At 73.2% G+C, this 47,861-nt stretch carries 38 protein-coding genes and 2 pseudogenes; 16 read left to right on the forward strand and 24 right to left on the reverse strand.

Annotated features, from left to right (window positions below; genetic code table 11):
- The 5 genes from ABTZ58_RS34405 to ABTZ58_RS34425 form a co-directional block, all read right to left on the reverse strand.
- On the reverse strand, positions 1–89 hold an 89-nt coding region (locus ABTZ58_RS34405), incomplete at its 3' end, for a chorismate synthase (RefSeq protein WP_158693198.1).
- On the reverse strand, positions 58–2,001 hold the full coding sequence (locus ABTZ58_RS34410) for an anthranilate synthase family protein (protein ID WP_351365585.1): 1,944 nt from the start codon (positions 1,999–2,001) through the stop codon (positions 58–60). The genes ABTZ58_RS34410 and ABTZ58_RS34405, both read right to left, overlap by 32 nt.
- Positions 1,998–2,621: an isochorismatase family protein gene (locus ABTZ58_RS34415; protein WP_351365588.1), complete on the reverse strand. Its 624-nt coding sequence runs from the start codon at positions 2,619–2,621 to the stop codon at positions 1,998–2,000. The genes ABTZ58_RS34410 and ABTZ58_RS34415 overlap by 4 nt, the downstream gene beginning before the upstream one ends.
- A 45-nt stretch (positions 2,622–2,666) precedes the next feature.
- Positions 2,667–3,437, reverse strand: coding sequence for a 2,3-dihydro-2,3-dihydroxybenzoate dehydrogenase (locus ABTZ58_RS34420; RefSeq protein WP_351365591.1), 771 nt, complete (start codon positions 3,435–3,437; stop codon positions 2,667–2,669).
- A 73-nt stretch (positions 3,438–3,510) separates the two neighbouring features.
- Entirely contained in the window at positions 3,511–4,683 is a 1,173-nt protein-coding gene (locus ABTZ58_RS34425) for a 3-deoxy-7-phosphoheptulonate synthase (protein ID WP_351365594.1), read from the reverse strand.
- Between the two features lie 915 nt (positions 4,684–5,598).
- Here ABTZ58_RS34425 and tal point away from each other — a divergent pair.
- The gene (gene tal / locus ABTZ58_RS34430; RefSeq protein WP_351365597.1) at positions 5,599–6,735 is read left to right on the forward strand and encodes a transaldolase; all 1,137 of its coding nucleotides are present in this window, start codon (positions 5,599–5,601) and stop codon (positions 6,733–6,735) included.
- Between the two features lie 121 nt (positions 6,736–6,856).
- Here tal and absR1 read toward each other — a convergent pair whose 3' ends face one another.
- Positions 6,857–7,939: a beta-glucuronidase AbsR1 gene (gene absR1, locus ABTZ58_RS34435; RefSeq protein ID WP_351365600.1), complete on the reverse strand. Its 1,083-nt coding sequence runs from the start codon at positions 7,937–7,939 to the stop codon at positions 6,857–6,859.
- A gap of 96 nt (positions 7,940–8,035) precedes the next feature.
- Here absR1 and ABTZ58_RS34440 point away from each other — a divergent pair, with 96 nt between their 5' ends.
- Entirely contained in the window at positions 8,036–9,766 is a 1,731-nt protein-coding gene (locus ABTZ58_RS34440) for a LuxR family transcriptional regulator AbsR2 (protein WP_351365603.1), read from the forward strand.
- A gap of 233 nt (positions 9,767–9,999) precedes the next feature.
- On the opposite strand, the gene ABTZ58_RS34445 is transcribed toward ABTZ58_RS34440, so the two are convergent.
- Positions 10,000–12,606 (reverse strand): CHAT domain-containing protein, encoded by a 2,607-nt coding sequence (locus ABTZ58_RS34445; protein WP_351365605.1) that lies wholly within the window; start codon positions 12,604–12,606, stop codon positions 10,000–10,002.
- A gap of 140 nt (positions 12,607–12,746) precedes the next feature.
- Between ABTZ58_RS34445 and ABTZ58_RS34450 the strand changes: the two genes are divergently transcribed.
- The 3 genes from ABTZ58_RS34450 (at position 12,747) to ABTZ58_RS34460 (ending at position 15,353) form a co-directional block, all read left to right on the forward strand.
- On the forward strand, positions 12,747–14,177 hold the full coding sequence (locus ABTZ58_RS34450) for a S8/S53 family peptidase (protein WP_351365608.1): 1,431 nt from the start codon (positions 12,747–12,749) through the stop codon (positions 14,175–14,177).
- 61 nt (positions 14,178–14,238) lie between these two features.
- Complete coding sequence (locus tag ABTZ58_RS34455; RefSeq protein ID WP_351365611.1) at positions 14,239–14,814, forward strand: RNA polymerase sigma factor; 576 nt, start codon at positions 14,239–14,241, stop codon at positions 14,812–14,814.
- Between the two features lie 14 nt (positions 14,815–14,828).
- The gene (locus ABTZ58_RS34460; RefSeq protein ID WP_351365679.1) at positions 14,829–15,353 is read left to right on the forward strand and encodes a hypothetical protein; all 525 of its coding nucleotides are present in this window, start codon (positions 14,829–14,831) and stop codon (positions 15,351–15,353) included.
- Positions 15,354–15,374: 21 nt separating this feature from the next.
- On the opposite strand, the gene ABTZ58_RS34465 is transcribed toward ABTZ58_RS34460, so the two are convergent.
- Positions 15,375–16,598: a cytochrome P450 gene (locus ABTZ58_RS34465; RefSeq protein ID WP_351365614.1), complete on the reverse strand. Its 1,224-nt coding sequence runs from the start codon at positions 16,596–16,598 to the stop codon at positions 15,375–15,377.
- Positions 16,599–16,666: 68 nt separating this feature from the next.
- A complete protein-coding gene (locus ABTZ58_RS34470; RefSeq protein WP_351365617.1) occupies positions 16,667–17,455 on the reverse strand; it encodes an N-formylglutamate amidohydrolase in 789 nt (262 codons plus the stop codon).
- 47 nt (positions 17,456–17,502) lie between these two features.
- On the opposite strand from ABTZ58_RS34470, the gene ABTZ58_RS34475 reads away from it, so the two are divergent.
- Entirely contained in the window at positions 17,503–17,844 is a 342-nt protein-coding gene (locus tag ABTZ58_RS34475; protein ID WP_351365620.1) for a DUF5713 family protein, read from the forward strand.
- 72 nt (positions 17,845–17,916) lie between these two features.
- Here the strand turns inward: ABTZ58_RS34475 and ABTZ58_RS34480 are convergent, their stop codons facing one another.
- From ABTZ58_RS34480 to ABTZ58_RS34495, 4 genes and pseudogenes are all read right to left on the reverse strand, one after another.
- Complete coding sequence (locus ABTZ58_RS34480; RefSeq protein WP_351365623.1) at positions 17,917–20,136, reverse strand: NADP-dependent isocitrate dehydrogenase; 2,220 nt, start codon at positions 20,134–20,136, stop codon at positions 17,917–17,919.
- Positions 20,137–20,318: 182 nt separating this feature from the next.
- Entirely contained in the window at positions 20,319–21,416 is a 1,098-nt protein-coding gene (locus ABTZ58_RS34485; RefSeq protein WP_351365626.1) for a mechanosensitive ion channel family protein, read from the reverse strand.
- A gap of 244 nt (positions 21,417–21,660) precedes the next feature.
- A pseudogene (locus ABTZ58_RS34490) lies at positions 21,661–22,258 on the reverse strand (enoyl-CoA hydratase-related protein); the annotation flags it as partial.
- 76 nt (positions 22,259–22,334) lie between these two features.
- Entirely contained in the window at positions 22,335–23,318 is a 984-nt protein-coding gene (locus tag ABTZ58_RS34495) for a lysylphosphatidylglycerol synthase transmembrane domain-containing protein (protein ID WP_502996176.1), read from the reverse strand.
- Between the two features lie 210 nt (positions 23,319–23,528).
- On the opposite strand from ABTZ58_RS34495, the pseudogene ABTZ58_RS34500 reads away from it, so the two are divergent.
- From ABTZ58_RS34500 to ABTZ58_RS34515, 4 genes and pseudogenes are all read left to right on the forward strand, one after another.
- Positions 23,529–24,020 (forward strand): annotated as a pseudogene (locus ABTZ58_RS34500) (6TM ABC transporter family protein); the annotation flags it as partial.
- A gap of 128 nt (positions 24,021–24,148) precedes the next feature.
- Positions 24,149–24,640 (forward strand): hypothetical protein, encoded by a 492-nt coding sequence (locus ABTZ58_RS34505; protein WP_351365629.1) that lies wholly within the window; start codon positions 24,149–24,151, stop codon positions 24,638–24,640.
- A 109-nt stretch (positions 24,641–24,749) separates the two neighbouring features.
- A complete protein-coding gene (locus tag ABTZ58_RS34510) occupies positions 24,750–26,378 on the forward strand; it encodes a sensor histidine kinase (RefSeq protein ID WP_351365685.1) in 1,629 nt (542 codons plus the stop codon).
- On the forward strand, positions 26,375–27,124 hold the full coding sequence (locus ABTZ58_RS34515) for a response regulator (protein WP_351365632.1): 750 nt from the start codon (positions 26,375–26,377) through the stop codon (positions 27,122–27,124). Before ABTZ58_RS34510 ends, ABTZ58_RS34515 begins: the two co-directional genes overlap by 4 nt.
- A gap of 150 nt (positions 27,125–27,274) precedes the next feature.
- Here the strand turns inward: ABTZ58_RS34515 and ABTZ58_RS34520 are convergent, their stop codons facing one another.
- The 11 genes from ABTZ58_RS34520 to ABTZ58_RS34570 all read right to left on the reverse strand — a co-directional run bounded on the left by ABTZ58_RS34520 (position 27,275) and on the right by ABTZ58_RS34570 (position 36,772).
- Entirely contained in the window at positions 27,275–28,066 is a 792-nt protein-coding gene (locus ABTZ58_RS34520; RefSeq protein ID WP_351365635.1) for an ABC transporter permease, read from the reverse strand.
- On the reverse strand, positions 28,063–29,040 hold the full coding sequence (locus tag ABTZ58_RS34525) for an ATP-binding cassette domain-containing protein (protein WP_309097954.1): 978 nt from the start codon (positions 29,038–29,040) through the stop codon (positions 28,063–28,065). The genes ABTZ58_RS34520 and ABTZ58_RS34525 overlap by 4 nt, the downstream gene beginning before the upstream one ends.
- A gap of 72 nt (positions 29,041–29,112) precedes the next feature.
- Positions 29,113–29,955 (reverse strand): DUF4097 family beta strand repeat-containing protein, encoded by an 843-nt coding sequence (locus ABTZ58_RS34530; RefSeq protein ID WP_351365638.1) that lies wholly within the window; start codon positions 29,953–29,955, stop codon positions 29,113–29,115.
- Between the two features lie 82 nt (positions 29,956–30,037).
- Positions 30,038–30,553 (reverse strand): toxin-antitoxin system HicB family antitoxin, encoded by a 516-nt coding sequence (locus tag ABTZ58_RS34535; protein WP_351365641.1) that lies wholly within the window; start codon positions 30,551–30,553, stop codon positions 30,038–30,040.
- Between the two features lie 444 nt (positions 30,554–30,997).
- Positions 30,998–32,158 (reverse strand): acyl-CoA dehydrogenase family protein, encoded by a 1,161-nt coding sequence (locus tag ABTZ58_RS34540; protein ID WP_351365644.1) that lies wholly within the window; start codon positions 32,156–32,158, stop codon positions 30,998–31,000.
- Between the two features lie 24 nt (positions 32,159–32,182).
- Positions 32,183–33,313, reverse strand: coding sequence for a zinc-binding alcohol dehydrogenase family protein (locus ABTZ58_RS34545; protein ID WP_351365647.1), 1,131 nt, complete (start codon positions 33,311–33,313; stop codon positions 32,183–32,185).
- A gap of 81 nt (positions 33,314–33,394) precedes the next feature.
- On the reverse strand, positions 33,395–34,333 hold the full coding sequence (locus ABTZ58_RS34550; RefSeq protein ID WP_351365650.1) for a ketoacyl-ACP synthase III: 939 nt from the start codon (positions 34,331–34,333) through the stop codon (positions 33,395–33,397).
- Complete coding sequence (locus tag ABTZ58_RS34555) at positions 34,330–34,578, reverse strand: phosphopantetheine-binding protein (RefSeq protein WP_351365653.1); 249 nt, start codon at positions 34,576–34,578, stop codon at positions 34,330–34,332. The genes ABTZ58_RS34550 and ABTZ58_RS34555 overlap by 4 nt, the downstream gene beginning before the upstream one ends.
- 51 nt (positions 34,579–34,629) lie before the next feature.
- Positions 34,630–34,893, reverse strand: a complete 264-nt coding sequence (locus ABTZ58_RS34560; protein ID WP_351365656.1) for a biotin/lipoyl-containing protein — start codon at positions 34,891–34,893, stop codon at positions 34,630–34,632.
- Positions 34,890–35,867, reverse strand: a complete 978-nt coding sequence (locus ABTZ58_RS34565; RefSeq protein WP_351365659.1) for an alpha-ketoacid dehydrogenase subunit beta — start codon at positions 35,865–35,867, stop codon at positions 34,890–34,892. The genes ABTZ58_RS34560 and ABTZ58_RS34565 overlap by 4 nt, the downstream gene beginning before the upstream one ends.
- Positions 35,867–36,772: a thiamine pyrophosphate-dependent dehydrogenase E1 component subunit alpha gene (locus ABTZ58_RS34570; RefSeq protein ID WP_351365661.1), complete on the reverse strand. Its 906-nt coding sequence runs from the start codon at positions 36,770–36,772 to the stop codon at positions 35,867–35,869. Before ABTZ58_RS34570 ends, ABTZ58_RS34565 begins: the two co-directional genes overlap by 1 nt.
- Before the next feature lie 550 nt (positions 36,773–37,322).
- Here ABTZ58_RS34570 and ABTZ58_RS34575 point away from each other — a divergent pair.
- From ABTZ58_RS34575 to ABTZ58_RS34600, 6 genes are all read left to right on the forward strand, one after another.
- Entirely contained in the window at positions 37,323–37,538 is a 216-nt protein-coding gene (locus ABTZ58_RS34575; RefSeq protein WP_094055121.1) for an MbtH family protein, read from the forward strand.
- A 52-nt stretch (positions 37,539–37,590) separates the two neighbouring features.
- A complete protein-coding gene (locus ABTZ58_RS34580) occupies positions 37,591–38,361 on the forward strand; it encodes an LmbU family transcriptional regulator (protein WP_351365664.1) in 771 nt (256 codons plus the stop codon).
- 79 nt (positions 38,362–38,440) lie between these two features.
- Positions 38,441–40,027 carry an amino acid adenylation domain-containing protein gene (locus ABTZ58_RS34585; RefSeq protein ID WP_351365667.1) on the forward strand — a complete coding sequence of 529 codons (1,587 nt, stop codon included), beginning with the start codon at positions 38,441–38,443 and terminating at the stop codon, positions 40,025–40,027.
- A gap of 33 nt (positions 40,028–40,060) precedes the next feature.
- Positions 40,061–40,303 carry an acyl carrier protein gene (locus ABTZ58_RS34590; RefSeq protein WP_351365670.1) on the forward strand — a complete coding sequence of 81 codons (243 nt, stop codon included), beginning with the start codon at positions 40,061–40,063 and terminating at the stop codon, positions 40,301–40,303.
- Positions 40,304–40,363: 60 nt separating this feature from the next.
- On the forward strand, positions 40,364–41,551 hold the full coding sequence (locus ABTZ58_RS34595) for an NAD(P)/FAD-dependent oxidoreductase (RefSeq protein WP_351365673.1): 1,188 nt from the start codon (positions 40,364–40,366) through the stop codon (positions 41,549–41,551).
- 44 nt (positions 41,552–41,595) lie between these two features.
- On the forward strand, positions 41,596–47,861 hold a 6,266-nt coding region (locus ABTZ58_RS34600), incomplete at its 3' end, for a non-ribosomal peptide synthetase (protein WP_351365676.1).

A 47,861-nucleotide genomic window follows, 5' to 3' on the forward strand; every position in this document is an offset into this window, starting at 1 on the left:
ATCGGCACGCCGGCGGGAAGGCCCTCCAGCGTCGCCACGAGTGCGGGACCGTGGGACTCACCCGCGGTCAGCCAGCGCAACCTGCTCAACGGTGCCGCGCTCCTTTCCCATCGCGCCGTGGAGGACCTCCTTGATCAGATCGCCGACGATGCGCACGCCGTCCTGCGTGAGCACCGACTCGGGATGGAACTGCATCGACGCGAAGTGCGGGCCGCGCAGCGCGTGCGCCTCGCCGGTGTCGGCATCACGGCTGACCTCCACCACGCCCACGCCCTCGCACTCGACCTTGTCCTCCTCGGCGCGGGCGGCGAACGTGTTGTAGAAGCCGACCCGTTCCCGGGTCCCGAACAGGTCGATCTCCCGCTGCACGCCCTGGTTGGGCACCACGCGGCGCACCAGCGGGAAGCCGAGCAGCGTGCACAGCGTCTGGTGACTGAGGCAGACGGCGAGGAACGGGCGCCGTTCGTCCAGCAGGGTGCGCACCGCGGCACGCAGGTGGGCGATCTTGGGATGGTCGACGTCGCGCGGGTCGCCCGGGCCGGGCCCCATGACGACGAGGTCGTATCCGTCCACGGAGTACGGCTCGTCGAACCGGCGCACCGTCACCCGCAGTCCCAGGGAACGCAGTTGGTGGTCGAGCATCGACGTGAACGTGTCCTCGGCGTCCACGACCAGCACCCGGCGGCCGCCGAGTACCGGATCCGGCCCCGCTTCTCGGCCGTGACCGGCCAGCCAGAAGCCGGCGAGGGTGGCGTTGCGCTGGTCCAGCGCCGCCCGGACCCGCGGGTGGTGCGCGAAGCGGGAGGGCCCGTCGCTCTCGATGGCCGCGAGCAGGCCCGCCGCCTTCGCCGCGGTCTCGGCGACCTCACCGGCCGGGTCGGAGTGCCGCACGAGCGTGGCGCCCACCCCGATCCGCAGCCGGCCGGTGTCGTCGATGTCGGCGGTGCGGATCAGGATGGAGGAGTCCAGGGCCCGCTCGCCGTGCTCGTCCCGGCCGATCAGCGCGACGACGCCGCTGTAGTAGCCGCGGCCCTCGGGCTCGTACCGGCTGATGACCCGGCAGGCGTTCTCCAGCGGGCTGCCGGTGACGGTCGGGGCGAACAGGGTCTCGCGCAGGATGTCGCGCGGGTCCCGCGTGCTGTGTCCCTCGATGAAGTACTCGGTGTGGGCGAGGCGGGCCATCTCCTTGAGGTACGGCCCGACCACCCGGCCGCCCGACTCGCAGATCCGGGCCATCATCTTCAGTTCCTCGTCCACGACCATGTACAGCTCGTCGGCCTCCTTGCGGTCGGCGAGGAAGTCGAGCACCTGCGGCAGGGTCGGGCCCGTGGCCGGGTAGCGGTAGGTGCCGCTGATCGGGTTCATCACCGCCAGGCCATCGCGCAGGCTGATGTGCCGCTCCGGGGTGGCCCCGACGAGGGTGCGGGAGCCGGTGTGCACCAGGAACGTCCAGTAGGCGCCGCTCTCGCGCTGCAGCAGCCGCCGGAAGATCGCCAGGGCGTGGCGCGGGGTGTAGCCGGTGATGTCGGCGGTGTAGGTGCGCTTGATGACGAAGTTGGCACCCTCCCCGGTGCCGATCTCGTCCCCGATGACCCGGCGGACGGTGGCGGCGTACTCCTCGTCCGGCACGTCGAAGCCGCCGCCGGACAGCTCCACCGGCAGGTCGGGGACCCGGGTGAGCACCTCGGCGACGGGCACGGTGGCCTGACCGGTGACGGTCATCGCGATCAGCGGCGTGCCGTCGTCGGGGCAGTCGTACCCGCGCTCGGCGATCTGGCGGTAGGGCACGAGGGCCAGGACCTCGTGGCGCGGACCGGCGGCCGCCTCCGTAGCTTCCGGCAGCGGCAGTTCGGCGAGGGTGCGCGGCTCGGTCGTCTCCCCGACGACGACGTCCAGCAGGCCCGGGCCGGTCGTCTCGGGGCGGTGCAGCACGGCGTAGGCGGCCGGGGGCCGGTCGCCCAGGATCCGGCCCAGCAGGTCGCCGGTCGTGGTGCCGGTCATGCCAGGACCTCCTTGGTGGTGACGACGACGGCGCAGCGCTGCGCCGCGTACTCCAGGGCCAGCCGGTGGTGGTGCTCGGAGAAGTCGGCCGTCGCGTCGGCCACCAGGAACGGCTGGATGTCGTGGGTGAACGCCTCGACGGCGGTCATCAGCACACCCACGTGCGCGTACACCCCGCACAGCACCAGCTGGTCCCGGCCCGCGGCGCGCATCCGCTCCAGCAGGTCGGAGCGGAAGAAGGCGCTGTAGCGCCACTTGGTGAGCTGCCAGTCGCCCTCGGCCGGGGCCAGTTCGTCGACGACCTGCCGGTCGGCGGGCGCCGTGCGCATGCCCGGGCCCCAGAAGTCCTTCAGCAGGCCCCGCTGTTCGTCGGTCATGCCGCCGGGCTGCGCCGTGTACGCCACCGGCATGCCGAGCCCGGCGCAGTGCTCGCGCAACAGCCGGGCGTTGCGCACGAGTTCCTCGCGCAGCCCGTCGGGCAGGGGCCGCAGGAAGTAGCGCTGCATGTCGTGCACCAGCAGAACGGCGCGGTCCGGATCGACGGACCAGTGGGCGACGTTGCCGGGCAGGTCGCCGGCCGCCGGCATCGGGTAGGGGGTGATCTCGGGTATGCCTGCCATGGGCTTCTTCTCCTGGTCGCCTGACGTCGGTGGGGGCTTCGGGAGCTAGGCGCCGAGCGCGGCGCCGCCGTCGACGGTGAGTTCGTGCAGGGTGATGTGGGACGCCTCGTCGGACAGCAGGAAGGCGACGGCGTCGGCGACGTCCGAGGGGCGGGCCACCTTGCCCAGCGGGATGCCGACGCGGAAGGCGTCCAGCCGGCCCTCGATCGTGTGCTTCGGGCCGGACTCGTCGTGCCACATGGACGTGAGCATCGGGGTGCTGGTGGAGCCGGGCGCCACCACGTTGCAGCGGATGCCGTCCCGGGCGACCTCCAGGCCCAGGCTCTTGGTGAACATGGTCGCCGCCGCCTTGGACGCGGCGTAGGCGGCCATCTGCACCCGCGGTGTGGCAGCGGCGTTGGACGCCACGGTGACGATCGCGCCGCGCCGGCGCGGCAGCATGCGGTTGACGACGGCCCGCGACATCAGGAAGACGCCGGTGGCGTTGACGGCGAACGTCGTCGTCCAGTCCTCGTCGGTGAGGTTGCGCACGGTGCCCAGACGCAGCACGCCCGCACCGTTGACCAGGTACTCCAGCGGGCCGAGGCGCTGCTCGGCCTCCTGGACGACGGCGTCGACCTGCGCGGCGTCGGTGACGTCGGCGGGCAGGGCCAGCGCCTCCAGGCCGTCCGCGCGCAGCTTCTCCACCACCTGCCGCAGCCGGTCGGCGTCCCGGTCCACGGCTGCCACCACCGCGCCGCGTTCGCCGAGGGTGCGGGCCACCGCCTCGCCGATGCCGCCCGCGGCTCCGGTGACGAGTGCGACCTTTCCGTCCATCTTCCAGACCTCCTCATCTGCGTGTCTGCCCGACGGCCGTGCCCGTGCCGTCCGGGGTGGGTGGGCCGAGCTGTCAGCCGAGCCAGGCCGAGGCCACCGCGACGGCCTGGCTGGGGTTGAGGCGCGGATCGCAGTAGGACGTGTACTTGTCCGCGACGTGGTCGACGCAGGCGTCGTTGGGGACGCACTCGGTGACGTCGTCCGGGGTGGTCTCCAGGTGCAGCCCGCCGATGATCCCGCCCTCGGAGCGGACGGCCTCCTGGAACTCCTGGATCTCCCGCTCGATCGTCTCCAGGAAGCGGGTCTTGAGCCCGCCGGGCAGGGTGACGGTGTTGCCGTGCATGGCGTCGGTCAGCCAGATCACCGGGTGCCCGGCCTCGCGGGCGGCGGCGACGAGCTTCGGCAGCCGGTCGGCGACCGTGGCGGCCCCCATGCGGGCGATGAGGGTCAGGCGGCCCTCCTCCCGGCCGGGGTCGAGCCGTTCGCACAGCCCGAGCAACTCCTCGGGCGTCACGTTCGGCCCGATCTTGCAGGCGACCGGGTTGGCGACCCGGGACAGCAGGGCGACGTGGGCGCCGTCGAGCTGGCGGGTGCGCTCGCCGATCCAGGGCCAGTGCGTGGAGGTGAGGACGAGCCGGCCCCGCTCGTCCCGGCGGACCATGGGCAGTTCGTAGTCGAGGATCAGCGCCTCGTGGCTGGTCCACACGGGCGGCTCAACGGCGTGCCGCCGCCCGGCGTCCCGCCAGCCGAGGTGGGTCATGATCTCGTCGGCCGCCTGGTAGCAGGCCAGGATGCGCCGGGGCTCCGGGCGCCGGCTCTCCGGGTCGGGCTCCGGGCCGTTGACCATGTGGCCCCGATAGGACGGCAGTTCCAGGCCGCCCACCAGTTCGGTGGGGCTGGAGCGCGGCTTGCCGAACTGGCCCGCGATACGGCCCACGCGGATCACCGGCTTGTGGGTGATCATCTTCAGTGCGCCGGCCAGCAGGTCCAGCACGGCCGTCTTCCGGGCGACATAACCGGACGTGCACTCGGCGGGGTCCTCGGCGCAGTCGCCGGACTGGACGACCAGGGCCTCGCCGGAGGTGACCCGCGCGAGCAGCGAGCGCAGCGTGTCGACGTCCGCCGCGTCGACCAGGGCCGGGCGGCGGGCCAGCGTGTCCGCGACCTGCCGCACCCGTGCGGTATCACCCCACTCGGGCTGCTGCCTTGCCGGTTTGTCCTTGATGTCGAGCAGAGCGTCGTCCACTGGTGTCTCCTTCGGCGAATGGCATGACTCCGGCGCGCCATCGCCGGGGCAGGGAAACCCCGTGACTGCGCAGCCGTGCGGGTCTCGGGCGTGGGCCGGCGGGGCCGGGGGCGCACCGCGCCGGGCCGGGGCCGCCGGTCATCGGACCAGCCGCACGAGCGGCGCCGCCGCGGTCCGTGCGGGTGGTGCCCGTCCGCGCGCCGCGGCGCGACGACCGCCGCATTGTTCGGCACGCGTAATAGCAGGGGTGATAGCTGTGGTGAGGGCTCTGGTGATGACTGTGGTGGTGACTCTGGTCGTGCCATAGGGCGCGGGAACGCCGCGGGCGGAATTGTTCGCATTGCGGTGGACCCCGGCACCGGGCGCGCAATGGCGTCTGCCCGCAAATGCGTTACCGGCCCGGATGTGATGCTTTCCCGTTCATCCGGCGCCGGCGGCCGGCCGGCAAACCGGAACGGCCGTCACGAGGCCGTGCCCGGCCCGGCCCGGCCGGGGGCGGACAGGCCGGCCGCGCGCCGGCCCGCAAGGAGCCGCGGCCGGGCGCGACGGGAAAAAACAGGTCGTTCGCCCAGGTAGCGAGCCCCTCGGCGCCGATCCGCGTACGGGGTGCGGACAGATCCCGTGCAGGGCCGTCGAGGACGGCGGTGTGACGCGTGCACGCGGTGCTCCCTCGGCAGACGGAAGTGGCCGAGCCGGACGTCGGACCGGCTGTTCGCTCCGATCCTGTATCGAAAGCGAAGGCCGGCCCAATGGCGATCCACGGACTTCGTCAAATAGCCGGTACTTCATCAAGTCGATGTCGGAACCACTTTGCGCCAATGTGGCACGTCACCCGTAGTTCATCTCGGGTGCAGGCGAATAACCTGACCGTGACGCTTGAACTCGTGACGTATCGGCAAGGAGTGACGACCCGCCATGTCGGACCGGCTGGGGCAATCGGGCGTGCTGGAGCTGGACGAACTGGTCGCGGAGGGCGTCTCGCCCTGGCTGGACGGACTCGACCGCGGCCACCTGGTCTCCGGATGCCTGAGCCGTCTCATCGCGCGCACCGGAGTCCGGGGCGCCACGTCCGACCCGGCCGCGCTGGCAACGGCCGTCGAGACCGACGACGCCTACCGTGAACAGCTCGCGGACCTGGCCTCCGACGACATCTGCACCGCCGGCGCCGTACGCGCGGTGGTGGCGTACGACGTCCGCTGGGCCTGCGACGTGCTCCGGCCGGTGTACCAGGCCACGCGCGGCCTGGACGGCATGGTGTCGATGGACCTGGACCCGCGCGTCGCGCGCGACGCCGAGTCGGCCGTCGCCGAGGCGGAGCAGGCGCTGCGCGCGGTGAACCGGCCGAACGCGATGGTCAAGCTGCCGGCCACCGCCGAGGGGATCGCCGCGATCAGGGCGTGCGTCGGCGAGGGCTTCCCGGTCCACGTCACCGCGGTCTTCTCGGTGTCGCGCTACCGCGAGGCCCTCGACGCCTACGTGGAGGGCCTGAGGCGCGCGCGGGCCGACGGCCGGCGGCTGAGGATGATCCCCTCGGTCGTCTCACTGCCGGTGGGCCTGCTGGACGCCGAGGTGGACGCGCGGCTGGAGGAACTGGGCACCCCGGACGCCCTGGCGCTGCGCGGCGAGGCCGCCGTGGCGCGGGCCCGCCACCTCTACCAGCTGTACGACGACTGGTTCGGCGGCGCCCACTGGCGGGACCTGGCCGCCGCCGGGGGCCACCCGCAACGGCTGATGTGGACGTCCACCACCGTGAACGACCCGTCCTCGTCCCCCACCCGGTACGTGGAACGGCTGATCACCTGGGGCACGATCACCTCGATGACCCCGCCCACCCTGGAGGCGGCCGCCCGCCGGCTCGCCCTGTACGGCGACACCCTGATGGGCCGTCACCGCGCGGCCGCCGAGGTGTGGCGACGACTGGAGGACGTCGGCATCGACGGCGACGAGGTCGCCCGGAAACTCGAAGCCGAGAGCGCCCAACGGCTGGCGGCCGCATGGCGCGACCTGCACGCGGCGGTCGACGCGGGGCGGCACACGGCCCAGCGGGAGTAGCCGCCCGGGTGGTGGGGGAGTGGCGTGGCCGGGGACGTCACCCACCCCCATGGGCGACGTCCCCGACCGCTCCCCCGGTGCCGGACTGTGGCTCAGGTGTCCGTGCGGCGGGCGTGTGCCGTCACCAGCACATCACCGCCGTCTCGCCGGCACCCCACGCGGAGTACAGGCGTATCCGGACGAGGTAGCGGCGGCCCTTCACGAGCCGGACGCCGACCGTGGCGTTCTGCCGGGTCCCCCCGTCGTCCCGGCCGGCGAGGTAGCGCGGTTCCCCGTCCCGCTCCTCGAAGACCACCACGACGGCGTCGCTGTCGCCGAAGGTGCCCAGCGTGTACGTGCGGGTCTCCGGCGGGTCCACGACGAAGTCGCCCTGTCCGCCGGGGCCGAGCCCCAGCGGCACCGAGCGGAACGGCACCAGCGCGGCCGGCTCCCGGTCCGCCGGCGGATACCAGCGCAGCGCGAACTCCTGGTCGCCGGCCGACAGGGTGCCGGGCGGGTCGATGCCCGCGCGGTACCGCTCCGGCTCCAGGACCAGCCCTGACGGGAACGGGAACTCCATGACCGACTGTGGGTCCCAGACGGAGCCGTTGACCTCGTCCGGGCCGAGCTTGCGCAGGATGTTGCGGTGCGTGCGCTCCCGGCTCCAGTGGTTCGGCGGGCCCGAAAGTTCGGCGTACACGGCCTCGTCGTCCCAGTGGATGCCGGCGAACGGACTCTGGTGCTCGTGCAGCATGCCGAGCGCGTGCCCGATCTCGTGCAGGGCCGTGCCGCGCTCCCCGGGCGCGGTCAGGTCCCAGCCGAAGTTCATGGTGCGCTCGTGCCGGCCGGCCAGCAGCGCGTCCCGGCCCACCGCCGACCAGGAGCCGGCGCCGAGCTGGAACCCGATGCGCAGTTCGGCCTCCGAGCGGTCGTCGACCTCGGCGAAGGAGATCCCGATGCCGAGGTCCTGCCACTGGCGGAAGCATGCGCGCACCACGTCCCGCTGTTCCTCGGCACCGGCCCACGGCACCCGTCGCGTCATCCCCGTCCCCGGCACGGGGATGACGGAGGCGTCGGTGTCGCCGTCGAAGAACCAGTAGTGCAGCACCGTGCCGTTGACCCACATCCGCCACCCGCTGCGCAGCGCGCTCAGCCGCTCGGCGGCCAGCCCCGGTGCGAAGGCGGGCGCCGGCGCCTGGGCCAGCGAGCAGTAGCGTGCGGTCATGGGTCCCAGCCTGCCGTGCGGCCCGGCCCGGGCACCTGAGTCGAGGGCTACTCAAGTCGCCCTGTATCAAACGTGAGTAGCCGCGCTCATGTCTGTGTGACGACTTACGAGAGGGACGCGACGACGCTGGAGCTGCCCTGGCCGTTCGCCGGGCGGGAGGACGAAGTGGAGTTGGTGCGCCGGTCCCTGACCGGCGGCCGCCGCGGCATCGTGGTGACCGGCCCCGCCGGCTGCGGCAAGACCCGCCTCGTCACCGAGGCGATCCGCGGTACCGACTGCGCCCGGGCGGCCGGCACCCCCGAGAGCCGGTCCATCCCCTTCGCCGCCTTCGCGCACCTGCTGCCCGAACCGGTCACTCTGCACCGCGCCGTCCAGCTCCTGGCCGGCGTGCGCACCCTGCTGGTGGACGACGCGCAGCTGCTCGACGACGCCTCCGCCGCCCTGCTCCACCAGCTCGCCGTCGACGGCCGCGTCCGCCTGCTGGTCGTGGCCACGGACGGCACCCGGGCGCCCGGCGCGGTCTCCCGGCTGTGGACCGGCGAACTGCTGCCGCGCCTCACCCTGGAGCGGCTGCCCGAGGAGGAGACCGCCCGGCTGCTCACGGCCGGCGCCGGGCCCCTCGACCCGCTCACCGGCCGGCGGTTGCGCGGGCTGGCCCGGGGCGACCTGCGGCTGCTGCGCGACCTGCTCGGCGCGGTCCGCGCCCGGCTGACTCCCGTACCGGGTACCGGCGAACGCGCCTGGCGGGGCCCGGTGCCGCTGACCCCGGCCGTCCGCGAACGCACCGCCCACGTCCTCGGCCGCGCCTGCCCGCGCGAACGCGAGACCCTCGACCGCCTCGCCTTCGCCGAACCCCTGCCGGGCGACCCGGACGGCCTGGACCTCGCGGCCCTCGAAGTCCTGGAGGCCGACGGCCTGATCGCCGTCGACGACCAGGGCGCCGTGCGCCTCGCCCACCCCCTGTACGGCCCGGTGCTCCGCGCCGCGGCGGGCCGGCTGCGGGCGCGCCGGCTGTCCCGGACGCCGCAGGACCACGCCTCGGCCCTCGACGCCGAACGCGCCGCGCTGGCCCGCCGGATCGACCGGGACGACGTACGCCTGATGCCGACGCCGGTGGGGGAGTGGCTCGTCGCCGAGGGCGGTCCCCTGCCGGGCGGGTACGCCGCCGTCCGGGCCCGGTACGCCCGGCTGCGCGGCGAGATGCGGGAGGCCGCGGCCTGGGCGCGGGAGGGCCTGCGCGGCGACCCCGGGGACACCGCCTGCCGGGCGGAACTCGCCCGGGCCTGCGGACGGTTGGACAGCTGGGGCGACCTCGACACCGCCCTGGCCGCCCTCACCGACCCCTACGACGCCGTCCGGCTCGGTGCCCCGGAGAAGGCCATCGACCGGCTGAGCGGCGTGTTCGCCCGGCACGCCGACGCGCTCACCCGGGCGGACGGCCCCGCCCTGGACGAGGTGGCCGGGGAGCTGGAGCGGCGGGGCTTCACGCTGTTCGCCGCCGAGGCGCACGCCCAGGCCGTGGGTGCCCACCGCGACCCGCGCGCCGCCCGGCACTCCCGCGCCCGGGCCGTGGCCCTGGCCCGGCGCTGCCAGGGCGCCCGCACACCCGCCCTGTCCGGTGTCGTCCTCGGTGAACTCACCGCCCGGCAGCGGCAGGTCGTCACCCTCGCCGCGGCGGGCCTGAGCAACCGGCAGATCGCCGAACGCCTCACGTTGTCGATCCGCACCGTCGGAAACCACCTGTACAGCGCCTACGCACGCCTCGGCGCCAGTGACCGCGCCGCCCTGCCCTGGCTGACGGACACCCCGCAGGCCCAGCCGGCCTGACCCGCCCCCCGAGCCGGCGGTCTGACCCGAACAGGGGACGGGTCAGACCGCCCCGGGCCTCCGGCGGATCGGAGCCGGCCCGCTACTTCTCGGCGGAGCCGGTCCGGACCGCTTGTCCAGTCCGGCCGAGCCGGATCCGGCCGCCCGGCCCTTCCTCCGCAACGCCTCGTCGAGCCGAGCCCAAGGCATTCACACAACCGCCGCGAGCCCCAAGCCCCAAGCCGCAAGCCCTCTCAAGCCGCTCCGAACGCCGAGAACGCCCACCCCGTCGCCTGGTGCAGGGCGTCGCCCGGCAGGGCGGCCCGGGCGTCGCGCAGGGCCTCCGCGAGGGACAGGCCGGCGCCGAGACCCTTGTGCAGGGCCAGCATCAACGGCACCACCGCCGCGTCGTTGACGGGCGCGCTGCACGCCACCACCCCGGCCGTCCCCAGCGGCAGCAACGCGGTCACCAGACCGAGCAGCTCGTCGGCGCCCACGGACGCGAAGCGGGCCGTGTCGCAGCAGGACAGGATGATCCGGTACGGGCTGCGCTCCAGCCGCTCGAAGTCGTGCACGACGATCGGCCCGTCGGCCATCCGCAGCGCGGAGAACAACGGGCTGTCCGCGCGGAACGTGCCGTGCGCGGCGATGTGCGCCAGCGCCGCCCCGTCCAGCTCCCGCAGCACCCGGGGCACACGCGCCCGCGTCTCCTCCAGGACGGTCGCGCCCGGATACCGGCCGGCCAGCTCGGGCACCTCCGCGCCGCCCGTCGCCAGGCCCGGCCCGCGCACCAGCACATGACGGCCGTCCGGCGGCGGCACCGTCTCCCGGGCGCGCAGCCAACTGCCCGCCGACGGCGAGACGCTGAGCACCCGTTCCCGCAGCGACGGCAGCAGGGCCCACGGCACCCGGTGCAGCCGCCCCGGCGGCACGATCACCACCGGTCCGCCGCCCAGCCGCCCCGCGGCCGGCCCCAGCAGCAGCTCTTCCAGGCGCCGCCCGGCCGCCTCCACCACCGGCAGCCGCGCGTCCGCCCCCGGGTGCGCCAGCCGTCGCAGCCCGGCCTGCACGTGCTCGGCCTCCCGCTCCGCCTCCGCGAGCGGCCCCGCCTCGAACCGGCGCACCCGCCCCCGCCCGCACAGCAGCACCTGCACCCGCCCGTCCAGCACGGCCAGTTCCACCAGCAGCGTCTCGGCGCCGAGGTGCGCCAGCAGCCGGCCCACGTCGAACCGGTCGCCGTCCCCGGGCGCCCGGCCCCGCATGTGCAGGGTGCGGGAGCGGATCACCCGCTCCAGCCGCCGCTGCTCCCGCTCCAGCGCCACGACCGGACGGCCCTCCATCCGCGCGGCCTCCGCACGCGAGGCGATCTCCCGGAAGGCGGTCATGCCGCTCAGCAGCTCCGGGTCGGCCGGCGGCCGGGTCGGCGGCGTGGCCAGCACGGTGGCCCGCCAGCGCTCACTCCACACCAGCAGCCGCCGCGGCCCGCCCGCGACCAGACTGGCCCGCTGCGCCAACGCCGCCAGCTCCGCGCCCTGTTCGGTGGCGCGGGCCCGCAACTCCGAGGCGCCCAGCGTCATCCGGTGGTCGTCGAGCACGTCCAGACCTCGCCGGCAGGCCTCCAGCACGCCCCGCGCCGACCCGGCCGCCCGGGCCCGCAGCGCCTGCGCCGACCAGCCCGTCAGCCGCGCCAGCGGCGGCCCGCTGCGCCGGCTGCGCGCCGCGACGGCCAGATGCCGCTCGGCATCCGCCGTCCAGCCCAGATCCAGCGCGATCCGGCCCGCGAGCAGCGACGCCTCCGGCGCGGCCGGAGCCCCGAAGGACGCCAGCTTCCCGGCCACCGCGGCGGCGTCCGCGACCAGCCGCCCCGAACCGCGCCCGGCCGCGTGCCGCGCCTCGATCAGCACCAGCCGGGCGTGCGTCTCCCACCAGGTGCGCCGCTGCCCCGCGAACAGCCGTACGGCGAGGGCGGCCCGGGCGATCGCGGTCTGCGGATCCCCGGCCAGCCGGGCCGCCCGCGCGGCGGCCAGCAGCAGCTCCGCCTTGCGGGTGGACTGCCCGCCGATCCCGTCCAGTTTCCCGATCGCGGTGTCCGCCTCGGCCAGCGCCTCGGGCGCCAGCCCGGCCGCCATCAGCACCTCGCAGCGCCGGATGTTCAGCATGAACGTCGGCGTGCCCAGCCGCGCGTACCGCTCCTCGGCCTCGTCCAGCAGCCGCAGCGCCGCTGGCACGTCCCCGGAGCGGAACGCGGCGAGCCCGCGGCTCTCCACCGCGTCGGCCTTGTCGTGCTCCTGGCCGGTGGTCTCCCACAGCGCCTCGGCCGCCGTGAAGTCCGCCTCGGCCCGCTCCACCGCGCCGAGCGCGAGGTGCACGGTCGCCCGCAGGGTCAGCGCCCGCGCCGTCCAGATCACGTCCTCCGCCTGCCGCAGCACGGGCACGGCACGGCGTACGTCCTCCAGCGCCTCGCGGTGCCGGCCGAGCACCCACCACACGTACGCCCGCCGGTACAGCACCCGCGCCCGGGTCAGCCCGCCGCCGCGCGCCACACCCCGCTCGAACGCCGCAAGGCCCTCCCGGGTACGGCCCGCGTGCACCAGCGCCACACCCGTGGTGGCCAGCACGTCCGCCTCCCGGTCGGCCGAGCCGGCACGTGCCGCCAGTTGCCGGGCCCGGCGCAGATGGTGCAGCGCGAGCCGCAGATCGCCGAAGTCCCGCTGCCAGATGCCGATCACCTGGTGGGCGACGCAGGCGTGCAGCGGCGCGGGACCGGTGTCCAGCAGCGCCCGGGCCCGCGCGAGAGCCTCGCCCGGGTCGGCGAACACCATCGGCAGCAGTTCCAGCACCGAGTCGCTTCCCGCCGTCACCTGTCGGATGGTAGTGGCACCGAACGGCACCCCACAGGTTCGGAGCTGTATCAAAACCCCGCCAGGCGACTCTTGTTCGACAGAATCGACGCCCGCGCCGCGCACCGGCCGACGCCGTCGCACCAACGGGAGGACACGCCATGGCACCTCAGCGATTCCAGGAGCAGTTCGAGCAGATCCAGCGCTCGATGCCCGGCGTCCCCCTGGCGACGGGGCCCGACGACTCGGCCGAGTTCCTGTACGAGAAGGGCGTCGTCCTCGTCCGCGACGGCGAGGAGGCGCAGCTCGTCGAGGACACCGTACGGGCCCACTTCACGGCGGCGCCCGACCTCGACCAGGAACAGGTCCGCCGCGCGGGCCCGGTGGCCAACCGCAGCGGCGTCACCCGGATCCGGGTCGGCGATCCCGGTGCGGGACACCCCGGGGCGGACCGGGCCGTCGCGCAGGCACTGCGCTCGGTGCGCGAGCGGGAGGCGCGGGCCGGGCACCGGATGGTCGCCCGCAACCACGTGGTGCACATCGCGGTCAACGCCTGCCCGGGCGACGAGCCGGTCCCCGCCCCGCTCGGCGAGCCACCCAACCCGGCACCCGCCGACGTGCCCCACGACCCGGGCACGGCCGTCGGCGTGCTCGTCGTGGACACCGGCCTCACGCACGACTACCGCTCCTGCGCGCTGCTCGCCCACACCGACGGTGACGCCCAGCTCCAGGAGTGCGACGAGCAGGGCGTCCTGCAGCAGTACGTCGGCCACGGCACGTTCATCGCCGGGCTGGTCGCCGCCGTCGCGCCCAACACCGACATCACCGTCCGCGGCACCCTCAACGACGCCGGGGCCATCCTGGAGGCTGAGTTCGGCGAGAAGCTCTTCGAGGCCGTCGACGCCGGCGGCTGGCCCGACGTGCTCAGTCTCTCCGCCGGCACCTCCAACGGCCGCACCGACGGACTGCTCGGCGTGGAGAACTTCATGCGGGAACTGCGCGCGCAGCGCACCCTGCTGGTCGCCGCCGCCGGCAACAACGCCGGCGCGAGCCCCTTCTGGCCCGCCGCCTACGCCGGCCTGCCCGGCTGGGAGGACTCGGTACTGTCGGTCGGCGCGCTGCGCAGCGACGGCGAGTACGGCGCCTGCTTCACCAATCACGGCCCCTGGGTGAAGGTCTATGCCCCCGGCGAGCGCCTCACCAGCACCCTCACCGGCTTCGACACGCCCGTCCCGTACGTCTACCAGCACTCCACCTACGACGCCTGCCGCTACGGCTTCACCTACGACTGCACCTGCCGGCACCCGAGCCACAGCGGCGTCCTGAGCGACGAGGGCAACACCGCCAAGCCGGACCAGGTGATGTTCGAGGGGTACGCGCAGTGGAGCGGCACCTCCTTCGCCACCCCCGTGACCGCGGGCATGATCGCCGCCCGCATGACGGCGCACAAGGAGACCGACCCGCGCGCCGCACGGCGTCAACTCCTCCGCGCCGGCGCGGGGGTGGCGGAAGTGCGCGGAGCGTACGTCCCGGCCCTGCGTCCGCCCACCTGGCGTCCGGTGCCGGTCGTGCGCCAGGCTCCCGGCCTGTGAGGGCCGGTGCCGCTCCCTCCCCGGCGTACGATGACGTGCGTACACGAGGGGTGGGGCTGCCGTGGACCGTACTGACGCCGGCGCGCTCGTCCAGGCCGCGGCCGACGGCGACGCGGCGGCCTGGAAGGCGCTCGTGGAGGGGCTGAGCCCTTTGGTGTGGTCCGTGGTGCGGGCGCACCGGCTCTCCGACGCGGACGCCCACGAGGTGTACCAGACCGCTTGGTTCCGCTTCGCCCAGCACCTCGGGCGTATCCGGGAGCCCGACAAGGCGGGCGCGTGGCTGGCGAGCACGGCGCGCAACGAGTGCCTGAAGGTGATCAGGAGCGCGCAGCGGCTGACGCTGACCGACGATCCGCGGTTGCTGGACCGCGTCAGCGAGGACGGCACGCCGGAACAGTCGCTGCTCGACTCCGAGGAGGCCGCCGCCCAGAGCGAGCGCGTGCGGCGGCTGTGGCAGGAGTTCGAGGAACTGGGCGAGCGCTGCAGGCAGTTGCTGCGGACGTTGATGGCCACACCGCCGCCCAGCTACCAGGAGGTGTCCGCCGCGCTCGGGATCGCGGTGGGCAGCATCGGACCGCTGCGCCAGCGCTGCCTGCGCCGGCTGCGGGCCCGGCTAGAGGCACGGGGGGCGAGGTGAACGGCATGGACGGCATGGCCGACCTGAACGGCGGGGACGACCCGACCGGCGGAGGCGACAGCGGTGGCGAGGGCTTCCTCGGTGAAGAGGGCTTCGACGATCACGAGTTCGACGACGGACTGCTGGAGGAGGAGCTGCGGCGGGCCGCCGCCGTCCTCGACCCGGTCCCCGCGGCGCTCCAGCAACTGGCCGTCGACGCCTACGCGCTGCACGACCTGGACGCCCGGATCGCCGAGCTGACCTTCGACTCGCTGGTCGACGCCCTCCCGGTCCGGGGCGCCCCCGCAACCCCCCGGATGCTGACCTTCCGGGCGGGCGAGGTGACGGTCGACGTCGAAGTGACGCAGGACGGGCTCATGGGCCAGGTGCTGCCGCCGCAGCCGGCCCGGATCGAGGTCCTGGGCGGTCCTCGCCCCGGCTCCCCGCTGACGGCGGATGACCTGGGCCGCTTCACCGCCGACACACCCCCGTCCGGCCCCTTCGCACTGCGGCTGCGCACGGACGCGGACGTCGTCGTCACCCAGTGGCTGCGGGCCTGAACACCGGGTCGCGAGCCCCCTTCACCAGGTGCAGGGCAGCGTCCGCGGCCCACGGATCATCGTCCTGCGCCGCCAGGCGACCTGGTCGGCGGGGACGGCGAGGCGCAGGTTGGGCAGGCGCTCCAGCAAGGTGGTGAGGAGCAGCTCGGTCTGGAGGCGGGCCAGGACCGCCCCGGTGCAGTAGTGCGGTCCGTTGCCGAAGGCCAGGTGCGGGTTCGGGGCACGGCCCGGGTCGATCCGGTCCGGCTCGGGGAAGACGTCCGGGTCGCGGTTGGCGGCGAGGTAGGAGACGTACACCGGGTCGCCCGCGCGGATGCGGTGCCCGTGCAGGTCGACGTCCTCAAGGGCGATCCGCGCCAGGCCGACGGAGCTGCGGTGCGGGACGTAGCGCAGCAGTTCGTCCACAAGGGCGTCCCGTGCCTCGGGCCGCTCCCGCCACGTCCGCGTCAACTCCGGCCGCGTGAGCAGCAGATACAGCATCTGTCCGCAGTTGTGGGTGACGGCCTCGCCGCCGATCTGCAGCGGTCCGGCGAGGCCGATCGCCTCCGTCTCGCACAGGTCGCCGCGCGCCACGGCGGCGCCCAGCAGGGAGTACACATCCTCGCCGGTGCCGTCCGCGCGGGAGTCGATCGTCTCCGTGATCCACCCGTAGAGGCTGGTCTTCGCACGGTCGGCGGCCTCGGCACCGCCGGAGGTGGAGATGATCTGCCGGGTCCAGGCGTGCACCCGCTCCCGGTCGGCCTCCGGCACGCCCATGACCTCGCTGACCAGGGCGATCGGGAACGGTTCGAGGACCCGCTCGACCAGGTCCGCGGGCGGCCCGTCCCGCGTCACGTCCTCGACGAGCGCGTCGAGCATCTCCTGCGCCCGGGGCCGCAGCCGCTTCATCGCGCTCATGGTGAAGGCCCCGGCGACGGCCTTGCGCAGCCGGTTGTGGTCGGGCTGGTCGGCGAAGGCGAGCGAACCGGGCCGCGGCTTGAAGTGCGGTGCCATCCGCGTCACCTGACGAGTGGTCACCTCGGCGCGGCTGAAGCGGGGGTCGTTGGTGATCAGCTTCACGTCCTCGTGGCGGGTGGCCAGCCATGCCCAGCCCTCGCCGAACGGCAGCCGGATGCGGGTCAGCGGCCCCTCGCGCATCAGTCCGGCGAGGACCGGGTCGAAGTCCGTCCCGTCCAGGTCGAGGGCGGGCCAGTCCCGTACCGGGGGCGGGGCCTGGCCGGTCAGCGTGGTGATCTCCTCCGTCATGCACCCACCCTCGCCGCGCCCCCGCCCTCTTGTCGCGCGGGAGTGCTCCAGCCGGTGACGGCGACGACTCAGCGGGACATCGCGTCGACGAGCCCGGCGAGCGCGTCGGCCAGCCGCTCCAGCCCGGGACCGGCGGGACCGCCCGGCTCGGTCATGTAGGTGTCCCGGCGGATCTCCACCATCAGCGCCTCGACCCGCGCGTCGAGCCCGTGGAACTCCAGCGGCACGTACGCCCCGCTGAAGGGGCTGTCCAGCCCCGTCTCCCCGAACGCCTCCCGGGCGGCGCCCAGCAGTGCCGGTGAGGTGTGGAAGGAGTCCGTGCCCAGGCACACCGGCGGCCGGGGCCCCTGACCGTGCAGCTCGTACGGCAGCGGCCGGCTGGGGTAGGAGTGCACGTCGATGATCACGGCCCGCCCGGTGGCCGCCAGCCGGTCCGCCACGGCCCGTGACATCGCCCGCGCGTACGGCAGGAAGTACCGCTCGACGAGCGGGCCGGCCTCGAAGCCCCCGGGCCGCAGCGCCGCGCCGTGCGTGGTTTGTGTGTACACCGCGCCCATGCCGACGGCCCGCATCTCCTCCCGCTCGTCGGGGAACCGCTCCGGGTCGACGACCAGCCGCGACAGCCGGTTCACGAACCGCCACGGCGGCACCGCGGCCCGTCCGGCCGCTACCTCGGCGAGCCGGGCCGTGTGCGCGTCGGTGATGTGGTCGAGCTCCCGGGCGAGCGCCTCATCGTCGAGCACGATCCCCGCGCGCACGTCGTCCGGGACGTCCCGCGCCGAGTGCGGCACGTGCAGGATCACCGGTGAGCGGGCGGCGCCGGGCAGCAGCCCGAAGGACGGCGCGGCAGGGGGCATGGGGCGGCTCCGGGGAGATTGTCAGTGGCGTGGTGCATGATCGCGGCATGTCCGTCGGCAACAGTGAAGTGACCACCCACCCGTTCCTCAAGGCGCTCTACGAGGACGACTACTACCCCGACCGCGTCCTGGACCGCGGCAGGCAGATCCTGCTGCGGCTGTGCGCGCGGATCGAGGCCGAGCACCCCGCCGACCTGGCGGCGCTGTACCGGCTGACCCAGGCCGCCACCGAGGAGTTCAACGACCTGCAGACCGCCTTCGAGGAGGCCGGCAGCGAGATCGAGACCGTGGCGCGGGAGGCGATAGCCGAGGAGTTCTGGTTCGTCGCCCGGGCCTACGGCTTCGCGGACGCCGACGTGGAGGAACTGATCGCCACCCGCGACTGGTGAGACACGCCCGCGCCCCGGCCGGGCGCGATGCCGGCCGGGGCGCGGGTCAGCGGACCGAGGGGGCCCGGGGCGTCAGCTCAGGGACGCCAGGGCCTCGTTCCACGTGGCGGACGGGCGCATGACCTCCGCGGCCTTCGCCGGGTCGGGCTGGTAGTAGCCGCCGATGTCGACCGGCTTGCCCTGCACGGCGCCCAGCTCGTCGACGATCTTCTGCTCGTTCGCGGCGAGCGTCTCGGCGAGCGGGGCGAACGCCTTCGCCAGGTCCGCGTCGTCGGTCTGCCGCGCCAGCTCCTGCGCCCAGTACAGGGACAGGTAGAAGTGGCTGCCGCGGTTGTCGATGCCGCCGACACGACGGGTCGGGGACTTGTCCTCGTTGAGGAAGGTCGCCGTGGCCCGGTCGAGGGTGTCGGCCAGTACCTGGGCGCGGGCGTTGCCCGTCACCTTGGCGTACTGCTCGAAGGACGGCACCAGCGCGAAGAACTCACCGAGGGAGTCCCACCGCAGGTAGTTCTCCTTGACCAGCTGCTGCACGTGCTTCGGCGCCGAGCCGCCCGCGCCCGTCTCGAACAGGCCGCCGCCCGCCATCAGCGGGACGACCGACAGCATCTTGGCGCTGGTGCCCAGCTCCAGGATCGGGAACAGGTCGGTCAGGTAGTCGCGCAGCACGTTGCCGGTGACGGAGATGGTGTTCTCGCCGCGGCGGATGCGCTCGACCGACAGCTTCGTCGCCTCGACGGGGGACAGGATCCGGATGTCCAGGCCCTCGGTGTCGTGCTCCGCCAGGTACGCCTTGACCTTGGCGATCAGGTTGGCGTCGTGGGCGCGGGTCTCGTCCAGCCAGAACACCGCCGGGTCGCCGGTGGCGCGGGCGCGGGTGACGGCGAGCTTCACCCAGTCCCTGATCGGAGCGTCCTTGGTCTGGCAGGCGCGGAAGATGTCGCCGGCCGTGACGGGCTGCTCGATCAGCGCGGTGCCGTTCTGGTCGACCAGGCGGACCGTGCCCGGGGTGGAGATCTCGAAGGTCTTGTCGTGGCTGCCGTACTCCTCGGCCTTCTGCGCCATGAGGCCGACGTTCGGCACCGTGCCCATGGTCGAGGGGTCGAAGGCGCCGTTGGCCTTGCAGTCCTCGATCACGGCCTGGTAGACGCCCGCGTAGGAGGAGTCCGGGATGACCGCCAGGGCGTCGTGCTCCTGGCCGTCCGGGCCCCACATGTGGCCGGAGGTGCGGATCATGGCCGGCATGGAGGCGTCGATGATGACGTCCGACGGGACGTGCAGGTTGGTGATGCCCTTGTCGGAGTCGACCATCGCCAGCTCCGGGCCCTCGGCGAGCTCGGCGTCGAAGGAGGCCTTGATCTCGGCGCCCTCCGGCAGGGCGTCCAGGCCCTTCCAGATGCCGCCCAGACCGTCGTTCGGGCTCAGGCCGGCCGCGGCCAGCTTGTCGCCGTACTGCGCGAACGTCTTCGGGAAGAAGGCGCGCACCACGTGGCCGAAGACGATCGGGTCGGAGACCTTCATCATCGTGGCCTTCAGGTGCACGGAGAACAGCACGCCCTGGGCCTTGGCCTCGGCGACCTGCGCGGTGAGGAACTCGCGCAGCGCGGCGACGCGCATCACGGAGGCGTCGACGACCTCGCCCCGCTGCACGGGTACGGACTCCCGCAGCACGGTGGTCGTGCCGTCCTCGCCGACGAGCTCGATGCGCAGCGCGCCGTCCTCGGCGATCACCACGGACTTCTCGGTGGAGCGGAAGTCGTTCTCACCCATGGTCGCCACGCTGGTCTTGGACTCGGCGGTCCAGGCGCCCATGCGGTGCGGGTGGGACTTGGCGTAGTTCTTCACCGAGGCGGGGGCGCGCCGGTCCGAGTTGCCCTCACGCAGGACCGGGTTCACGGCGGAGCCCTTGACCTTGTCGTAGCGGGCGCGGATCTCGCGCTCCTCGTCGGTCTTCGGGTCGTCCGGGTAGTCAGGCAGCGCGTAGCCCTGGCCCTGCAGCTCGGCGACGGCCGCCTTGAGCTGCGGGATGGACGCCGAGATGTTCGGCAGCTTGATGATGTTGGCGGCGGGCGTCTTGGCCAGCTCGCCGAGCTCCGCGAGGGCGTCCGGAATGCGCTGGTCCTCGGTCAGGTACTCCGGGAACACGGCGATGATGCGCCCGGCCAGCGAGATGTCGCGGGTCTCCACCGGGACACCGGCCTGCGAGGCGTACGCCCGGACCACCGGCAGGAAGGAATACGTCGCCAGGGCGGGGGCCTCGTCAGTCTGCGTATAGATGATGGTCGAGTCAGTCACCGGGTGCTCCGCTCCACGTCTGCAACATTGCTCGACATCAAGATATCTCGTGATCGACCTCGTCTCGACAGGGGTCGGCGACCGGTTTCGGGCAACCGGCCGACCTGCCGTGACCGGCCGGACACGGGCTGTCGCCGGCCGTCGCACCCCGGGTGCGCATCACGGCCGGCGACGCCGTGCGCCTAGTCGAACCGGACGGACGTCATCTCGCCCGCCTCGATCTCGCCGGTGCGCTGCTGCGGGATCGCCACCGCGCCCTGCTGCAGGGTCACCGTCCGGGCCGGGGCGGGGATGCGGATGCCCTCGGCGCGGTACCGCTTGTGCAGGCGCTTGATGAACTCGTGCTTGATCCGGTACTGGTCGCTGAACTCGCCGACGCCCAGGATGACCGTGAAGCCGATGCGGGAGTCGCCGAAGGTGTGGAAGCGGATGATCGGCTCGTGGTCGGGCACCGCGCCCTCGACGTCCCTCATCGTCTCGGCGATCACTTCGTTGGTGACCCGCTCCACGTGCTCCAGGTCGCTGTCGTAGGCCACGCCGACCTGGAGCAGGATGGTCAGCTGCTCCTCGGGGCGCATGAAGTTGGTCATGTTCGCCTTCGCGAGCTGACCGTTGGGGATCACCACGAGGTTGTTGGACAGGTTGCGGATCGTCGTCTGCCGCCAGTTGATGTCCTCGACGTAACCCTCCTCGCCGCTGCTGAGCCGGATGTAGTCACCCGGCTGGACGGTCTTGGAGGCGAGGATGTGGATGCCCGCGAAGAGGTTGGCGAGGGTGTCCTGCAGCGCCAGCGCGACCGCCAGACCGCCGACGCCGAGGGCGGTGAGCAGCGGGGCTATGGAGATCCCCAGCGTCTGCAGCACCACCAGGAAGCCGATCGCCAAAACCAGGATCCGGGTGATGTTGACGAAGATCGTGGCCGACCCGGCGACACCGGAGCGGGACTGGGTGACCGAGCGCACCAGCCCGGCCACCACCCGCGCCGCCGACACCGTCGCGACGAAGATCAGCAGCACCGTCAGGACCTGGTTGGTGGTGTGCTGCACCGCACGCGTCAGCGGCAGCACCGCCGCCGCGCCCGCCGCGCCGCCCACCACCGCGGCCCATGGCACCACGGCGCGCAGCGCGTGCACGATGACGTCGTCCCCGCTCCAGCGGGTGCGGTCGGCGTGCCCGCCCAGCCAGCGCAGCAGGATCCGCAGCGCGAACGCCGCCAGCAGGCCCGAGGCCAGGGCGATACCGGCGAAGAGCAGATCGTCCACGGTGAGCGTCCGGTTCACCGGTCACCTCCGGGGAGGGCAAGCGCGGCGAAGTCTGTCGTCGCCGGCGGTCGGATGTGCGGTGTCGTCACGTCGTCCCCTGCTCGTTTCCGGAATCTCCGTCGGTGGCCGACCACCCTGACCCGCGGTCGGCCCGACCGTTCATCCTGCCGCATCCCGGACGGGGGTTCGTACCGCGGACGGGGGTGAGCGGGGCGTGAATCAGCGCACATGACGTACTGACACGTGGCCTCTCCCACAGGTCCGTGTACGACCCGTGCCGTCCGGCGCCCGAGGCGAAACGGGCGGCGCCCTCCGGGCTTTCGGCCGGGGCACCCCTGCCGTGCCGGAATGCGGCGGCCGGCACCGGACGGCCGGACAGGATCAGGTCGAGGGCCCGGCCGGTGCCGATCAGCCGGGGGAGCCGCACGTGCCGCCGTCGATCAGGGGCACGCCCCAGCGGCGGCGGAACACGCCGAACACGGCCTCCCTCCTCGGCGACCCGCGGGTCGCACCGGAGGGCGAGTTCCAGGCCGCTCGGCGACCCGGGGGAGGCACCAGAGCGCGGGTTCCAGGCCGCCGGCCCCATGCGTGCCCGGCGACCGCGGCGATCACCGGCTTCGACAGCCGCATCCGGGCCGGCCCCATCGGGTCGTCGCCCTCCGGCTCGACCCGGTTCGCGCGCCCGGTGCCGAGGCCTTGAGGTCGGCGCCCGCGCAGAAGGTGCCGCACTCGCCCCACAGCACGGCCACCCGGGCCTCCCCGTCCGCCTCGAACGCCCGGAAGGTCGCGGCCGGTCCGGCCGCGACCGGGCCGTCCACGGCGTCGTGTGCCCCGGGGCGGGAGAGGACGGCCGGGGTCACGGGCCCCGACGCCCGACGCGCCCCGGCATGGTGAAGTCCCTGCTACGGGACGGAATCCGGCACGCCACCGGTTCGGTCAGATCACCTTCAGCCGCACCAGCGCCGCCAGCGTCAGCGCGCCCGGCACCAGCGGCAGCCAGACCGTGACGACCCGGAAGGCCAGCACCACCGCCGTGGCGACCGCGGCGGGGCCGCCGGCCGCGACCAGCGCCATCACCAGCGCCGCCTCCACCGAGCCGATCCCGCCCGGCGTGGGCACCAGCGCCACCGCGCACGTCGCCGCCAGATAGGCCACCGCCATGTGCGCCGCCGGCACATCGAGACCCAGGGCCCGCCCCACCAGCACCAGCACGGACGCCTGCAGCGCGGGAAACGTCAGGGCACCGCCCCACAATGCCAGGGCCCGGGCGGGCCGGGTGTGCACCTCGCGGGCCTCGCCGAGCGCGGTGCGCAGGAAGGACAGCAGGGCCGTGCGCAACCGCCGGACCAGGACGAGTACGGCCACCGCGATCACGAGCAGCGCCCCGGCCCCGGCCAGCAGCGGGCCGAACGCCGTCTCCGGGACCAGCGCGCCGAGCCGCAGCGCGCCGGGGAACGCGAAGAACAGGGCGCCCAGCAGGGCCACCCGGCCGACGCTCTCCGCCAGCAGGTACAGGGCGAGGGCGGCCGAGGAGCGGGCGAGCGGCAGCCCGCACACCGTCATGAACCGCAGGTTGACCGCGCTCGCGCCCAGCCCGGTCGGCAACAGGTGGTTGGCGGCGCCCGCCGCGAACTGCGTGGCCAGCAGCCGCCGTCGGGGCAGCCGCTCGACGACCGCGCCCTGCCTGGTGCAGGCGGCGGCGACCCAGGTCAGGCAGGTCGTGCCGACCGCGGCCAGCAGCCACGGCCACTCGGCGGTGCCGAGATGGGCGAACCCCTCGGCCAGCACCGAGCGGTGGCGCACCGCGACCACGGTGACGAGCAGGAGCGGGAGCAGGCACAGGACCTGCCGCAGGAGGCGGACCGGGACGCGACGGGGGAGTCGTCCCGGGCGGATGTCGGGGAGTTGGACCGCTGTCACATCCGCAGAGGCTTCCCAGGCCGCGCCAACGGCGGGTTGCGGGAGCGCTGCCTGGGGATTGCCTGCGGGAAGCGGCTGTGTGGGAAGCGTCATCGGGGCCTTTGCGCGGACAGTCGGGGCAGAGGGGGATCGGGCCGATTGTGCGGGATGTCGGGGGTGTGAGGCGAGCTCCTTGCCCTCAAGATTGCTTGAGGTTCCACGTTTCGTCCCATGAGTATGGAGACCACGGCGTGGACCCAGCTGCACAGCGTCATGAACGCCCAGGAGGGACACCGCCCCTTCGCCCCGGCGACCCTGCGCCGCATCGGCCGGTTCGCCCGACCGCACCGGCGCCGCATCGCCTCGTTCGTCCTTCATCGCGCTGATCGCGGTCGCGGAGGCGGCGCTCGGGATCCTCGGCCGCAGCCTCTCGGTCACCCTTCATACGCACTCGTACGGGCGCCCTCGTCTCCCGGCTCAACAACGACGTCATCGGCGCCCAGCGCGCCTTCGGCAACACCCTCTGACCCTGTCCTGGCAGAACACCCTGCTCGCGCTGGTGCTGCTGCCGGTGATCGTGATCCGGCCCGGCGCATGGGCCGCCGGATGGCGCGGATGCAGCGCGAGGCGGCGACCCTGAACGCGGCCACGGGCACCCGCGTGACCGAGCGCTTCTCCGCACCCGGCGCCGCTCTTCCGGTGGCGGGAGGGCGGTACGCGGAGCTGCACCGCACCCAGTTCGACGCGGCGGGCCTCACGGTGGACAGGCCCCAGCGGGGGTGAACGCCACCCGGGGCCGGTGCGTACCCCCTTCGAGTACTCCACCGACGGCCCACACCCGGAGAGGCGACGTGTCCCAGCAGCGACCGACCGTACGAACCACCCACCGGACCCCGTCGCGCCCCCGGCGGCTGCGCGCCGTCGCGGCGGCCGGGGTCCTGGCCGTGCTGCCCCTCGCCACGGCCTGCGGCGGCGGTGACGACGGCCGGGCGGCGGCGAAACCGAGCGCGTCCGGGGCACCCGCCGCCGGGGTCGTCGCACCGGCCAAGGTGGAGGTGATCGCCGGCCTGGCCGGCTGCACGGCGGAGATCCGCACCGAGGCGGACGAACTGCGCGAAGGCGTGTGCCGCACCCCGAAGGGCGACTTCCTGATCACCACCTTCCCGGAGGAACGGCTGAAGGAGACCTGGCTGGAGTCGGCCCGCGTCTACGGGGGCGCCTACCTGGTCGGCATGCGCTGGGTGGTCAGCGCCAAGCCCGGGATGCTGGAGCCGCTGCGCGCGAGACTCGGCGGCACCATCCGGAGGTTGTCGGGCATCGGCCCTGGCCCGGACAGCTCCTGACCTCATCGCGGGCGGCTCATCCCTTCCGGTTTCCGCAGGTGGACGTCATGATGGTGCGACTCGGCACATGAGCCGCCCCCTTGTGTCGGCATCGCAGATTGAGTCCACCGTGGTCGCCACCTTCCGTCGCCACTCGCTCGCGGGCGAGCTGCTGGTGCTCCAGCTCGCCATCGTCGTGGTGGTGCTGCTGGCCGTCGCCGCCGTCTCCCTCGCCCAGTCGCGGGCGACGTTCAACCGCGTCGAGGGGCGCCGGGTCAGCGCGCTCGCCGAACAGCTGGCCGCCAACCCACTGGTGCGCAGTCAACTGGTGCGGCCCGCCCCCCGGGAGGCGCTCGCCCCGCTGGTGCTCTCCACGCAGGCGCAGTCCGCGGTGACCTCGGTGACGATCGCCGACGCCGGAGGGCGGATCGTCAGCTCGACGAATCCCACGGTCATCGGCGAGCGCATGCCGCTGGGGCCGGGCACCGACCGCGGCCGGGGCTGGACCGGTCAGCTGACGCTGGACGGCAACCGTGAGCTGGCCGCCCAGGTCCCGGTCCTCGGCGCGACCGAGCAGAACCTCGGCGGGGTCCTCGGCACGGTGATGATCGGCGAGTCCGCGCCGACGGCCTGGCAGCGGCTCAGCGGCGCCTCCTCCTACCTGCTCGCCTACCTGGGCGTCGCCAGCGGCCTCGGCGTCGCCGGCTCCTGGCTGCTGGCGCGGCGGGTGAAACGCCAGACCCTCGGACTGGAGCCGCGTGAGATCGCCGGGCTCGCCGAACACCGCGAGGCCATGCTGTACGGGATCGCCGAAGGCGTGGTCGCCCTGGACCCGCAGCACCGGCTCACGCTCGTCAACGACATGGGCCGCCGGCTGCTCGACCTGCCCGAGGACTGCGTCGGCCAGAGCCTGGACGGCCTGGGCGTCGACGGGCGGCTGCGCGACGTTCTGGCCGGGACCGCCGCCGGCACCCGGGACGAGGTCGTGGTGCGCCACGGCCGGGTCCTGGTGATGAACCGGATGACCGTCACCAAGGACGGCCGGGCCCTCGGCTCGGTCACCACCCTGCGCGACCGGACCGAACTCGCCCGCCTGGAACGGGAGATCGGCTCCTTCCGCAGCTCCTCGGAGCTGCTGCGCGCGCAGGCGCACGAGTTCGCCAACCAGCTGCACACCATCTCCGGGCTGATCCAGATCGGCGAGCAGGACGAAGTGGTGCGCTACATCCGCGCGTTGCACCAGCGCCGCCAGTCCCTGGACGTCACCCTCAGCCGCCGCGTCCGTGACACGGCGGTGGCCGCGCTGCTGATGGCGAAGGCGTCCCTCGCGGCCGAGCGCAGGGTCAGTCTGCGCATCTCCGAGGACACCGCGCTGGAGCGGCTGGCCCCGGAGGACGCCGCCGACGTGGCGACCGTCGTGGGCAACCTGGTGGACAACGCCGTCGACGCCGCCGCGCAGGACGACGAGGCGTGGGTGGAGGTGGCACTGCGGCAGGACGCCTCCAGCGTGGAGATCGTGGTCCGCGACTCCGGCCCCGGAGTGGCTCCCGAGCCGGCGCGCGAGGTGTTCTCCCACGGCTTCACCACCAAGGCCGCACGGGAGGGCGAGCGCGGCATCGGACTGGCCCTGACCAAGCTGGTCTGCGAACGGCACGGGGGAGAGATCTCGGTGTCCGACACCCCCGACGGGGCCGTGTTCACCGCACGCATGACCGTCAGCCACCTCACCGGCACGGTGGCGGAAGGAGCGGACCGATGACCGCAGCACAGGATCCGGCGCAGGGCTCGGCCACGGACCCGGCCCGGGCTCCGGCGCCGGGCGGCACGGACGTGATCGGCGTGCTCGTGGTCGACGACGACTTCATGGTGGCCCGGGTCCACCGCGCCTTCGTCGAACGCGTCGAGCCGTTCCGCGTCGTCGGCGTCGCGCACACCGGAGCCGAGGCGATCGAGGCCGTGGACGCACTGCGCCCCGACCTCGTCCTGCTCGACCTGTACCTCCCCGACATCTTCGGCCTGGACGTGATCCCCCGGCTGCGCAGCGCCGGCCACGACTGCGACGTCATGGTGATCAGCGCCGCGCAGGAGGCCGGCACCGTGCGCGGCGCGGTCCGCCGCGGCGTGGTCGACTACCTCCTCAAGCCCTTCGACTTCCAGGACCTGCGCGTCCGCCTGGAGCGCTACGCCGCCCAGCGCGGCCGGTTGCTGACCGCCGTCGTCCGCGGCCAGGCCGACGTGGACCGGGTCCTGGCGGGCGCGTTCGCCCCGGCGGTGGTCCACACCCTGCCCAAGGGCATGAGCGTGGAGACCGCCGAACTCGTCGAACGGGCGCTGCGCGAGGCGGACGGCACCCTCTCCGCCACCGAGTGCGCGGCCCTGACCGGCGTGTCCCGCGTGAGCGCCCGCCGCTACCTGGAGTACTTCCACAGCACGGGCAGCGCGGAGGTCTCCCTGCGTTACGGCGCGGCGGGGCGCCCGGAACGCCGTTACGCCTGGCGGGTGTGAAGCCGAACGCCGGTGAGCCGACTGGCGCGGTGAGCCGGGGGTGCGGTGAGCCGGGGCGCGGGGCCGGAACGCGGGAGGGTAGCGCGCGCCGAGACGGTCTCGGCGCGCGCCACCCGGGGGTGGATCGCGCTGGGTCGCGGGTGCGGCCCGCTACTTGGGGTCGCGCTCGAAGAGCGACTTCGACCAGAAGTAGCCGAGGACGGACAGGCCCACGCACCAGGCGATGGCGAGCCACCCGTTGTGGCCGATCTCCGTTCCGAGGAGCAGTCCGCGCAGGGTCTCGATGGCGGGGGTGAAGGGCTGGTACTCGGCGATCGGCTGGAACCAGCCCGGCATGGAGTCGGCCGGGATGAAGGCGCTGGAGATGAGCGGCAGCAGGATCAGCGGCATGGCCATGTTGCTGGCCGCCTCGGCGTTCGGGCTGGCCAGGCCCATGCCGACCGCGATCCAGGTGAGCGCCAGGGCGAACAGCGCGAGCAGTCCGAACGCCGCCAGCCACTCCAGCGCCGTCGCGTCGGTGGACCGGAAGCCGATGGCCGCGGCGATGGCCCCGACGAGGACCAGACTCATGAGCACCTGCAGCACGCTGCCGACCACGTGCCCGATGAGCACCGAGCCGCGGTGGATCGCCATGGTGCGGAAGCGGGCGATGATGCCCTCGGACATGTCCGTGGAGACGGACACCGCGGCCCCGATGACGGTGCTGCCGATGGTCATCAGCAGGATGCCGGGGACGATGTAGGCGATGTAGTCGGAGCGGTCGGCGCCGCCGCCTCCGATGCCCGTGCTCAACACGTCGCCGAAGATGTAGACGAAGAGCAGCAGCATCATGACCGGCGTGAGCAGCAGGTTCAGCGTCAGGGACGGATAGCGCCTGGCGTGCAGCAGATTGCGGCGCAGCATCGTGTTCGAGTCGCGGACGACGAGGGACAGGGCGCTCATCGGGCAGCCTCCTTGTGCTTGTCGGTGCCGCCGGTCAGGGCGAAGAAGACGTCGTCGAGGTCGGGGGTGTGCACGGACAGCTCGTCCGCCTCGATACCGGCCGAGTCCAGCCAGTCGAGAAGGGAGCGCAGTTCGCGCTGGGTGCCGTCGCTGGGGATGCGCAGGGTCAGCGCGTCGTCGTCGCGGTTGGCCTCGTGCAGCGTGGCGACGGCGGTCTGGTAGGCCGCCGGGTCGGTGAAGCGGAGCCGGACGTGCCCGCCGGGGATGAGCCGCTTGAGCTCCTCGGCGCTTCCCTCGGCGGCGATCTTGCCGTTGTTCAGCACGGCGATGCGGTCGGCGAGTTCGTCGGCCTCCTCCAGGTACTGGGTGGTGAGGAAGACCGTGACGCCGTCGGCGAGCAGTTCGCGGATGATCTGCCACATGTTGTGCCGGGAGCGTGGGTCGAGGCCGGTGGTGGGTTCGTCGAGGAAGATGATCCGCGGGTCGCCCACCAGCGTCATCGCCAGGTCCAGGCGGCGCTTCATACCGCCGGAGTAGGTCGAGGCGGGCTTCTTCGCCGCGTCGGTGAGGTCGAAGCGCTCCAGCAGTTCCGCGGCGACGCGCCGGCCCTCCTGCCGGGGCAGGTGCTGCAGGTCGGCCATGAGGAGCATGTTCTCCTCCCCGGTGATCAGGCCGTCGACGGCGGAGAACTGCCCGGTGACGCCGATCGCGGCGCGCACGGCGTGCGGCTCGGTGGCGACGTCGTGGCCGCCGACGCGCAGCTCACCGGCGTCGGCGGTGATGAGCGTGGAGAGGATCTTGACGGCGGTGGTCTTGCCCGCGCCGTTCGGCCCGAGCAGGGCGAACACGGACCCGGTGGGGATGTGCAGGTCGATGCCGTCGAGGACGGTCTTGTCACCGAAGGACTTGCGCAGCCCGACGGCCGAGATCGCGGCCGGGGGCGGCGCGCTCTCACCCTTCCTGGACGTGGGCATGACAGAAGGAGACATGGAGCACTCCCTTTCGGAGGCTGTCGTGACGGGGGGTGAGCGGTGTGCGGGTGGTGCTCAGGCCCGGGCGCGGCGGATGTCGATGTTGCCCCAGTTGGACCGTGCGTGGACCCGGACGGTCTCCTCGGTCTCCTCCGGCGCGTCGGACGCGGACAGCGTGTTGCGCACCTGCCCGCGCTTGGAGCTGACGTCGAGCCAGGCAGCGGTGCCCTCGCGGACGCCGACCTCGATCGGGCCGTTGGAGGTCTCCAGGTGGACGGTGCCGCGTGCGACATCGTTGACGCGGAGGTGGCCGTTGGTGGTGGTGCCGGTGACCGACGACTCGACACGCGCGATGTCGACGCCACCGTTGACACCGTTCACGCGCAGTTCGCCGGTCACGGCGTCGACGGTGGTGCTGCCGTGGGAGTTCTTCAGGACGGCGGGCCCGTTCACGACTCCGATGCGCAGGTGGCCGGAGTTGGTGGTGATCTCGGCCATGCCCTCGACCCGGTCCACGGTGATGGAGCCGTGCGAGGCGGACAGCTGGAGCGGTCCGGTCGTGTCGAGCCGGACGTCGCCGGCCGCGGTCTTGAGGCGGACCTCGCCCAGCCGGCCCTCGCCGAGCACCTCGGCACTGGCGCCGGAGACGTCGATGTGCGAGCCCGTGGGCAGTTCCACCGTCACGTCGACGGTGCCGGAGCGCCCGACGAGGTTGGCCTTGGGGGTCCTGATGGTCAGAGTGCCGTTCGCGTACGAGATCTCGGTCTGCTCCACCACGCGCGCGTCCTGGTCGCGCTTGGGGTCACGGGGCTCCACCGCGACGACGGTGTCGGTGCGGTCGCCGGCGGTGAACCGGATGGATCCGGAGTAGACGTGGGCCGTGACCGAGATGGGCTCGGGCGTGTCGAAAGAAGGCATGGCGGTACTGTCCTCGTGGGTCGTCGGGCCGCCCCCGCTGGTGGGACGTGGTGTGGGTGGTGCGGTGCGGACGCGGGCGGGGCTAGCGCACCCAGCCCGTCAGGCTCTGTCCGACCGTGCGGGTCTTCTCCGTGGTGCGCGCCGGGGTGCCGCCCTCGACCGCGCCGGCCACCGCCCGGACCAGCCAGGCGTTGACCGAGAGGCCCTCGCGGTTCGCCGCCTCCTCGGCACGGGCCTTGAGGTGGGCGGGCAGGCGCAGGTTGATGCGGGCGGGGCCGCCGCCCTCGCTGTCGGCCGGTACCTGTGCGACGGGTGGTTCGACGGTCGTGAGCGGTTCGGTGGGGGTGTCGTCGGCGGGCGGGGGTGTCACGACGAAGTCGGGCTCAAGACCGCGCAGCCGTACGTCGACCGAGCCGGGGGCGAGCTCACGCGTGATCTCGTCCATGGCGGCGGACAGGACGTTGAGCAGGGTCAGGCGTGTCGCCGACTCCAGCGGGGCGGTGAGACGCTCGGCGAGCTCGCGAGCTTCCTCCCCTCCGGCTTCGGCGGCCACCGCGAGTTCACGGCGGAGGGTGTCGACATACGGGCTGAGGTCCATGCCGTCAGCATGGCACCACAATGGCGCCGCGCGCAAGCCTGATTGGCGCTATGCGGGTGACGGGTTTCCGGACGAGTGCCCTTTCCGTGGCGAGAACAGGCGGGCGGGGCGCCTCATGGTGCCACTGAGTTACGCGGGCGCTCCCGCGTGGGTGGACGCGCCGGGTGGCGCCGGGTGGTGCCGCGTGGTGCCATCCGTGTCACATGGTGACGTCAGGGCTGCGCCTCGGATCGACCGGACCGAGCGGCGCGTGCCGCGATGATCAGGCGGAAGCGTCAGTGCCCCGGCCGCGGACGGTGTCCGGCAGGGGGGCCGGCAGGCGGCGGATCGGGCCCGGTCGTGGACGGGTGGCCGGAGAGGCGACGGACCGGTGCGATCGCGGGTCAGCGCGATCGCACCGGTCCGGGGTGCGACAGGGCGACGGGTACCGTCCGGGCCCGTCCCTCACCGCCGCTTGCGGGCGGGAACCACGAAGCGGGCGTAGACGAGGTCCCGCATGATGTCCTCGCCGCCCTCGACGATGGCCACGTACCGCATGTCGCGGACGAGCTTGCCGATCGGATGCTCCTGCGTGTAGCCGAGACCGCCGAACAGCTCCGAGCCGGTCGACACCACCTCCCAGCCCGCCTGGCCGCAGAAGAGCTTGACGGCCAGCGCGGAACGGAGCGTGCCGACCCGGTGCAGGCCGGTTCCTCCGCCCGCGGCCGCTTCGAGGAGTTCGTCGAACTCCGCCGCGGCCGTCCGGCACTGGTTGCGCATCACGTCGATCAGCGTCTCCATCTGCCCGAGCTTCCCGGCGAACACGGCGTTCTCGGTGAGCGGGGCACCCCTGAGCTTCTTGCCGGCCGCGTAGTCCATCGCCAGGTCACGCACGCGCCTGGCGATGCCCACCGCGCAGGCGGCGATCAGGATGCGGCTCGCGTTCAGGCTCGCCTCGAGGATGCGCAGCCCGCTGCCGTGGAGGCGGTGCGTGGCGGGAACGGCGCAATCGTCCAGACGCACCCGGTAGGTTCCCGTGCCCCGGACGCCGAGCAGGTCCCAGCGCTTGACGATCTCGACCCCGGGCGTGTCGCGCGGTACCGCGACGACGGCGAAGTCCGCGGCGTCGTCGGCGGACCGGGCGAGGACCAGCAGCAGTCCGGCCGCGTCGGTGTTGGTCGAGAAGTACTTGTCGCCGCTGAGCACCAGCCGGTCACCCTCCGCGCGGAAGGTGGTGCTGATCCTGACCAGCTCGCTGCCGGCCTCCTCCTCACTGCCGAGCACGGCGATCCGGCCGCCCTCGCTCACCAGCGACTCCAGGGCCGGGCGGGCCAGCTCCTCGCCGCCGAAGTGCTGAAGCATGACGCCGCCCAGGACCGGCAGGAAGGCGCCGAAGGCGAACCCGGCGTCGCCGTAGGCGAGTTCGGACACGACGTCGACGCTGTCCGTCACGGACAGGCCCAGTCCTCCGTACGGCCGGGGCACCCACCAGTTGGCCAGGCCGAGGTCGTGCAGCCGGGCCGCCTCGACCGTGGGCTGCTCCGGCAGGCCGTCGAAGTGCTCGTCCTTCCCGGCCAGTTCCGTCGCGGCGAAGTCCCGCACCCGGGCGAGCAGTTCCGCTGTCATGGCACCTTCTCCCTTCGGGGCCGGTCAGACCGGGTTGACGTGGTACATCGGGAAGTACGAGGCGATCCGGCCGTGCGCGTAGTCGTCGGCCAGTTCCGGCACCCGGTCGAAGTCGTAGACGACCTCCGAGCCCTTGGGCGCGATCCAGCCCTCGGCCTCCTGGAAGTCGCGGATGGCGGGCGATTCCTGCAACTGCCACACGTGGGTGTTCACGAGGATGTGGCGGCTGATGGACTCGGCGCCCCGCAGATGGGTCAGGCGCATCCCCGCCTTCCAGCCGCAGGTGGTGACGACCCCCGCGCGGGCCAGCGAGGCCAGGGTGATGTCGTACAAGGGCTGGCCGATGTTGTCCACGAAGATCGCGACCCCCTGGCCGTCGCTCAGCTCGTCGACCAGGTCGCGGAACCTGCGCACCGAGTCCCGGCGCCGCTGGTGGCGTTCCCGGTCCGTGCGCTGCTCCCGGGTGGGCAGCGAGAGGTCGGGGAACAGCCGGCGGTCCACCGGGGTGATCCCGTTCTCCCGCAGGAAGGCGACCCGCTCGTCCGAGCCCGCCGTCATCGCCACCCGGAACCCGGCACGCTTGGCCAGCAGCAGTTCGGCGAAGGCCACACCGCCGCCCCAGCCGAACACCAGGTGGTTCGCCGGGTCGTCGGCCACCTGGGTGCGCCAGCAGCCGTAGGCCTTGTGCCAGTTGTCCCAGGCCGTGAAGTAGCGCCCGTACGTGGCCCACTGGGCCAGCGAGTACGGGGTGCCGTCGGGGATGGGCAGCAGCACCCGCACGTCCATCTTGGACCGCTTGGCCAGCAGGCCGATGGTGTGCGGGGCGTCGTAGGCGTAGGCGAGTTCGGCGTAGCCGAAGCGGTCGAGCCTGCCGAACGGCATCAGCATGCACAGGTCTCCCTCGCGGACCCCGGTGTCCCGGCCACCCGCGTTCACCTGGAGCACGCGCACCACTCCCATGTTGCCGACGACCACCACGTCCTCGCCGCGGCTGCTGCACACGTCGATGGGTGAACGGGCCAGCGCGTGGTCGACGTTGGCCTCCCAGGAGCCGAGGATCGGCTCCACCAGGGCCTCGCCCTCCTCCAGCGGGCCGAAGGTGAACACGTCGCGCCGGAGCGCGCTGCCGGGACTGCCGTCGTGAGGGCCGGTCATCGCGCCGGAGCGCAGGACCCAGGCATCGGGCGAGTAGATGACAACCTCCTGAGTTCGAGTACGGGTCCGGGACGGGCGCGGTCAGCGGGCCGCGGTGCCCGGCACCCGGTAGTCCACCGCGACCCCGCCCCACGCCTCGCCGGCGCCGTAGGCGACGGCTCCGAGCCGGCCCGAGGCGGGCAGGGAGCCGGAGTCCAGCTCCTCGGCGAAGGCCAGGGGGATGGAGGCGGACGACGTGTTGCCGAAGTGCTCGATCCGGTTCACGAAGGGCACGCCGAGATGGGTGGTGAAGCCGCGGACCTGCTCCAGGATGCGGCCGTTGGCCTGATGGCCGACCAGGACGGTCGGCGCGGGGCCGTGGTCGAAGAGGTACTGCGCGGACTCCGACATGCGGCGCACGGCCCGGTCGTACACCTGCATGCCGTCCAGGTGGATGCCGCCCTCATCGGTCTCCCGCATGAGCGCCTCCTGCGAGCCGTCGCAGCCGGCGACCTGCCGGAAGGGCGCGAACGGCGCGCGGTCCTCCAGCAGGACGGCCGCTGCGCCGTCGGCGAAGATGCACGCCGTCTGCCGGTCCGTGCGGTCCACCAGCCGGGACATGGCCTCCACCGAGCACACCAGAACCGAGCGCGCCTGTCCGGACTCGCAGAGCGAGAGCCCGGTGACCAGTCCGTAGACGAACCCGCAGCAGGCCGCGTTCATGTCGAAGGCCAGCACCGCGGAGTCCAGGCCGGCCTGTCGCGCCACCTGCTGCGCGATGCCCGGGACGCGTTGGCGCACCGACGTGCTGACGACGACCAGGGCGCCGATCGAGGACGGGTCGGACAGCCGGGTCACGATCGGCGCGCACGCCTCCACGGCGACGTCCGTCAGCGGCATCCCGTCCGGCAGCCACGAGCGGGACGCGATGCCGCTGCGGCGCCGGATCCACTCGTCGGTGAGGCCGATCGACGCGAAGTCGTCGTTGGTGACCGTCCGTCCGGGCTTGGCCGTGGCGACATCGACGATGCCGGCGCTCACTGCCCGTTCGCCAGCTTCACGAAGTAGCTGCTGAAGTCGTCCAGGAAGGCGAAGGCCGCGGTCTCCTGCAGGTCGCCCTTGACCTGGAGTTCACGCTCCAGCTGCTGGTGCAGCTCGACCAGGTCGAGGGAGTCGAGGTCGAGGTCGGCGACCGGCCGGGTGAGGTCGTCGGGCCCCAGCGCCGGGTCGCGCTCGCGCAGTTTGGCCAGCATCGTGTCCGTGATACGGCTCTCGATGTCACTCATGCTCGTTCTCCGTTCGGGGGAATGGCTCACAGGGCTGGGGTGTCGGGCATGTCATCCGGGGCCGGGCTGCCCGGCCGCCAGCCGGTACAGGGGCTCACCGGACTTCAGGACCGTGCCGGCCGTCGCGGTGTGGGCCGTGACCCGTCCCGCGAGCTCCGCCACGATCTCCGTGCTGGCCTTGTCGGTCTCCACGACCGCGATGACGTCCCCCCGCTCGACCAGGTCACCGACGGCGGCGACCCACTCGATGAGCAGGGCCTCGCCGAGGCCGTGGCCGAAGCTGGGAACGTACATGTCCACCGGGGAGTCGGTCACTTCGTCATCACCAGCACCTCGTCCGTGATCTGCTGCACACCGATCAGGTAGTCCTTCTCGAAATCCGCCGGGGGGTAGGCCCGACGGGCAGGAGCCAGCCGGCGGACCGGAGCGCGCAGGACACCGAATCCGTGCTCGGCCACGAACGCGGCGATCTCGGCGCCGATGCCGACGTCCTTGGACCCCTCGTGCACGATCAGCAGCCGTCCGGTGCCGGCCACGGACTCCATCACCGTGTCCATGTCGAGCGGGGCCACCCAGCGCAGGTCCACCACCTCGACGTCCACGGCGGGGGCGAGGGCGTGCGCCGCCCGCAGCACCTCGTGGGTGACCGCGCCGAAGGTGACGATCGTCAGGTCGGCGCCGCGCCGCACCACCCGGGCCGCGGTCGGCGACTTCGCGGGCCGGGCGTCCCGGACGGGCGTGTTCCGCCGCCAGTACAGGCGGATCGGTTCGTACATCACCACGGGCGAACCGAGTCGTACCGCGTAGCGCAGGATCTGGTCGGCGTCCTCACCGGTGGACGGGCACGCCACCGACAGACCCGGAACGCGGGCGAACAACGCCTCGTTGGACTCGCTGTGGTGCTCGACCCCCCGGACGCCGCCGCCGCTCGGGATGCGCACCACCAGGCTCGGGCTGACCTGCCCGTTCCACCGCTCGCCGATCCGGGCCGCCTGGGTCACCAGCTGGTTCACCGCCGGATAGGTGAACCCGTCGAACTGGATCTCGCAGACCGGGACCAGCCCGCTCATCGCCAGACCGACCGCCTGGCCGACGATCGTGGACTCGGCGAGGAGCGAGTCGCGGACCCGGTCCGCTCCGAAGCGGTCCCGCAGGCCCCGGGTCACCCGGAAGACGCCCCCGAGCCGGCCGATGTCCTCGCCGAGCAGCAGCAGGGCGGGCTCCTGGTCGAGCAGGTCGGCGAGGGTGGCGTTGATCGACTCCGCCAGGGGCACGGACGCGGTGCTCATCACGTGTACTCCTTCATCAACTGCTCGCGCAGCACCCGGACTTCGGCCTCGACGCCGTCGAACCACGCGGCGTCCACCAGGCCCGTCTCCCGCAGCCGGGCCGCGTAGGCGGTCACCGGGTCCGCCGCTCGGGCCCGGGCGATGTCCTCGCCGGTGCGGTAGATCTCCTGGGCGTCGGAGGTCGAGTGGCCGTGCATGCGTGTCACCTGGATCTCCACGAGCCAGGGCGAGCGCTCCGCGCGGACGTGGGCGGCGGCCCGCGAGCAGGCGGAGAAGACGGTCTCCGGATCCCCGCCCGGGATCCGCACGGCCTCGATCCCGAAGCCCCGGGCGCGCTCGGCCAGCGAGGTGCGCATCTGCTCCCGGGCCGGCTTGGAGATGGCCCAGCCGTTGTTCTGGCAGACGAACAGCACGGAAGCCGACTCGACGGCGGCGAGGTTCATCGCCTCCGACATGTCGCCCTCGCTGGTGGCGCCGTCCCCGATGTACACGACGACGAAGTCCTCGCGGCCCTGCAGCCGTTGCCCGATCGAGTAGCCGACGCCGTGCAGCGTCTGCGCGGCCAGCACCAGGGTGTAGGGGAAGAAGCGCAGGCCGAGCGGGTCCCAGCCGCAGAAGGTCCGGCCGCCCCACTGCGCGACCAGTTCGGCGGGCGTCACACCGCGCAGGAGGGCGACGGCGTGTTCACGGTAGCTGGGGAAGACGGTCGGGTCCGGGCCGACGGCGAGCGCGGAGCCCACCTGGGCGGCCTCCTGCCCCTGGCAGGACAGCCAGAGGTCCAGTGCTCCCTGCTTCTGCAGTTGCCGGGCCTCCTCGTCGACGCCCCTCGCCACCAGCATGTGGCGCAACAGCGACCGCCGCGTGTCGTCGTCTGGATCTGTCGTGTACTCGGATTCTGCCGTCAAGTCCGATCACCAGTCGTAGGTCCGTCGAGGGGCTTTCTGCCGTCATGCGTGCGGAACACACCGGAGGGCTTCCCGCGGAAAGGGAAACCACATGGCGCGGGCCGGACGCGGAATACCGGTGGAAAAGAGAAACCGGTGCTCGCGCGCAGGTGGGGCGTACGTCGGTGCGTATCCACCCCGGTAGTAGTCCGGTGCGGAATGGTGAAAAGAGAAACCTTCGACCGGCCGTTCTCCAGGACGGTCCCGGACCGAGGCGAGAAAAGGGCCGACCCGGATACGGAGGTGCCCGCCCCGGGCCGCTGATCGGTCATGGTGGCACAAGAACCCCGGCGGATACAGATTGCGGCGGGCGACCGGGAGGCCGGTGTTCTTCCGCCTTGTGAGGTCGGCGGCCGAGACCTAAGTTGGCGTTGGCATTCCAGGGGCACTGCGGATGCCGGGATGTCCCGTCGACGGGACGACGCCGATCGGTGAACCCGCCCCTGGCCCTTTCCCGAACTCGGCCTGGCGTTTATTCCTGCCGAGTCCCCGCGACATCTAGGACGGTGGCATGAGCACGAACCCTTTCGATGACGAAGACGGCCGCTTCCACGTGCTGGTCAACGACGAGGACCAGCACTCCCTGTGGCCGGTGTTCGTCGACACGCCCGCGGGCTGGCGGGTGGTTTTCGGCGAGGCGTCCCGGGCCGAGTGCCTGGAGTACGTCGAGCGGAACTGGACGGACCTGCGCCCGAGGAGCCTGCGCGAGGCGATGGCGGAGGGCTGAACTCCGGCCGTACGGACCGCGGTGGGGAGACGACGGTGGGGGAGGGCATCCTGTGACGACGGTGAGCCGGTACACGACGACCATGGCGGGAGCCGGCGGGGGAGGCGCACCGCGTGAGGCGGTGCTGTCCTTCGTCGGCGGACAGGCCACGGTGGGCACGTCGGGGATGACCTTCCCGCAGGGCCTGCCGGAGCGGTCCTGGGAGCGGATCGGGAGCGGCCTGCGTGAACTCACGAACTCCTCGGCGTGGTGGCTCGGCGACTGGCTGATCTACGGGGAGACCACCTACGGGGCGCGGCGCTACCGGGAGGCCGTCGAGCGGACCGGCCTCGACTACCAGACGCTGCGCAACTACGCGTGGGTGGCCCGCCGGTTCGAGCACCACCGCAGGCGGGACAGCCTCAGCTTCGCCCACCACGCGGAGGTCACCAGCCTGCCCCCGCACGAGCAGGACCACTGGCTGCACGAGGCCGACCGGCTCAAGTGGTCGCGCAACGAGCTGCGCAGGGCGCTGCGCGCCGGACCGGCCGAGCGGCGCGGAGCGGCCGGATCCGCCCCGGGCGGCGTTCTCCCGGCCGCATCCGCCCCGGGCGGCATCCCGCCGGCCGGTGCCGCCCCTGCGGGCGGCGACACGCGCCGCGAGGCGTCCCGGACCGACGCCCCGGGTGCCACCGGCGAACCGCGCGGGAAGGTCACCACCCTCACCATCGAACTGTCCGCCGGACAACTGGACCACTACTCGCAGGTGGCAGCCGCGCACGGGCTGCCCGTGGAGCAGTGGGTGACCCGGATGCTCGACGCCGCCGACCGGCGTACCGCCTAGTGGCGCCCGCCACGGCCCCTTCCCCGGTGGCGTGCGGCCGGCCGGACCGGCCCCACGTCCCTCACATCGGAGTCAGTTGATGATCCTTCAGGGCAAGCGGGTCGACCTGCCCCCGGAGCCCGTCGTCCACCGGCGGTTCGAGGCGCACGCCGAGGCCACCCCCGACGCCGTCGCCGTCTTCTGCGCCGGGCGCCGGATGACGTACGCGGAGCTGAACGCGGAGGCGAACAGGTTCGCCCACGTCCTCGTGGCTCGCGGACACGGGCGGGGCGCCAAGGTCGGGATCTGCCTCGACTACTCGATCGACATGCTCGTCGCCGTCCTCGGCACGTTGAAGGCCGGGGCGGCCTACGTGCCGCTCGACCCGGCCTACCCGGCGGCGAGGCTGCGGTTGCTGCTCGGCCAGATCCCGGATCTCGCCCTGATCGTGGCGTCCCCGGCGACGGCCCCGCTGGTCGCGTCGTCCTCCGCCGAGGTCGTCGACCTCCGCCGGCTGCCCGGCCCTCCGGCCGGCCACCCCGACACCGGCCCCGACGTCCGCGTCACCGGGGACGACATCTGCTACGCGGTCTTCACCTCCGGCTCGACCGGGACGCCGAAGCTCACCGCGATCCGGCACGAGGGCTGGTTCAACCTGCTGAACTGGCTGACGGACGAGTACGGACTGCACCGCGGCTCGCACCACCTGGTCGTCAGCGCCTTCGGGTTCGACCTCTCCCAGCGCAGCCTGATGGCTCCGCTCTTCTGCGGCGCCACCCAGCACCTGATGGCGAGCCGGAACGTCGACGTGATGATGGCCTACCGCATGCTGACCGAGCACGACATCCGCGTGGTGCACTGCGCCTCCAGCACGCTGTACCTGCTGGTGGACCGGGAGACCGCGCGGGGCGGAGACGCACTCGCCCGGCTGGACTACCTGCTGTTCGGCGGCGAACCGCTGAAGAACGAACGGATCGCCGACTGGGCGGCGCGCGAGGGCACCACGTGCACCCTCCTGCACCAGTACGGTGTCGCCGAGTGCACGGACGTCGCGACCTCCTACGACCTCGCCGGGCACCGGCCCGGCGACCGGCACGCCGCTGCGGTGGGCCGGCCCGCGCACAACACGGACATCCTCCTCCTCGACGAGCAACTGCGCGCCGTCGCGCCGGGGGAGAGGGGCGAGATCTGCATCGCCGGGATCGGTGTCGGCGCGGGTTACCTCAACGGCTCGGGTCCCGAGTCCGAGCGGTTCACTTCGGCCGAGGTGGACGGCGTGCCCCGGCGGCTGTACCGCACGGGCGACCGCGGCTACGTGACGGAGGCCGGGGACCTGGTCGTCCTGGGCAGGATCGACGCGCAGGTGAAGGTCCGGGGCATGCGCATCGACCCCGCGGACATCGAGCGGGCGCTGGGCCGGCTGGCCGGGGTGCGGGAAGCCGCGGTCGTGGTCGCTCCCGCGCAGTCGGGCGAGGCCGAACTGACCGCGTTCGTCGTGCCCGAGGGAGACGTCCTCGCCGAGGACGCGGTGCGCGAGGGCCTCCTGCGGTCACTGCCGCGGAACATGGTCCCGGCCCGGTTCATCGGCATTGCGCACATCCCGCTGAGCCCGCACGGCAAGGTCGACCGCGCGGCGCTGCTCGACGCGTTCCGCAACGGCCCCGCCGGCAGCGGCACGGCGGCCTGACCCGCGGACCGCGATGACGACGAGGGGAACCCAATGATCACCGACGACGTGCGCGCCATCTGGTGCCGGGAACTCGGGCGCGACCACATAGCGGACGACCAGAACTTCTTCGCCCTGGGCGGCCAGTCCCTGATCATGGCCAGGATCCAGGGCGCGTTCGCCGACGAACTGGGCGTCGAGGTGCCCATGGACCGGCTGTTCCTCAACCCGACGATCGCCTCGGTCTCCGCCTACATCGGGTCCCTGGACTCGATGGCTCCTCCGCATCGGACCTGAGGGGTGGCCGCGTCACCCCGGGTCGACCCGGACCACAGACCGCCTGGCAGGAGAGGCGCCATGTACGACGTGATTGTCATAGGTGCCCGGTGCGCGGGAGCGCCGACGGCCATGCTCTTCGCACGTCAGGGCTATCGGGTCCTGCTCCTGGAGAAGGCGCGCTTCCCGCAGGACACCCTGTCCTCGCACTACATCCACCAGCCCGGTGTGGCCCTGCTGAACCAGTGGGGGCTGCTCGACGAACTGCGCGCGGCGGGCTGCCGCCCGATCGACCACCAGAGCTACCAGGCACCCGGTGTCCGCCTGGACGGCTTCTCGCTGCCGGTCGACGGACAGCGCACCACCTACGCGCCCCGGCGGTACGTCCTCGACCCGATCCTCGCGCGCGGCGCCGTCGCGGCCGGTGCGGAGTTCCGGGAGTCCTGTGCCGTCACCGACCTGGTCTTCGAGGGCGACCGGGTGGTCGGCGTGCGGCACACCACGCCCGGCGGGGCCACGGCCACGGAGCGGGCCCGTCTCGTCGTGGGCGCGGACGGCATGCGCTCACTGGTGGCCCGCAAGGCCGGCGCGCGCAACGTCGTCGAGCACCCGCGGCAGACCTGCACTTACTACAGCTACTGGGCCGGGGTGCCCGCGCACTTCGAGTCCTACGCGCGCCCCGGGCGCTGGATCGGCGTCATCCCGACCAACGACGACCTCACGCTGCTCATGGCCTACTTCCCGCAGGACGAGTTCTCGGGGGTGCGCAAGGCGGTGGAACCCGCCTACCTCGACGCCTTCCGCACCACGGCGCCCGAGCTGTACGAGCGGATGCAGGCGGGCGAGCGCGTGGAGCAGCTGTACGGCACGGGGCACCAGGAGAACTTCTTCCGCAAGGCCCACGGCCCCGGCTGGGCCCTGGTCGGCGACGCGGTGAACCACAAGGACTCCATCACCGCCCGCGGCATCACCGAGGCCTTCCTCCAGGCCCGGACCCTCACCCGGCACATCGGGGACCGGCTCCACGACCCCAGGGCGCTGCAGGCGGCGCTGGAGCGGTACGAGGAAGACCTCGACGAGGACCACACCAGCTTCTACCAGGCCGCCCTGAACGTGGCCGAGCTCAAGCCCGAGGGGCGCACCGACATGCTCCGGAAACTGGTCGGCCACCAGGACCTGATCGACCGGTACTTCTCGACCCTGTCGGGCGCCTGCTCCATCGACGACTTCTACAACACCGACCTGCTGACGCTGCTCGACCAGAGCTGAGTGACGGCTCGCTGCGCGGCGGCCCCGCCGATTTTGGAGAAACAATGATCCCGTTGTCGTTCGCGCAGCGTCGGCTGTGGTTCGTGCACCAGTTCGAGGGTCCGTCGTCGACGTACAACGGCGCCTTCGCCCTGCGGCTGACCGGTGACCTGAACGTGGGCGCTTTGGAGTCGGCGCTCCGCGACCTCGTCGACCGGCACGAGGTCCTGCGCACGGTGATCGCCGAGGACGACGACGGCGTCCCGCACCAGCGGGTGCTGCCGCCAAAGGCGGCGCCCCTCGCGCTGCCGGTCGCCGACGTCGCGCGGGAGGAGGAGCGGGCCGCGGCCGTGCACGACGCGGCCACCGCACCCTTCGACCTCGCCGCCGACGTCCCGCTGCGCGCCCGGTTGCTGCGGTCCGGGCCGCACGAGCACACCCTGGTGCTCGTCGCCCACCACATCGCGGTGGACGGGGAGTCGTTCGGGCCCCTGTTCCGTGACCTCGCCCTCGCCTACGGTGCCCGCCGCGAGGGCCGGGCCCCGGCGTGGGAGCCGCTCGCCGTGCAGTACGCGGACTACACGCTGTGGCAGCGGGACGTGCTCGGCGACGAGTCGGATCCCGGCAGCCTGGCCGCCCGCCAACTGGAGTACTGGCGGCGGGCGCTGGCCGATCTGCGGCAGCCGCTGGCCCTGCCCACCGACCGCCCCCGCCCCAAGGCCGTCGGTCCGCACGGCGACGTGATCCGGTTCACCGTGGACCCCGAGCTGCTCCGGTGTGTGGAGCGGCTGGCCGCGGAGCAGGGCACCACCGTGTCGATGGTCATGCACGCGGCGCTCGCGGTCCTCCTGCACCATCTCGGCTGCGGCGACGACATCCCGATCGGCGCACCGATCGCCGGCCGCACCGACGAGGACCTGCGCGACCTCGTCGGCTTCTTCGTCAACACCTGGGTGCTGCGCGTCGACCTGTCGGGCGACCCGGCCTTCCGCGAGCTGCTGGAGCGGGTACGGGACACCTCCCTCGCCGCCTACGACAACCAGGACATGCCGTTCGAGCGGCTCGTGGAACTGCTCAACCCCGAACGCTCCGCCGCCTACAACCCCTTCTTCCAGGTCATGCTCTCCTGGCAGCCGCCCGTGCCGGACCTGGAACTGCCCGGCCTCGGCGTCCGGGCCGAGCGGCTGGAGACGGCGACGGCCAAGTTCGACCTGTTCTTCGACATGCTCCCGGACGGCACGGGCGGGGCGCGATGCCGCCTGGAGTACGCCACCGACCTGTTCGACGCCGGCACGGCCGAGTCCGTCGCGCACCGCTTCGTCCGCGTCCTGCGGCGTCTGGCCGCCGACCCGGGGCAGCGCGTCGGCGGACTGGACGTGCTCGACCCGGCCGAACGGGACCTGCTGCTGGTCCGGCTCAACGACACGGCGACCGCGGTGCCGGAGGTGACCGTCCCGGGCCTGTTCGAGCGGCAGGTGGCCCGTACCCCGAACGCCCCGGCCGTCGTGTGCGACGACCGGACGCTGACCTACCGGGAGCTCGACGACCGGGCCGACGGCATCGCCCGTGAACTCGCCCGGCGTGGCGCCGGACCCGAGGAGCTGGTGGTCCTGGCCCTGCCGCGCACCGAGGACCTGGTCGCCGGTCTGCTCGGCATCCTCAAGTCCGGCGCCGGCTACCTGCCCATGGACCCCCGGCACCTCGGCGGGCGGGCCGCGACCGTACTGGCCGAAGCACGCCCCCGGTTCGTCGTCACGGACACCGCGACGGCGGCCGCCCTGCCGCCCCACGCCATGGCGGTCGTCGACCTCGACCGCCGCGCGCAGTGGGAGGCGACCGGATGGGCACCGGGCCGGACCGGCACGCCGCACCCGGACAACCTGGCGTACGTGATGTACACCTCCGGCTCCACGGGCACGCCGAAGGGAGCGGCGGTCACCCACCGCAACGTCGTCAACGGCGTGCGGGCCCTGGCCCGTGTGCTGGACGCGCCGGCCGGCTTCCGGATGCTGGCCGGCACCTCGGTCAACTTCGACGTCTCGGTCTTCGAGTTGCTGTCCACCCTGACCACCGGCGGCACGGCCGAGATCGTGCCGGACGTGCCGGCCCTCTTCGAGCGCGGCGGCTGGGACGGCCAGGTGATCAGCGCGGTGCCCTCGGTCCTCGCGGAACTGGTCGGCCGGCTGGACCGGATGAGCGGCGTGCGCACCGTCGTCCTCGCGGGCGACGTCCTCCCCGCCTCCCTCGTCGGCCAGGTGCGCGAGGCCCTGCCCGGCGTGCAGGTGGTGAACTCCTACGGCCAGAGCGAGAGCTTCTACGCCACGACGTTCTCCCTCACCGCGTCCGAGCAGGTGCCGCAGGGCGACGTCACCCCCATCGGCACGCCCCTGGACAACATGCGCGCCTACGTCCTCGGCCCCGGGCTCGCCCCGGTGCCACGGGGCGTGACCGGGGAGCTGTACGTGGTGGGGACCTGCCTCGGCCGCGGCTACCACGGCCGCCCCGGCATGACGGCCGAGCGGTACGTGGCGAGCCCGTTCGGCCCGCCGGGCGAGCGGATGTACCGCACGGGCGACCTGGCCCGCTGGAACGCGCGCGGAGAGCTGGAGTGCCTGGGCCGGGCCGACGGCCAGGTGAAGGTGCGCGGCTTCCGCATCGAGACCGCCGAGGTCGAGGCCGCGTGCCTGCAGCACCCGGGGATCAGCCAGGCCGTGGTGATCAGCAGGGAGGCGCCGTCGGGCGGGCGGCGGCTCGTCGCGTACGTGGTGCACACCGGCGAGGGAGCCGTCGGCGACGACGGCGCCGGCGGCATCGGAGACGTGGACGTGATGGCCGGAGCCTCACCCGCCGAGCTGCGCCGGTTCGTCGCGGCCCGGCTGCCCGACTACATGGTGCCGTCGGCCTTCGTGGCACTCGGCCGGATGCCGCTCGGCCCGACGGGCAAGCTGGACCGCTCCGCGCTGCCCGAACCGGAGTTCACCGGGGAGACCTACCGGGAGCCGCGCACCGAGGCCGAGGCCGTCATCACCGCCGCGTACGCCGACGTGCTCGGGGTGGAACGAGTCGGTGCCGACGACGACTTCTTCGCGGTGGGCGGGGACAGCCTGCGGTCCATCCAGGTGGTGGCGCGGGCCCGGGCCCGCGGCCTGGACCTCACCACGCGGGAGATCTTCGAGTGCCGCACGGCGGCCCGCCTCGCCGAGGTGGTCTCCGCCCGCCGCGACCGCACCCCCGCCCTCGCCGAGGACGAGGAGGGCGGCATCGGGCCGATGCCCCTGCCCCCGGTGGCCCGGCACGTCTTCGAACACGGCGGCGGCATCGACCGGTTCGCCATGGCGATGACGCTCGAACTGCCCGCCGGCATCGACGAGCACGGACTCGCCGCGACGCTCGACGCCGTGCTCGACCGGCACGATCTGCTGCGCGCGCGGCTGGTGCGCGGCCCCGAACCCGCCCTCCTGGCACGCCCCAGGGGAACCGTACGGGCGGCGGACCTGATCCACCGGGTGCCCTGCGACGGCCGCTGGGACGAACCGGCCGCGCTGCGGGCGGCCAGGGCGGAGCTGGACGCGGCGGCCGGGCGCCTCGATGCGGAGGCCGGGATCCTGGTGGACGCCGTCTGGTTCGCCGCCCCGTCGGGAGCCGGCAGGCTGCTGCTGGTCGTGCACCACCTGGTGGTGGACGGCGTCTCCTGGCGCATCCTCATGGCGGACCTCGCCGAGGCGTGGCAGCGGATCCGGGCCGGCCGCACCCCCGCCCTGCCCGAGGTCGGCACGTCCGCCCGGCGCTGGGCGGCGGCGCTTCAGGAGGAGGCGTACTCCGAGCAGCGGGAGGCCGAACTCCCTTACTGGCTGGACCTCCTGGAGACGCCCGACCCGCCGCTCGGCGCCCGGCCCTTCGACCCGGCGGTGGACGTGATGGCCACCGTCGACACCGTGCGGGTGGAGCTGCCCGCCGAGGTCACCGAGGCGGTCCTGACCACCCTGCCCGCGGCGTACCGGGGCACCGCCACCGACGTCCTGCTCGCCGCGCTGGCCCTGGCGGTGGACCGCTGGCGCGGCGCGGACCGCCCCACGCGGGTGCGGCTGGAGGGACACGGCCGCGAGACGGAACTCGTCCCGGGAGCCGACCTCTCGAGGACCGTCGGGTGGTTCACCAGCATGCACCCGGCCCGGATCGACGTCAGCGGAGTGGACTGGGCCGAGGCGCTGGCGGGCGGCCCCGCGGCCGGGGCCGCGATCAAGCGGGTCAAGGAGCAGCTGCGCGCCGTACCCGACAAGGGCATGGGATACGGGCTGCTGCGCCACCTCAACACCGACACCGCAGATCAGCTCTCCGGATACCCGGCACCGCAGATCGGGTTCAACTACCTCGGCCGGATCTCCGGCGCCGACGTGCCCGAGGAGCTGCGCGCGGACGGCTGGGGCCCGTCGCCCTGGTCCACCGAGCTGGTCCCGGCACCCGACCCGGACCTGCCCGCGCTGTCCGTGCTGGAGGTCAACTCGGTCGCCACGGACGGTGCGGACGGCCCGCGGCTGCAGACCGCCTTCATGTTCGCCACGGGCGTGCTGTCCCGTGAACGGACCGCGGAGCTGGCCCGGTTGTGGGTCGAGGCGCTGCACGGCATGGCCGGGCACGCCACCCGCCCCGAGGCCGGCGGTCTCACCCCCGCCGACGCACCGCTGGTCGCGGTGGGACAGGACGAGATCGAGACCTGGGAACGGCGCTACGGGCGGCTCGCCGAGGTGTGGCCGCAGGCCCCGGGACAGTCCGGCATCCAGTTCCAGGCCGCGCTCGCCGACGGCTCCTTCGACGTCTACCACATGCAGTTCGTGCTGCACCTGTCCGGCCGGGTGGAGCCGGAGCGCGTGCGCGCCGCCGGACAGGCCCTGCTCGACCGTCACCCGAACCTGCGGTCGGCGTTCCTCACCGCCGCCGGGGGCGATCCCGTGCAGGTCGTGCCGGAACACGTCCGGCTGCCCTGGCGGCACATCGACCTGACCGGCCGGGACACCGCCGGGACGGACGCGGTACTCGACCGGGCCCTCGCCGAGGACCGGGCCGACCGCCTCGACCCCGCCCGCCCCCCGCTGTTCCGCCTCGCCCTGCTGACCTACGGGCCGGCGCGGGCCAAGCTGATCATCACCGCCCACCACACCCTGTTCGACGGCTGGTCCTCCCCGGTGGTGATCACGGACCTGGTGCGGCTCTACGCCGGCACCGAGGAACTCGCCCCGGTCCGCAGCTACGGCGACTACCTGACGTGGCTGTCCACCCGGGACCGGGAGGCGGCGGCCGCCGGATGGGCCGCGGCGCTCGACGGGTTCGACCAGCCGACCCTCGTCGCCCCCAACGCCCCGCTCCAGCAGGACGTGTCCGCCCTCGGCCGCATCGAGGTGCCCCTGTCCATCGACAAGGGCCGCGGACTCGCCCGGCGCGCCGCGCAGCTCGGCGTCACCCTCAACACCCTCCTCCAGGGCGCCTGGGGAATCCTGCTGTCCACGCTCACCGGGCAGCAGGACGTGGTGTTCGGAGCCGCCGTCAACGGCCGCCCGGCGGACGTACCCGGCTCGGACGGGATGGTCGGCCTGTTCATCAACACCCTGCCGACCCGGGTGACGATCCGGCCGGACCGCAGCGTGGGCGACCTCGTCACCGACCTCCAGGACCGGCAGACCGCGCTGCTCGACCACCACCACCTCGGCCTCGCCGACATCCAGCGCGGCTCCGGGCTGCCCGCCCTGTTCGACACGATCGTCGTCTTCGAGAACTACCCCGTCGACCGCGAGGGCATCGTCGACGCCAACCTCGCGGCAGGCTTCACCATCGACGCCATCCGCCCCTTCGCCGGCTCCCACTACCCCCTCACCCTCAACGCCTCCGACCCCTACCTGCGGCTCTCCCTCGACTACCAGAACAACCTCTACGACCGCGCGGACGCCGAGGTGATCGCCGCCCGGCTGGTCCGGATCCTCGACCAGCTGCACGACGATCCGACGCTGCCGGTGAGTGCGGTGGAGGTGCTGTCGGCGCAGGAGCGGGATTGGCTGGTGCGGGGGGTGAACGACACGGCGGTCGCCGTGGAGCCGGGGACGTTGCCGGATGCGTTCGAGGCGCAGGTGGCGCGGGATCCGGACCGGGTGGCGGTGATCGCGGACGGGGAGTCGCTGAGTTACGGGGAGTTCAACCGGCGGGCGAACCGGCTGGCGCACTGGCTGGTGGAGCGGGGTGCGGGGCCGGAGCGGCTGGTGGCGGTGCGGGTGCCGCGGTCGGTGGATCTGCTGGTGGCGGTGTACGCGGTGGTGAAGTCGGGGGCGGCGTATGTGCCGTT

It is taken from the genome of Streptomyces sp. NPDC094143, from assembly GCF_040303825.1.
Classification (GTDB): Bacteria; Actinomycetota; Actinomycetes; order Streptomycetales; family Streptomycetaceae; genus Streptomyces.

Excerpts from the sequence above, each read along its gene's own strand:
- ABTZ58_RS34410 (WP_351365585.1), bottom strand. The coding sequence starts at position 2,001 with ATGACCGGCACCACGACCGGCGACCTGCTGGGCCGGATCCTGGGCGAC.
- ABTZ58_RS34415 (WP_351365588.1), bottom strand. The coding sequence starts at position 2,621 with ATGGCAGGCATACCCGAGATCACCCCCTACCCGATGCCGGCGGCCGGC.
- ABTZ58_RS34420 (WP_351365591.1), bottom strand. The coding sequence starts at position 3,437 with ATGGACGGAAAGGTCGCACTCGTCACCGGAGCCGCGGGCGGCATCGGC.
- tal (WP_351365597.1), top strand. The coding sequence starts at position 5,599 with ATGTCGGACCGGCTGGGGCAATCGGGCGTGCTGGAGCTGGACGAACTG.
- absR1 (WP_351365600.1), bottom strand. The coding sequence starts at position 7,939 with ATGACCGCACGCTACTGCTCGCTGGCCCAGGCGCCGGCGCCCGCCTTC.
- ABTZ58_RS34450 (WP_351365608.1), top strand. The coding sequence starts at position 12,747 with ATGGCACCTCAGCGATTCCAGGAGCAGTTCGAGCAGATCCAGCGCTCG.
- ABTZ58_RS34460 (WP_351365679.1), top strand. The coding sequence starts at position 14,829 with ATGGCCGACCTGAACGGCGGGGACGACCCGACCGGCGGAGGCGACAGC.
- ABTZ58_RS34465 (WP_351365614.1), bottom strand. The coding sequence starts at position 16,598 with ATGACGGAGGAGATCACCACGCTGACCGGCCAGGCCCCGCCCCCGGTA.
- ABTZ58_RS34470 (WP_351365617.1), bottom strand. The coding sequence starts at position 17,455 with ATGCCCCCTGCCGCGCCGTCCTTCGGGCTGCTGCCCGGCGCCGCCCGC.
- ABTZ58_RS34475 (WP_351365620.1), top strand. The coding sequence starts at position 17,503 with ATGTCCGTCGGCAACAGTGAAGTGACCACCCACCCGTTCCTCAAGGCG.
- ABTZ58_RS34515 (WP_351365632.1), top strand. The coding sequence starts at position 26,375 with ATGACCGCAGCACAGGATCCGGCGCAGGGCTCGGCCACGGACCCGGCC.
- ABTZ58_RS34520 (WP_351365635.1), bottom strand. The coding sequence starts at position 28,066 with ATGAGCGCCCTGTCCCTCGTCGTCCGCGACTCGAACACGATGCTGCGC.
- ABTZ58_RS34525 (WP_309097954.1), bottom strand. The coding sequence starts at position 29,040 with ATGCCCACGTCCAGGAAGGGTGAGAGCGCGCCGCCCCCGGCCGCGATC.
- ABTZ58_RS34530 (WP_351365638.1), bottom strand. The coding sequence starts at position 29,955 with ATGCCTTCTTTCGACACGCCCGAGCCCATCTCGGTCACGGCCCACGTC.
- ABTZ58_RS34535 (WP_351365641.1), bottom strand. The coding sequence starts at position 30,553 with ATGGACCTCAGCCCGTATGTCGACACCCTCCGCCGTGAACTCGCGGTG.
- ABTZ58_RS34540 (WP_351365644.1), bottom strand. The coding sequence starts at position 32,158 with ATGACAGCGGAACTGCTCGCCCGGGTGCGGGACTTCGCCGCGACGGAA.
- ABTZ58_RS34545 (WP_351365647.1), bottom strand. The coding sequence starts at position 33,313 with ATGACCGGCCCTCACGACGGCAGTCCCGGCAGCGCGCTCCGGCGCGAC.
- ABTZ58_RS34555 (WP_351365653.1), bottom strand. The coding sequence starts at position 34,578 with ATGAGTGACATCGAGAGCCGTATCACGGACACGATGCTGGCCAAACTG.
- ABTZ58_RS34565 (WP_351365659.1), bottom strand. The coding sequence starts at position 35,867 with ATGAGCACCGCGTCCGTGCCCCTGGCGGAGTCGATCAACGCCACCCTC.
- ABTZ58_RS34575 (WP_094055121.1), top strand. The coding sequence starts at position 37,323 with ATGAGCACGAACCCTTTCGATGACGAAGACGGCCGCTTCCACGTGCTG.
- ABTZ58_RS34585 (WP_351365667.1), top strand. The coding sequence starts at position 38,441 with ATGATCCTTCAGGGCAAGCGGGTCGACCTGCCCCCGGAGCCCGTCGTC.
- ABTZ58_RS34590 (WP_351365670.1), top strand. The coding sequence starts at position 40,061 with ATGATCACCGACGACGTGCGCGCCATCTGGTGCCGGGAACTCGGGCGC.
- ABTZ58_RS34595 (WP_351365673.1), top strand. The coding sequence starts at position 40,364 with ATGTACGACGTGATTGTCATAGGTGCCCGGTGCGCGGGAGCGCCGACG.